This window comes from Dietzia papillomatosis NBRC 105045, assembly GCF_001570845.1.
GTDB classification, from domain to species: Bacteria; Actinomycetota; Actinomycetes; order Mycobacteriales; family Mycobacteriaceae; genus Dietzia; species Dietzia cinnamea.
The window spans coordinates 56,139-100,381 of the sequence record NZ_BCSL01000009.1 but is presented as its reverse complement, the minus strand read 5'-3'; the positions used below and the strand labels follow the sequence as shown (position 1 = coordinate 100,381).

Genomic DNA, 44,243 nt, shown 5'->3' with positions numbered 1-44,243 from the left:
GGGGGCCGATGACCGACGAGAGCGCGGGCATCGGCCCCCGCCTGCGCGTGGGATACGTCCCAGGTGTCCAGCCCGACAAGTGGCTCACCCGGTGGCGCGAGCGCAACCCCGGTGTGCCGATCACGGCCCGACGTGTGGGGGACCCGTGGCCGGATCTGGCCCGGTCCGCCGGGGACGACGGGTTCGACGTGATCTTCCTCCGTGAGGCCGACGATGCGCCGCGGTCGGCGCCCCCGGGACTCCTGCGGATCCCCCTGTACACCGAGACCATGGCCGTGCTCGCCGAGAAGGACCACGAGCTCGGGGCGTTCGACTCGTTGAGCGCTGAGGACCTGGAGGCCGAGCGCTGGCTCGATCCGGTCGACGCGGTCACGGCGACGCCGGAGGAGGTGTCCGCCGCCGTCGACCTGGTCGCGGCCGGGGTCGGGCTGCTCGCCCTGCCGCTGCCGTACGCACGGTCGCTGAGCCGTCGGGACGTGGTGGCCCGTCCGCTCGAGGGCGTCCCGGCCACGCGGATGGGCGTGGCGTGGTCGCCCGCCAGGGAGGGCGACGAGCTGATCGACGAGTTCGTCGGGATCGTGCGGGGCCGCACGGCATCGACGTCGCGGGGTGCGGGGGAGCCGCCGCGTGAGAAGCGCACGGCCCGCGAGAAGACGGCGGCGAAGGCGCGTGCTCGCGCCGAGCGCGGGGCGCGGCCAGCGGAGCGGGGCGTGTCCCCGGCGAGGGGTAAGCGGAGGCGCTGACCGCCGCTGGTCAGCGGTCGGCTGCGCCGACCATCCGGCGGGCGAACTCGACGTGGCGACACACGACGTCGTCAGCGCTCAGCGGGCCGTCGGGTCGGTACCAGTTCGCGATGGAGACGCACAGTGACGCGATCGCCCGCGCCGCGTCCTCGGGGAACTCGCACGCGAAGTCGCCGGACTCGATGCCCGCGCGGATGGCGTCCTCGATCATCTTCTGCTGGGCATCGCGTTGGCCGACGTGGTGGGCGCGTACCTCCGGCTCCATGCTGCGCATCTCGGTGGAGGCGACGAACGCCTGGTCGCGCCGGGCCATGTGGAAGCGGGCGAGACATTCCACCACGTTCTCGAAGCGGGTCACCGGATCGTCGCCGGCATCGTCGGCGGCAGCGGCGGTGTTGGCGAGCATCTCGGTCATCGCGGTGTCGACCAGGGCGGCGAGGATCGCCTGCTTGGAGCGGTAGTGGTGGTACAGGCCGGGCACCGACAGGCCGGCGGCCTCGGCGATCATCCGGATAGAAGCTCCGTGGTAACCGTGGCGCGCGAACACGCCCAGCGCGGCGCGTAGGGGAGGGGAGAGCGCGTCGTCTCCGAATTCGCGCCAATCCGCCGTGGTCGCGATCTCCTCACTCATCCCCATCACCCTATAGCCGTCCTCCGCTTGACACCCAATGTGGCGTAGGCAACACTATGGCACACCGAGCGATCGATCGGTCGGTTACGTCGGAACCGGCGGTGACGGGAGGAGCGAGATGAGTCAGAGCGACCCGCGACCATGGCGGGAGCTGTACCGTCCAGGGCTCGACGAGAGCGCGGTGGCGCGACGATCGAGCCTGGTCGAGGCGTGGCGCGAGCGCGTCACCGCGGCGCCGGATCGAGTGGCGATCGCCTACTTCGACACCGAGCTGTCCGCGGCCGAGGTCGACCAGATGTCCGACGCGCTCGCCACCGCGCTCCAGGTCCGCGGGGTGGCGCCGGGCGACCGGGTGGGCATCCACCTGCAGAACATCCCCCAGTACGCGCTGGCGATGCTCGCGCTGTGGAAGATCGGCGCCGCGGCCGTGGTGCTCAACCCGATGTACTTCGGACGCGAGCTCCTACTCCCGGTCGCCGACTCCGGCGCCGTCGGGATCATCGCCACCGACAGGGACGTGCCCGCCATCCGGGACGCCGTCAGCGGTACGGACGTGGCTTGGGTCGTCAGCACCAGCGAGCGGGATCTGCAGACGCGGAACGATCCCCGCGCGTTCGGCGACGAGCAGCCGGCGGAGCCCTCCGCGGACGGGGACCTCGTCGAGCTCATCCGCCGGTTCGAGGGTCGCGCGCCGGAGCAGGTCACGGTCACGCCGGACGATCTGGCGCTGCTCACCTACACGTCGGGCACGACCGGGCCGCCGAAGGGGGCCATGAACTCGCACGGCAACGTCGTCGCGGTCGCCCGGAGTCTCGCGGACTTCGTCGATGTGGCGCCGGGGGACGTCGTCCTGGCCATCGCGCCGCTTTTCCACATCACCGGCGCCGTCATCAACGCCACGCTCGCCCTCATCGGCGACGCGACGCTCGTCTTCGCGGGCCGGTTCCGACCCGAGGTCGTACTCGACGCGTTCCGTGAGCACGGCGTCACGTTCACGATCGGCTCGATCACCGCGTACAACGCGCTCATGCGCCTGGAGGACGCGGGCCCGGAACACTTCGCCGCGGTGAAGACCCTCTACAGCGGTGGTGCCCCCATCCCGCCGTCGACGGTCGAGCGGTTCGCCGAGCGGTTCGGGCACTACATCCACAACGGCTACGGCATGACGGAGACGACCTCCGGTGTGATCGCCGTGCCGCCGGGCCTGCGGGCGCCGGTCGACGCCGCCAGCGGCACTCTGTCGATCGGCGTGCCGCTGCCGGGGATCGACGCCGAGGTTGTCGACGCGGACGACGCCCCCGTCGCTCCCGGCGAACAGGGCGAACTCGTGCTGTCCGGGCCGCAGATCGTCTCCGGTTACTGGCGGAACGAGGAGGCCACCGCCGCGACCATGCCCGCCGGGCGGCTGCACACCGGTGACGTCGCCGTCATGGACACGGCCGGCTGGGTCTACCTCGTCGACCGCCTCAAGGACCAGATCAACGCCTCCGGTTACAAGGTGTGGCCGCGCGAGGTCGAGGACGCCCTCTACGAACACGACGCCGTGTTCGAGGCCGCCGTCGTCGGCCTGCCCGACGAGTACCGCGGGGAGAAGGTCGTCGCGTTCGTCTCGCTCAAGGCCGGCCGCACCGCCACGGAGGACGAGCTGATCGCGTTCGCCGCCGACCGGCTCGCCGCCTACAAGCGACCGGCCGAGGTCCACCTCGTCCCCGAACTGCCCAAGACCCAGACCGGCAAGATCCGCCGTCGCGAGCTCCGTGACGCGCATGCCCCCGACCAGCCCTGACCACGCGCCCCGAACTTCCCCTCACACCGAAGGACACTGAGATGGCCGAGGCCACCCTGAACCCCGGCGACAACGGAGCCATTACCGCCGACGCCGCACCACCCGTGCAGACGGCACGGGGAAACCGCAGCAGCATCCGGTCCCTGGCCGCCAGCACCACCGGGCAGCTGTTCGAGTGGTACGAGTGGACCGCCTACGCGGTCTTCGCGCCCTACATCGCCGCAGCGATGTTCAACAACGACAACCCGGTGTCCGCGCTGCTGGCCACCCTCGCCGTCTTCGCGGTCGGCTTCCTCATGCGCCCCCTCGGCGGGATCGTCTTCGGCCGGATCGCCGACGTGAAGGGCCGCAAGTTCGTCCTCATCACCACCATGCTCATGATGGCCGGCGCGAGTCTGCTCATCGGCCTGCTGCCGACCTACGGAGCACTCGGGATCGTCGCCTCCGGCCTGCTGCTGCTGTGCCGCATGGTCCAGGGCTTCGCGCACGGCGGCGAGTCGGCGACCGCCTACAGCTACGTCGCCGAGATCGCGCCCCCGCACCGTCGCGGCATGTGGGGCAGCCTCGTCTTTGTCGCCATCATGGGCGGCACCGTGATCGCCTACGGCATCGGCGGCGGCATCACCGCCGTGCTGTCGGAGAGCGCCGTGGGCGAGTGGGGCTGGCGCGTGCCGTTCCTGCTCGGCGCCGTGTTCGCCCTGTTCGTGCTCTACCTGCGTCGCGGCATGGAGGAATCCGACGTCTTCGACAAGGCCGCGGCCGAGGCCGAGGCGTCCGGAACCGCGGTCACGTTCTCGCGGCGCAAGCTGGCCGGCGCGATCGCCCTCGTCGTGGCCATGGTCTCCGGCATCACGGTCGCGCACTACACGTGGAGCTCCTACGCGTCGACGTTCGCCATCACGCAGCGTGACATGGACTCGGAGGCCGCGTTCTGGGCGATCTTCGGCAGCCAGCTCATCGCCCTGTGCACCCTGCCGCTGTGGGGCCTGCTCTCGGACCACATCGGCCGTCGACCGGTGATCTTCATCTTCGGTGTCGGCACCATCATCACCACGCCCGTGCTGATGGGGATGATCGACGAGCGCCCGTGGACGCTGTTCGTGGCCTCGCTCATCGCGATGACGTTCGTCGCGGCCGCAGGGTCGATCCTGTCCTCGTTCATGTCCGAGGCGTTCCCCACGAAGATGCGCACCGCCGGCATCGGGTTCGCGTACTCGTTGTCGGTCGCCGTGTTCGGCGGCAGCGCGCCGTACCTCAACGCCCAGTTCATCGAGTGGGACCTGTACTGGATGATCAGTGCATACATCATCGCCCTGTGTATCTGCACCATGGTCGCGACCGCCTTCATGAAGGAGACCCGGGGCCACGACCTGCACCGGGTCGGCCAGCACTGACCCGGCCCCTGTGACCCACGCAACCCGGATCCGCTCCGAACCGTTCACCCGGCCGCCCATCAACAGCGAGGATCGAACTCCATGACCCCATCATCGTCAGAGGCCACGGGCCTGTCGCTCGACCAGCTGCTCCGCCCCGGCATCGTGGGTCCGAGGATCGCCGAGGTCACCGGCGACCGGGCGTGGACCGACTTCGACGCCGAGCTCATCGCCGGCGGCAAGTCGAACCTCACGTTCACGCTCCGCTCGGACGCCGGTGAGCTCATCCTGCGGCGACCGCCCACGGGGGAGCTCCTGCCGAGCGCCCACGACATGGGTCGCGAAGCGCGCATCCAGCTCGGGCTCGCGGACACGGACGTGCCGGTCGCGAAGGTGGTGCTCAACGAGACCACCGGTGAGGACCTGGGCGTGCCGTACTACGTGATGGAGAAGGTGGTCGGCCACGTCATCCGTGACGTGCTGCCGCCGGGCTTCGCCGAGTCCGACGACGACAAGGCGGCCATGGCCGACGCCCAGATCGACGCCCTGGTCGCGCTCCATGCGGTGGACCAGGACGCGGTCGGCCTCGGAGATCTCGGTCGCCCGGAGGGCTATCTCGAGCGACAACTCCGACGCTGGCTGGGCCAGTCGGAGAAGTCCAGTGCCTCCGTCCGGGCCGAGCGCCTGCCCGACCTGGCGGCGCGTCTCGGCGAGAGCATGCCCACCTCGCCGTCGTCGCGGATCATCCACGGTGACTACCGCCTGGACAACTACGTCGTCGACCCCGATGACCCGGGGCGCATCAAGGCGATCCTCGACTGGGAACTGTCCACGCTCGGTGACCCCGTCGCCGACCTGTCCCAGACCGTCCTGTACTGGGGTGATCCCGACGGGCCGACGGTACCGCTCATCCCCACCATCACCACCGAACCCGGGTGGCCGGGGCCGCAGCGCCTCCTCGACCGGTACTGCGACGCCACCGGCACCGACCCGTCCCACATGCCCTGGTACCTGGCGTTCGCCACCTTCAAGTTCGCCGCCATCGCCCAGGGCGTGGCCACCCGCTCCGAGGCCGGCGACATGGCCGGACAGGACTTCGGAGACATCGGCCCGCAGATCCGCGAGCTGGTCGACCACGGCCACTCGATCCTCGACTCCCGGAAGGGGACCACGCGATGACTGATCCCACCCCCGGCGCCTCCGATCCCGGTGCGTCGGCCCCCGTCGACCCTCGCACGGGACCGCAGTCGGCGGTGCCCGTCCTGGAACGGTTCCGCCTGGACGGCCGCGTCGCCGTGATCACCGGCGCGTCCTCCGGCCTCGGGGCGGGATTCGCCCGCGCGTTGTCCTCGGCCGGCGCGATCGTCGTGCTCGCCGCCCGGCGCCGCGACCGGCTCGAGGCACTCGCAGACGACCTGCGTGCATCCGGCGGCACCGCGATGACTGTGGCCTGCGATGTCGCGGACCCGGAGGCCTGCGCGGCGATGGTCCGCGCGGTGATGGACGCGCACGGGCGCATCGACATCCTGGTCAACAACGCCGGTCTCGGCACCGCCGTGCCCGCCCTCAAGGAGACGCCCGAGCAGTTCCGTGGCGTCGTGGACGTCAACCTGAACGGCGCCTACTGGGCGGCCAAGGAGTGCGCGGCCGTCATGGGGCCCGGCTCGAGCATCGTCAACGTCGCCAGCGTGCTGGGCCTGACCGCCGGCTTCGCGCCCCAGGCCGCGTACTCCGCGACCAAGGCGGCCGTTCTCGGCCTGACCCGCGACCTGGCCCACCAGTGGGGCAGCCGCCGTGGCATCCGCGTCAACGCGCTCGCCCCCGGGTACTTCGCCTCCGAGATGACCGACGAGATCCCCGAGAAGATGCTCGCCGACATCACCGGCAGCACCATCTTCGGCAGGCTCGGACTGCAGCCCGAACTCGACTCCGCGCTGGTCTTCCTTGCCTCCGACGCCTCGTCCTTCATCACCGGCGCGACTCTCGTGGTCGACGGTGGCATGACCCTGCACTGACCGCGTCCGCGCCGACAACCTTTACAGGAGTAGAACAATGGAATTCGCTCACAGTCAGCGCAGCCTCGAGCTGCAGGAGAACATGTGGGAGTTCATGCGGGAGCACGTCTTCCCGGCCGAGCCCGTGTGGTCCGCGTATCTGCGCGAACACGGCGACAACGCCTACCCGCCGATCATGGAGGACCTCAAGGCCGAGGCCCGCCGCCGCGGCCTGTGGAACCTCTTCCTGCCCGAGTGGTCGGGCATCTCCAACCTCGAGTTCGCCGCCGTTTCGGAGATCACGGGATGGTCGCCCGTCATCGCCCCCGAAGCGATCAACTCGCAGGCCCCCGACACCGGGAACATGGAGACCTTCCACCTGTTCGGCACCGATGAGCAGAAGGCCAGGTACCTCGAGCCGCTCAAGGAGGGGAAGATCCGCTCGGCGTACGCCATGACCGAACCGGATGTCGCCTCCTCGGACGCCACCAACATCCAGACCGTGATCCGCCGCGAGGGCGACGAGTACGTGATCAACGGTCGCAAGTGGTGGATCACGGGCATCGCCGACACCCGCTGCGAGATCCTCATCGTCATGGGCAAGACCGACCCCGACGCCGAGACCCACCGGCAGCAGTCCATGGTCCTCGTCCCGCGCGACACCCCGGGTCTGCGGATCGAGCGCAATCTGCCCCTGTTCGGCTACCAGGACCAGCACGGGCACTGCGAGCTCGTGTTCGACAACGTGCGGGTGCCCGCTTCGAACCTGCTCGGGGAGGAGGGGGCCGGCTTCGCGATCGCCCAGGCGCGCCTCGGACCGGGCCGGATCCACCACGCCATGCGCGCCATCGGGATGGCCGAGCGGGCGCTCGCGCTCATGGTCGACCGGGCCAAGTCCCGCCACGCGTTCGGTGGTTCCCTGGCCAGCCAGGGCGTGGTGCAGGAGCACATCGCCAACTCGCGGATCGAGATCGATCAGGCTCGCCTACAGGTCCAGCACTGCGCCTGGATGATCGACACCGTCGGCGCCAAGGAGGCACGCTTCGAGATCTCGGCCATCAAGGTCATCGCACCGCAGGTCGCGTGCGCGGTCATCGACCGGGCCATCGAGGTCTTCGGCGGCGCCGGCGTCTCCGACGACACCCCGCTCGCGTACTTCTACGCCTGGGCGCGGGCCCTGCGGATCGTCGACGGACCGGACGCGGTCCACCGCCGCACGATCGCGCGTGGCGAACTGAAGAAGACCCCGCCGTACATCGGATAACCCTAGGATGTCCTACCAGTAGCCGGGGCGACCGGCACCGAGGGACGCGCGAGAGAGAAGGAAGAACCTACATGGGTGCAGTGATCGTGGAGGCCGTGCGTAGCGCGGTGGGTAAGCGCAAGGGCGGCCTGGCCGGGGTGCATCCCGCCGACCTGTCCGGTGTGGTGCTCAACGGGCTCGTCGAGCGCGCGGGGATCGACCCGGCGGTCGTCGAGGACGTCATCTGGGGATGTGTGACGCAGGCCGGAGAGCAGGCCGGCGACATCGCCCGCACCGCCGCCCTGTCGGCCGGGTGGCCCGAGACGGTCAACGGTGTGACGATCGACCGGCAGTGTGGGTCGTCGCAGCAGGCGCTGAGCTTCGCCGTCGCGGTGGTCGAGTCCGGGTACCACGACGTGGTCGTGGCCGGCGGCGTGGAGTCGATGACTCGCGTGCCGATGGGCTCGCACGTGTCCTCCGACTCGTTCCCCTACGGGCAGCAGTTCCTGGACCGGTACAACGGCATCGCGCCCAACCAGGGTGTGGGCGCCGAGATGATCGCCGAGCGGTGGGGCTTCTCGCGCACCCAGCTCGACGAGTTCGCGGTGGCCTCGCACGAGAAGGCCGCCGCCGCACAGGACGCCGGGTTCTTCGCCGGTCATATCGTGCCGGTGACCACCCCGGACGGCGTGTTCGACACCGACCAGGGCATCCGCCGCGGCAGCACCGTCGAGGCGCTGGCCGGGCTCAAGACGCCGTTCAAGGAGGACGGTGTCATCCACGCTGGCAACGCCTCGCAGATCTCCGACGGCTCGGCGGCGATCCTGGTGATGAGCGAGGAGGCCGCCGCGAAGTACGGCTGCACCCCGCTGGCACGCGTGCACACCGCGACCCTCGCGGGCGACGACCCGGTCATCATGCTCACCGCGCCGATCCCGGCGACCGCCAAGGCCCTGCAGAAGTCGGGTCTGTCGATCGACGACATCGGGGTGTTCGAGGTCAACGAGGCCTTCGCCTCCGTGCCGATGGCGTGGCTGGCCGACACCGGCGCGGACCCGGCCAAGCTCAACCCGAACGGCGGCGCGATCGCCCTCGGGCACCCGCTCGGCGGCTCCGGCGCACGCATCTTCGCCGACCTGGTCCACCACATGAAGAACGAGGGCATCAAGTACGGCCTGCAGACGATGTGTGAGGGCGGCGGCCAGGCCAACGCCACCATCATCGAACTGCTCTGACCGGCTCGATCAGCGCTACCCGACCCCCGGCCCCCGCCACGACGGCGGTGGGCCGGGGGTCGGTGCGAGTGGGGGTCGTTCGGCGGGGCCTGCTGCCGTCACCATCCAGAAGACGATTTCGCCTGTGTCGACCGAGTAGATCTGTGCGAAAGGCTCTTCTCGACGCGTGAGTTCAGTCGCCGGTGAGGACGATGGCGCGCCCGAGCACCTCGCCACGGTCGAGCGCCTCGTAGGTCCGCGGCGCCTCGGCCATCGGGACACGCCGCGAGATGACCTGGCCGAGGTCCAGCTTGCCGGCGGCCAGCAGGCGGATGAGGGCGGGGACGTCCTGTCGGGCCCGCGCTCCGTACGAGCCCTTGATCTGGATCTTCCGACGGACGATGCGCGCCAGGTCCGCGTCCAGCGACGTCCCGGCCGACGGGATGCCCACCACGACGACGCGCCCGCCCTCTCTGGCGACCTCGGTGGCTTGGCGGGTCGTGACCGCGGAGCCGAGCGCCTCGAATGCCGCGTCGACGCCCCGTCCGCCCGTGATCTCCATGACGGCGGCCGTCGCGTCGGTCTGCGCCGAGTTGATGGTGTGGGTGGCGCCCATACGGCGGGCGAGCGCGAGCTTGTCGTCGTCGACGTCGATCGCGATGACCGATTCCGCGCCGCTCACCGCGGACAGCTGGACGATGTTCTGGCCGACGCCGCCGACCGCCACCACCGCGACCGACTCCCCGGTGCGGACATCGCCGACGTTGCGGACCGCCCCGTATGCGGTGAACATCGAGCACCCGAGGATCGCGGAGTCGGTCAGGTCGAGGTGGTCCGGGAGGGCGAACACTGCAGTGGCGGGCGTGACGCTGTACTCGGCCAACCCGCCCATCGAGTACATGGACAGCGGTTCACCGGAGGCGCGGCGCAACCGGCTCTCGCCGTCGTACAGGGTCCCGCGCAGGCGGTTGTACTCGAAGAATGTGGAGCAGATGTCCTCCATGCCGCGCGCGCAGTTCTCGCAGTAGCCGCACGGCATGATGAACGAGCCCACTACCCGGTCGCCGGGGCGGACGGTGGTGACGCCGCGGCCGACCTCGGCCACGACGCCCGAGATCTCGTGGCCGAGCACTCCGGGGAGCGGGAATCCGACCTCGCCCTTCATGACGTGCAGGTCGGTGTGGCACACCCCGCAGGCGTGGTTGTGCACGAGAACCTCGCCCTCCCGCGGTTCGGGGATCGGGATGTCCTCGATCACCAGCGGGGATCCGGTCTCGACACACACGGCAGCCTTCATGGCGCCGACTGTACTCAGGCACCGGTGTCCGTCTCAGCAGATCCGGTGGGACTCAGGGGCGGATGAAGCTCCCCGCTAACGATGATCATAGTTGGTAGCATCCAGGCGACGCGCTGGAAGCGGCGGAAGGCGGGCGATGGACACGACGGTGGCGGACCCGGAGGTCTCCGGGGACGATTTCGCGGACATTCTCGCGACGACGCGCGACTACATACGTACGGTGGTGCTGCCGCGCGAGCAGGAGATCGCCGACGCCGACGAGGTCCCGGCGGACATCCGCGCGGGGCTGGCCGACTTGGGCCTGTTCGGTTACGCGATCCCGCAGCGCTGGGGAGGCCTGGGGTTGGACCTGACCCAGGACGTCGAGATGGCGATGGAGTTCGGCTACACGACCTTCGCGATGCGGTCCCTGTTCGGCACCAACAACGGGATCGCCGGGCAGGTGCTGGTGAACTTCGGGACGGACGAGCAGAAGGCGAGGTGGCTGGGGTCGATCGCCTCAGGGGAGGTGATCGCGTCGTTCGCCCTCACGGAGGACGGCGCCGGGTCGAACCCGGCTGGGCTGACCACCAAGGCGGTGCGCGACGGAGCCGGCTGGGTGATCGAGGGAGCCAAGCGTTTCATCACCAACGCGCCGCTCGCCGGCCTGTTCGTCGTGTTCGCCCGGACCCGTCCCGCCGACGCCGACGGCACTGGCGTCGCCGTCTTCCTCGTCCCCGCGGACACGCCGGGCGTGACGGTGGGGCCCAAGGACGAGAAGATGGGCCAGGAGGGTGCCTGGACCGCCGAGGTCAGCTTCCAGGCCGTCCGCGTACCTGACGATGCGTTGGTCGGCGGTGACGAGGACGCGGGCTACCGGGCCGCGATGACCTCGCTGGCGCGGGGCCGCGTGCACATCGCCGCGTTGGCGGTCGGTGCCGCGCAGCGCGCATTGGACGAGTCGCTCGCGCACGCCTCCACCGCAACTCAGGGCGGGACGGTGATCGGTGAGTTCCAACTGGTACAGGCGATGTTGGCGGATATCCAGGTGGGCGTGATGGCGGGTCGCGCGATGGTCCGCGAGGCCGCCGCGAAGTATCACTGTGGTGAGGACCGCCGGATCGCCCCGTCGGCAGCCAAGCTCTACTGCACCGAGATGGCCGGTCGGGCCGCCGACCTGGCCGTCCAGATCCACGGTGGCAGCGGGTACATCCGCGGCGTCCCCGTCGAGCGGATCTACCGGGACGTCCGGCTGCTGCGCCTGTACGAGGGGACCAGCGAGATCCAGAGGCTCATCATCGGTGGCGGCCTCGTCCGGGCGGCCACGCGGGCGGCGGGTAGCCGGTGACCGCCGCGGGGTCGGTGGGTGGTTCGCCCGACTCGGCGGAGCGGGCCGACAGTCTGGACCGGTTCGGTGTGCCGGCGGCGCGGCTCAACGACGTCGCCGGGCTGGTCGAGCACCCGCAACTCGCGGCCCGGAACCGGTGGCGCGGGGTGGGGACCCCGGCCGGGCCGGTCCGCGGACTGCTGCCGGCGATGACGTTCTCGGGCCTCGAACCGCCGATGGGGCGCGTGCCGGCACGGGGCGGACACACCGAGGCGATCCTGGTCGAGAGGGCCGGGGCACTGGACGAAGGGGACACATGATGGGACTTCTCGAGGGTCGGACCGCGGTCGTCACGGGGGCCGCGCGCGGGATCGGGCTGGAGATCGCCCGGACGTTCATCGCGAACGGAGCCCGCGTCGTGGTCGGGGACATCGACGACGAGGCCGGCGCCGCGGCGGTCGCCGAGCTGGGCGGCGAGGACCACGTTCGGTACCTGCACTGTGACGTGCGGGACGGCGCCGCCGTCGAGGCTGCGATCGACGTCGCCGAGGAGGCGTTCGGGCCGCTCGGGGTGTTCGTCAACAACGCCGGGGTCACCCGCGACGCCACGATGCGCACGATGACCGAGGAGCAGTTCGACGACATCATCGCTATCCACCTCAAAGGCACCTGGAACGGTACCCGCGCTGCCGCCGGGCGCATGCGCGGCCACGGCGGAGGGGCGATCGTCAACATCTCCTCGATCTCCGGCAAGGTCGGCCTGGTCGGTCAAACCAACTACTCGGCGGCCAAGGCAGGGATCGTCGGACTGACCAAGGCCGCGGCCAAGGAGGTCGCCTTCGCGGGCGTACGCGTCAACGCCGTTCAGCCCGGGCTCATCCGGACCGCGATGACGCTCGCGATGCCCGAGCACATCTGGGAGGAGAAGATGGCCGAGATCCCCATGGGGAGGGCGGCCGAACCGGGCGAGGTCGCGCAGGCGGTGCTCTTCCTCGCCAGCGACATGTCGAGCTAAATGACCGGCACGGTCCTGGAGATCACCGGCGGTCGGCACATCTGACACCGCGCCGCGCTCGTCACCAGGCGAGGTCCCAGCGGATCGGCTGCTCCAACGCCGCGCGGAACCTCTTCTTCAAGTAGTGGTGGTGGTCCGTGATGTGCTGCGCCATGAGGTCGTGGGCCGCCACGGCGTCTCGGTCGGCGATCGCCCGGTAGATGTCCTCGTGGATCGCGCACGTGTGGTCGCGCTGTCGCTTGGGGTAGGCCACGCCCATGGACGAGCCCGCCAGGATTCCGAGCAGCGCGTCGAAGAGATAGCCGAACAGGACGTTGCCCGACCCCCAGGCGATGAGGGCGTGGAACCGCTCGGAGTCGTCGGCGAAGTACTCGCCCCCCTCGGCCCCCTCGCGCGTGGCCTCGACGTTGAGGCGGAGCTCCTCCAGCGCCTCGCGGCTCATCCGCCCGGCGGCGAGCCTCGCGATCGACGGCTCCATCGCCGCCCTCGCCTCCATGATCGTGGAGAACGGGGCGTTCTCGAACTGCATGAGCAGGCTCAACGCGGCGGCGAGCGTCCCGCCGTCGGGCTGCTGGACGATCGGGCCGCCACCTGGACCGGGTTTGAGGGTGATGGCCCCCTGCAGTTCCAGGTACCGCAGTGATTCCCGCAGCGTGCCCCGGCCGACGCCGTACTCCTCCAGCATGAGGTGTTCGGGCGGCAGGCGGTCACCGACGGTGTTGCCGCGCCGGGCGATGTCCGCGACGATCCGCTTCGCCACCAGGAGCGCCGTCTTCTGCGGACGCGAGACCCCGCCGGGCCCACGCTGCGTATCGCCTGTCGTATCCATGTGCACCATCATCCTGCATTCACGGTATGAGGACCGTGGAGGCCCAGTCCACGACCTCCGCGTCGCCGACGGGTCGGTGAGCACGCAACCGGGCGCGCAGATCGAACGCGGTGCCGCCGCCCGAGCACCGTCAGCTCCGCCCGGCTGATGGTCGGTCATCACCGGTGCCACGACGTTCATCACCGACGCCCGTCGCTCGGGTCTCATCGCGCTGCCGTGCAAGACCGATCCGGAGGCGACCCCGCGGCACCCGGGGATGTCTATCGTGGTGGTGGAGCACGGCCCGGGATGAGGAGAGGATTGAAATGAGGGTGTTCGAGGGCCTGGACCAGGTGTCGGCGGCGATCGGCGAGCACGTGGGATACAGCGACTGGATGGAGATCACGCAGGAGCGCGTCGACGCGTTCGCCGACGCGACAGGGGATCACCAGTGGATCCACGTGGACCCCGCCCGAGCTGCGGAGGGGCCCTACGGCACGACCATCGCCCACGGGTACCTCACCCTGTCACTGTTGCCGGTACTCGGGAACCGGGTCATGGACATCCGCGGGTTCTCGATGATGATCAACTACGGGCTCGGCAAGGTGCGGTTCCCCGCGCCGGTCCCGGTGGGATCCCGGATCCGGGCCGGCGTCGAGCTGACCTCACTCGACCGCAAGCCCTCCGGCGCCCAGCTCACCACGCTCGTCACGGTCGAGATCGAGGGCGGCGACCGGCCGGCGGTGGTCGCCGAGGCCATCCGCCTCATGGTCGAGTGACGGACCGCGGCCACGGCCGAGCTGCTCGGCAAGCTCGACCGGAGCCTCGCGGACGTCGACCTCCTCGAGCTGAACGAGGCGTTCGCCGCTCAGGGGCTCGCGCGCCGGCGGGAGTGAGAGGCCTTCCACGGCTTCAGCGCCGCTGACAGGCAGCGACTCAACGTCCACGGCACGGGGATCTCGCTGGGACACCCCGGCGGGCCGGAGAGGGCGGGCGCGGGAGGTCGCGGAGAATTCACGCCGACTTAACTACAGGATTGTCATTCGGGCACGCGGGAGGGGCGAACTCCGCGTAGCGTCGCGGCTAACGGTCGGTGGGGAAGCCGACCGTCGGGAGGTCCCAGCCGATGATCGTTGAACGCGATCGGGAGGGGGCCGGCACCCGGCCCTGTCGTCTCCGGACGACCTGGGCCGACCGGTCCATCCCGACACGACCGCGGGTGCCGCGGTCCAGGAGCGCGCCGTGACCGACACCGTCCGTACCTACGTCCTCGACACCTCGGTTCTGCTGTCCGACCCGTGGGCCGTCACCCGCTTCGCCGAGAACCGGGTGGTCCTGCCCATCGCGGTGATCGGGGAGCTCGAGGCCAAGCGCCACCACCCCGAGCTGGGCTACTTCGCGCGCGAGGCATTGCGGCTGCTCGAGGACCTGCGCCTGCGCCACGGCCGCCTCGACGGTGACCTGCCCGTCACGGACACCGGCGGCACCCTGCGGGTCGAGCTCAACCACACCGATCAATCGGTTCTGCCCGCCGGGTTCCGCGACACCGGCAACGACTCCCGGATCCTCGCCTGTGCACTCAACCTGCGAGCCGAGGGCGACGACACCGTCCTCGTCTCCAAGGACGTCCCGCTCCGCGTCAAGGCGGGCTCGGTGGGACTGCCCGCGGACGAGTACCACGCGCAGGACGTCGTTCTCACCGGCTACAGCGGCGTCTCGGATCTGCCCGCCACGCAGGAGCTCGTCGACACCCTCTTCTCGACAGGCGGCGCCTCACCGCTCGTCGCCCGCGCGGCCGGTCTCGACCCAGAGACGCCCGTGCACTGCGGGGTGCGGGTGCAGACCGACTCGTCCTCGGCGCTGGCCCGCGTCACCGACGACGGCGGACTCAGACTGGTCCGCGGCGACGTCGAGGCCTTCGGCCTGCGGGGCCGCTCGGCCGAGCAGCGTATCGCGATCGACTGTCTGCTCGACGAGTCGATCGGCATCGTCTCGCTCGGTGGCCGCGCCGGCACCGGCAAGTCCGCCCTCGCCCTGTGCGCCGGACTCGAATCCGTGCTCGAGCGGCGTCGACATCGCAAGATCGTCGTCTTCCGGCCCCTGTACGCCGTCGGCGGTCAGGAACTCGGCTACCTGCCGGGCAGCGAGTCTGAGAAGATGTCGCCCTGGTCGCAGGCGGTGTTCGACACCCTGGAGGGGCTCGTCAGCGAGAACGTGATCGACGAGGTGATGGATCGCGACATCCTCGAGGTGCTGCCACTGACCCACATCAGGGGCCGCAGCCTCCACGACTCGTTCGTGATAGTCGACGAGGCGCAGTCGCTCGAGCGCAACGTCCTGCTCACCGTGCTGTCCCGACTGGGCACCGGATCGCGGGTCGTGCTCACCCACGACGTGGCGCAACGTGACAACCTCCGGGTCGGTCGGCACGACGGGATCCAGGCGGTGGTGGAGAAGCTCAAGGGTCACCCGCTGTTCGCCCACATCACCCTCAGCAGGTCCGAGCGCTCGGCCATCGCCGAACTCGTCACCACGATGCTCGAGGAGTTCCAGCCGGACGCCTCGGTCGGTGCGCTGCGGCGCATCCACGCCGCCTGAGGCGGGCGGTCGGGGACCGGGCCCGCCCCTCGGGGCGAGGAATCCAGCGGAGAGAGGACGGCAGCGGCGCAGGGCCCGGGCGGAGTCGCCCGGGCCCTGCGCCTGTGTCCGGGTGCGGTGGCGGCGGGTCAGCGCTCGCGATCGAGACCCGTCATCCCGAGGACGTCGAGACGACGGTCGAGCTCCTCCTCGGACAGCGGGTCGGGGACGAAGCCCAGCGCGATGACCGCCTCGCGGATGGTCAGCCCTTCGGCGAGGGCGTGCTTGGCGACGCGGGCCGCCTCCTCGTAGCCGATCGCCGAGTTCAGCGGCGTGACGATCGAGGGGGAGGACTCGGCCAGACGGCGCATGCGGTCGACGTCCGGCTCGATGCCGTCGATGCACCGCTCGGCGAACAGGGTCGACGACGTGGACAGGATCCGGACCGACTCCAGCACGTTGCGGGCCATCACGGGGATGGCGGTGTTCAGCTCGAAGGCGCCGCTCGCCCCGGCCCAGGCGACCGCGGCGTCGTTGCCGACGACCTGGGCGGCGACCTGCGCGATCGTCTCGCACAGCACCGGGTTGACCTTGCCGGGCATGATCGACGACCCCGGCTGCAGGTCCGGCAGGTGCACCTCGGAGAGCCCGGTCATGGGGCCGGACCCCATCCAGCGGATGTCATTGGCGATCTTGGTGAGCGAGACCGCGACCGTGCGCAGTGCGCCCGACAGCTCGACGAGCCCGTCACGGGCGGCCTGGGCCTCGAACGGGTCCACGGCCAGGCGCAGCTCCTCGAGACCGGTGAGGGAACGCAGTTCTTCGACGACGGCGGAGCCGAACCCGTCCGGGGCGTTGAGGCCGGTGCCCGCGGCGGTGCCGCCGATCGGAAGCTCGCCCACGCGGGGCAGGGTGCCGCACACGCGCTCGATGCCGGCCCGGATCTGGCGTGCGTAGCCGCCGAACTCCTGACCGAGGGTGACGGGGACGGCGTCCATGAGGTGCGTGCGGCCGGGCTTGACCACGTCGCGCCACTGCTCAGCCTTCGCCTCGAACGATTCCGCGAGCACGCCGAGGGCCGGCACGAGGTCGGCGATCACGACCTCCGTCGCAGCGACGTGCGTGGCCGTGGGGAACGTGTCGTTGGACGACTGCGACATGTTCACGTCGTCGTTCGGGTGGACCGTGACGCCCTCGGCCGCGCAGAGCGAGGCGATGACCTCGTTGGTGTTCATGTTGGAGCTCGTGCCGGACCCCGTCTGGAACACGTCGACGGGGAAGTGCTCGTCGACCTCGCCCTCGGCGATACGGCCGGCGGCCGCGACGATCGCGTTCACCTTCTCCCGGTCGAGGAGCCCGAGGCGCCCGTTGACGGTCGCGCAGGCGGACTTGACCAGCCCGAGTGCACGGATCTGCGCCCGCTCGAGGCCTCGGCCCGAGACGGGGAAGTTCTCCACGGCGCGTTGGGTCTGCGCCCGCCAGAGGGCGTCGACCGGGACCCGGACCTCGCCCATCGTGTCGTGTTCGATACGGAATTCAGTCTGATCGGCCATGCGGTCAGACTAGGCGCGCCGGCGGCGCCGCGCAGAGATCCACCGCCGGCGGCGCCGGGCTCGACGGGAACCGTCAGCGGGCGTCGGCGGCCTGGCCGTAGTCGACGGCCGAGAACTCGCGGAGCTTCTCCATCTTGTGGCGGCCCTCGACGTGGCGGACCGTGCCCGACTTGGACCGCATGACCAACGACCGGGTGACGGCGCCGTTGGAGCGGTAGCTCACGCCCCGGACCATGTCGCCGTTGGTGATGCCGGTGGCGGCGAAGAAGCAGTTGTCGCCCTTGACGAGGTCGTCGGTGCCGAGGATGGCGTCGACGTCCAGGCCTGCGTCGACGGCCTTCTGCCGCTCCGCGTCGTCCTGCGGCCACAGCTGGCCCTGGATCTCGCCACCCATGCACTTCATGGCGCACGCGGTGATGATGCCCTCCGGCGTACCGCCGATACCCATGAGCATGTCCACCGAGCTGTCGTCGGAGGCCGCGGCCACGCCGCCCGCGACGTCGCCGTCCATGATGAGACGGACCTTGGCGCCGGCGGCACGGATCTCGGCGATGAGCTCCGCATGTCGAGGCCGGTCGAGCACGCACACCGTCATGTCGCCGACGTCGATGTTCTTGGCCTCGGCCACCGACCGGATGTTCCACTCGGTGGACCTGGACAGGTCGATCCGGCCGACGGCGTCCGGGCCGACCGCGATCTTGCGCATGTAGAACACCGCCGACGGGTCGAACATCGCGCCGCGCTCGGCGACCGCGATCACGGCGATCGAGTTGGGGCGCCCCTCCGCCATGAGGCGGGTGCCGTCGATCGGGTCCACGGCCACGTCGACCGCCGGCCCCTCACCGGTGCCGACCTTCTCGCCGTTGTAGAGCATGGGCGCCTCGTCCTTCTCGCCCTCACCGATCACCACGGTGCCGTCCATGTCGACGGTCGAGATGAGCTCGCGCATGGCGTCGACCGCGGCACCGTCGCCACCGTTCTTGTCGCCCCGGCCCACCCAGCGCCCGGCGGCGAGAGCGGCGGCCTCGGTCACACGGACCAGCTCCATGGCGAGGTTACGATCGGGGCGCTTGGCGTCTGACATAGGTGGTCTGGCTCCTCGGAGGCGGGCGCGGGCGCGACGGGGTCACGCGCGTGCGGCGGGTTGTCGGCGCTCATTGTTCCACCTCCGCGACCGGGCCGGGGGCCACGCGCCGGAGTCGCCCCGGGTGGGTGGGATACTCACAGGCGTGGCCGAGGCGAAACCGAGAATCCTGCAGGGCAACCGCGACATGTTCTGGTCGGTGGTGGTGCTCATGGTCATCTGCGGACTCTTCGCCGGTGTAGCCGGACTGTGCACCTTCAGCCCGTCCGGCCCCGAGCAGGGGCAGATCCCGCAGTTCGACGCCGACGCGTCCCTGCGCCAGGACGCCCGCAGCCTGCAGTACCCCATCCGCTCGCCCGAGGTCCCCGCGGACTGGACCGCCAACTCCGGCCGCGTCCAGGGCTTCGCCGGCACCACCTCCAGCCACGTCGGCTGGGTGACCGGCGAACGCAGCTACGTCGAGCTCGTCCAGTCCGACGCACCGGAGGACGCGTTCCGCTCGCTGAACGGCGGCCCGCGGCCCGAGCGCACCATGGTGCCGATCGCCGGGCGCGAATGGACCGTGCTCACCGGCGACGACGTCCGCCCCGTGTGGGTGTTGGACCTCGACGACGTCCGCGTGGCCGTGACCGGCTCGGCTCCCACGGATCAGTTCGAGACCCTCGCCGTCGCCGTCCAGGACGCACAGCCGCTCCCCACGCAGTGATCGCCCGCGCGCGGAGGTGAGCCCTCCCGCGTGAGCGGGCGGCGGGCTCAGCCCCGGGCGGTGCCGCCCTCGTCGTCGTCGCCGAGGACCGCGTCGATGCGCGCACGGGCGCCGTCGAGATGCTCGGTGCACCGCGCGGCGAGTTCCTCGCCCCGCTCCCACAGCGCGAGGGAGGCGTCCAGGTCCTGCCCACCGGCCTCGAGGATGCGGACCACCTCGATGAGCTCGTCGCGGGCCTGCTCGTAGCCCAGTTCGGAGACGGGGGTCTGCTCGTCGGACATCAGGACTGCTCCTCGGGGGTATCGGATTCGGAGGTATCGGACTCGGGGGTGTCGGTCGTGGGCGACCCGGTGGTGGGCGACTCCGCGGTGGCCGGCGCGGGGGTGCGGCCGGCGGCGGGCGTCGACCCGAGCACCGCCGCGGCGAGCGCGCCGTCGGAGACCCGGATGCGCAGCTGGGAGCCGGGCGGGGCGTCGGCGATCGACGACACCACGCGGCCGTCGTGCACCCCGGCCACCGACTGCACCACCGCGTAGCCGCGGGCGAGGGTGGCCGCCGGGCCGAGGGTGGTCAGGCGCGCCGACAGGTGACCGAGCGACGTGGACTCCGAGTCGATGATCCGGGTGATGTCGCGCCGCGCCGCCCGCAGCGCCTCGGCGACGACCTCCGCGCGCGAGTCGACGATCCCGTGGGGGTTCGCCATGCACGGCCGGGACCGCACCGCGGCGAGCTGGTTGCGCTCGCGCTCCACCCAGCCTCGCAGGGCCCGGGCGGTGCGGGCGCGCGCCTCGGCGATGCGGCGCCGCTCCTCGACCACGTCGGGGACGACGCGCTTGGCGGCGTCGGTGGGCGTGGCGGCACGCAGGTCGGCGGCGAGGTCCGACAGCGGGGAGTCGGGCTCGTGCCCGATCGCCGAGACGACCGGCGTGCGGCACCGCGAGATCGCGCGGATCAGCGACTCGTCGGAGAAGGGGAGGAGGTCCTCGACGGAACCGCCGCCGCGGGCGAGGATGATGACGTCGACGACGGGGTCGGCGTCCAGCTCCGCCAGCGCGTCGAGGATCTGGGGCACGGCCGACACCCCCTGCACGGCGGTGTTGCGCACGGCGAAACGGACGTCCGGCCAGCGACCACGAGCCACCTCGACAACGTCGCGCTCGGCGGCGCTCGCCCTGCCCGTGATCAGACCCACGCACGTGGGCAGGAACGGCAGCGGCCGCTTGAGGCGGGGATCGAACAGGCCCTCCGCCGCCAGGGCCTGCTTGAGCCGCTCGATGCGTGCCAGCAGTTCACCCACGCCGACCGGGCGGATCTCCGAGACCTGGAGAGAGAACGCGCCGCGGCCCGTGTAGAAGCGCGGCGTCCCGCGGACCACCACCCGACTGCCCTCCGTGACCGGGACGGGTGACTCGGAGATGAGTCGCGGCGGGCACGTCAGCGTCAGCGAGTTGTCGACTGACGGGTCCCGCAGCGTGAGGAAGGCCGTGCGGGTGCCCGGGCGCAGACTCAACTGGGTGATCTGACCCTCGACCCACACCGCGCCCAGGCGGTGGATCCACGCGGCGATCTGGTCCGAGACGACCCGGACCGGCCACGGCGCCTCAGGGCTGCTCGGGGTTCCGGGGGAGGAGGCGCTCACGCGTCGCGGGGGGTGACGCGCCCCGTCGGCACGTCCGGATCGTCACCGTCGTCACCGCTGCCGCGGGGCGACCGCGACGAGCCGTACACCCGGTAGGACACGTCGAGGACCTCCTCGGTCTCGTCCTCGTCGAACGTCGCCCATTCCGGCTGATCCGACCGGGCGGGAAAGACCGAGGCGAGCACCCTGTCGCCCTTGACGGCCAGGTCGGTGAGGGTCTGTCCCGCGTGCAGGTACGACTGCACCAGGCCGCCGGCGACCCGCACGGGCACGCCGGGCAGCGTGGACACCGCCTCGATCGCGCGGCCGGGCAGGGCCACGACGCGCTCGGCCGCGGTCGCGGCCAGACCGATCGAGGCACGGGTCAGAAACAGTGGTCGGAGCATGCGGACCTCTCTGCCGGGGGGCGTGGAGGGAGGCGTAATGGTCGAAATCCAGTATGAACCGTACCCTGGGGACATGACCGAGCAGACCGACATGATCGCCGAACCGGCAACCAAGCGGGTACTACTCGCGGAACCGCGCGGCTACTGTGCCGGCGTCGACCGAGCCGTCGAGACGGTCGAGAAAGCCCTGGAGAAGCACGGTGCACCGCTGTACATGCGCAAGGAGATCGTCCACAACAAGTACGTCGTGGAGTCCTTCACCAAGCGTGGGGTGATCTTCGTCGACGAGACCGACGAGGTGCCCCACGGCGCGAATCTCGTGTTCTCCGCCCACGGGGTCTCGCCCGCGGTCCGGGAGAGCGCCAAGCAGCTGGAACTCACCACCTTCGACGCGACCTGCCCGCTCGTGACCAAGGTGCACACCGAGGTCAAGCGCTTCGCCCGCGAGGGCTATCAGATCCTGCTGGTGGGACACGAGGGCCACGAGGAGGTCGAGGGCACCGCCGGCGAGGCGCCCGACGTGGTGACCCTGGTCGACGGGCCGGACGCCGTCGACGCCCTCGAGGTACCGACGGACACAGAGAAGCTCATCTGGCTCTCCCAGACCACATTGAGCGTGGACGAGACCATGGAGACGGTCCGCCGCCTCAAGGAGAAGTACCCCACACTCATCGACCCGCCGTCCGATGACATCTGCTACGCCACCCAGAACCGTCAGAGTGCGGTCAAGGCGATGGCGCCCCAGTGCGATCTGGTGATCGTGGTGGGTTCGCAGAATTCCTCGAATTCCGTGCGGTTGGTCGAGGTTGCCCTCCAGGCCGGCGCGGATGCCGCTCATCTGGTGGACTACGCCGACGAGATCGACCTGGCGTGGCTGGAGGGGGTCACCACCGTGGGGGTGACGTCCGGCGCGTCCGTTCCTGAGATCCTCGTCCGCGGGGTAATCGAGCTCCTCGACGAGCACGGATACAGCGATGTGTCGACCGTCAAGACCGCGCAGGAGACCATCACCTTCGCCCTGCCCCGAGAGCTGCGGATGCCGCAGAAGGCCTGACCCGGTCGTCGTCCCGCGCCGCGGGCACGCCCGGACCGACGCGCCGCCCCGATATGCCCCGCCTCAGCGGCGTGCGTGTGCCGGGGCGGTGCGCTGGATGGAGGGGGCCGACGGCCGCGCGGGCAGCGGCTCCAGAACGAACGCCCGGATCAGGGCGATCACCACTACGACGACAGTAGTTGCGATCATCAGGGGGAACCGGGTCGCCAACGGCAAGGCGACCGAGACGATCAGCGTCCGCGAGAACACACCCGCGCCCGAGCCCGCCCCGGAGATGACATAGACCAGCGGCACCAGCAGCGTCATGATGATCGGCGGCTGGACCCCGGCGACGAAGAGCGAGCGCCGCGAGATCGCGAGCACAGACACCACGCACCCGAGGACGAACGCGACGGTGAACCCGGCGCCGAGCTCGCCCGAGACCGAATCGACGGCCACCCCGGTCAGCGTGATGGCCACCGCCAGCAGGACCGCGGTCCAGGCGGGCAGCCCACGCATCGAGGAGACGACGGACCTCTCGTCCGCGGGCACCCGGCCACTCCTGCGTCTACTCACGGGAGAAGACTCTAACCGCCCAGCCGACGGGCGAGGAATCGACCGAAACGACGCAGCGGGATGGACTTGGCCGCCTCCTCCTGCGGGGAGGGCCGCGTGCCCGTGACCGCCTTGGGGTCGGTGATGCCGGGTTCGGGCGGGAGCTCGTCCGATATCGGCGGAACGGCGCGGCTGACGTCACCAGCCATCTCGTCGTCGTCACCCGTCACGGCGACCCCGGCACCGCCCGGCGCCGGCGCGGAGCCGGCCGCCGGAGTGCCCGCCCCGGGCGTCGCCGAACCCGGCGGGGCGATGTCCGGCCGTTCGTCGATCATCCCGGCCATGATCGCGGTGCTGCTCTTACGGAGCGGAGCGAACCGCGAGCTGGACATCTCCCCGAGCCAGGCCGTCAGGCGGCCCTCGTCAGTCGCGGAGGCCAGATCGGAGGCGGTGACGTCGCCGGTGCGCAGATCGATCTGCTCGTTGATGTACCGGATGACCACCGCGACCACGGCGAGGATCGGTACCGCGAGGAACGCGCCGATGATTCCGAAGAGCGTGCTGCCCGCGGCCACACCCAGGAGGATGACGCCCGGGTGCAGGTTCATGGCGCGCGACTGCAGGATCGGCTGGAGGACGTTGCCCTCGAGCTGCTGCACGGCGATGATGACCACCAGGACGATGATCGCGGTGGTGAACCCGTTGGCCACGAGCGCGATGAGCACGGCGAGTGCGCCGGCGGTGAACGCACCGACGATGGGGATGAAGCCCGCGATGAACGTGATGACCGCCAATGCCCACGCCAGCGGCACGCCCAGGATCACGAGCGCCAGGCCGATGAGCACCGCGTCGACGAACGACACGATCGCCTGGGCGCGGATGTAGCCGCCCAGCGTGTTCCACGCCCGGGTGAGGACCTCGGTGAGGTGGCGGCCGGCGGTGCGGCCGGTGTTGCGGCGCACGAACGGCAGGAACCGCGGCCCGTCCTTGATGAAGAAGAACGTGAGCACCAACACCAGGACCAGGGTGACGACGAACGACCCCACGGCGCTGACGCCGCTGAACACGCCGGACGCGATCTGGTCGCCCCGGTCCTGCAGCGTCGAGCTGAGCTGGTCCAGCAGGCCGTCCAGCTGCTCGTCACGGATGTTGAGCGGCGGTCCCCGCAGCCAGTCCTTTACCTCGGTGATCGCCTCGGACGTCTGGTCCGCGAGCTGCACGCTCTGCGACACGATCGACGGTGCGATCAGGGCGATGACGCCGGTCAGTAGTCCCAACGAGCCGATGATCGACAGCAGTGCGGCCAGCGTCTTGGGGACCCTGTGCCGCACCATCCAGCCCGTCGGGGGCCACAGGACCGTCGAGATGATCAGCGCCAACAGAATCGGGAGGATCCCCACCCACAGCGCGCCGCCGATCCGCGAGATGAGCCATCCCGCGACCAACAGGATGGCCAGGCGAAGGGCCCAGTCGGTGACCCATCGCCCACCCATGCCGATGAGTACGGACCGGTCGACGTGCTGTTCCTGATCCTCGACGGGGGGATGCGGCTTCGGCTCGTCGCTCATGGCAGTCATCTTGTCAGAGGCCGCGCCGGTGCGCTCCCTGTGATGGTCCGACGGCCGCGGGGGCGGGCCGCCGGCCGCGGTCCGTAGACTGTGGCCTCGTGAGCCTCACCCTCGGAATCGTCGGACTGCCCAACGTCGGTAAGTCGACCCTGTTCAACGCCCTGACGAACAACGACGTCCTCGCGGCGAACTACCCGTTCGCCACTATCGAGCCCAACGTCGGCGTGGTCGACCTGCCCGATCCCCGCCTCGACCGACTCGCCGAGATCTTCGGCTCCGAGCGGATCCTGCCCGCCGTCGTGTCGTTCGTCGACATCGCCGGCATCGTCAAGGGCGCCAGCACCGGCGAGGGCATGGGCAACAAGTTCCTCGCCAACATCCGCGAGGCCGATGCCATCTGCCAGGTCGTGCGCGTCTTCGACGACCCGGACGTCATCCACGTCGACGGCAAGGTCGATCCGATGGCCGACATCGAGGTGATCGCCACCGAGCTGATCCTCGCCGACCTCGAGACCATAGAGAAGGCGCTGCCGCGGATCGAGAAGGACGCCCGCAAGGACAAGTCGCTGGTGGCGCAGCTCGAGGAGATCCGCAAGGCCCAGGCCGTGCTCGAGGACGGGCGCACACTGTTCAAGGCCCAGGACGAGATCGACCGCGGCCTCCTGCGCGACCTACACCTCATGACCGCCAAGCCCTTCCTCTACGTCTTCAACGCCGACGAGTCGGTGCTCACGAGCGACGAGCGCAAGGCTGAGCTGAGCGCCGCCGTGGCGCCGGCCGACGCCGTGTTCCTCGACGCCAAGGTGGAGGCCGAGCTGCAGGAACTCGACGAGGAGGACGCCATGGAGCTGCTCGAGTCGATCGGCCAGACCGAACCGGGCCTCAACGCACTGGCCCGCGCGGGCTTCCACACCCTCGGGCTGCAGACCTACCTCACCGCCGGCCCCAAGGAGTCGCGCGCCTGGACGATCCGCAAGGGCGACACCGCCCCCAAGGCCGCCGGCGTCATCCACACCGACTTCGAGAAGGGCTTCATCAAGGCCGAGATCGTCTCCTTTGACGACCTCGACGCCGCCGGCTCGATGGCCGCCGCCAAGGCCGCCGGCAAGGTGCGCATGGAGGGCAAGGACTACGTCATGGCGGACGGCGACGTGGTGGAGTTCCGCTTCAACGTGTGATACCTGCTCTAACGCGCTGTTCAGGCTATGAAACAGGGCCTCCGGTACGCAGAGGGTACGCAGGAGTTTCTAGCACCGACGCCATGAGTGACTTCGATGCTGCCCGCGTACGGTCCTCGGCATCCGGCCACAAGTGGCTGTAGGTGTTCAGCGTGACGGTGGCGGAGCGGTGCCCCAGGGCCCGCTGGACGGTCACCACGTCGCACCCGGAGGCGATCAGCCCGGAGGCGTAGAAGTGCCTCAGATCGTGGAGCCGGTACTCGAGCCCCGCCTTCTGCCTGGCTTTGCGCCAGTAGTAGGCGACGGTGTTCTGGTGCCACGGGTTGCCGCGCTCGCCCGGCCAGAGCCACGCTTCCGGTTCGCCGTCCGCGAGCACCCTGGTGGTGTGGGCCGCGAGCATGTCGGTCAGCGCCCTCGGCACGGCTACGTCCCTCTCAGAGCCGTACTTGGGTAGACGTAGCTCGACCTGGCCGCCGTTGGCCCGCTGGACCTGGCGCCGGACTCGGATAACCCCTCGGAGGAAGTCGACGTCTCCGGTCTGCAGGGCCGCCGCTTCTCCGAGACGGAGTCCCGCGAACGCGCACAGGGCCACGAACGGCGCGAACACCTCCTCGGCTGCCTCGAGCAGCGTTCGCACCTCCTTATCGGTGGGGATCGTCATCGCCATGTCGGCGCGACGGCGACGGGGGAGAGGCACACCCTCGGAGGGGTCCGCCCCGAGGTAGCGGTCCCGGTGCGCAGCCTTCAGGACGGTGCGCACGTTGTTGTAGCGGGTGCGGATCGTCCCCGGTGCGAGGCCCCGGTCCTGCATGGACTTGATCCACGTCTGTATGTGGGAGGGCCGCAGGTCGGAGAACGGGACGTCGCCGAACGTCACCCCGCCGGCCGCGAGATCCATGGCCTTCACGGTGGAGGACTCCCAGACTTGTCTGGTGGCCCAGTCGGCGTAGTAGGTGCTGAGCGTCATGCGACCGCGGTCCGGGGGCACGTAGTTCCCGACGACCAGGGTCGCGGTCACTTCATCGAGCCATGCTTCCGCGTCACGCTTCCGGGGGAACCGCCTGGTGTGTTCCCGCCCGCTGTCGTCGACGTAGCGGGCTCGCCACCGCTTGCCCTGACCGTGGAGCCGGGTGGGTTCTCCGGTGCGCTTAGAGGTCCACAGATCCTCGACTCCCGAGCGTCTATTCCTCGGCATGGGAACCCAAGAACGCTTCCGCTTCTCGATCCAGACGATCCGCGAACACCTTCGTGATATCTCGTGACCGCAGAGAGGCGGCGTGACCCAACCGAACAATGAACGTCTCCGGGATGTCCTCCGGCGCGACGTTCTCCTCCAGCTCAGACAAGGCGTAGTTCAGCCGGTCTCGTCGATGTTCGTACTCGGACCCCATGTCGAGAAGCTCGGTCTCCGCCTCACGAAGCTTGTCTGCCGCTTCGAGCACTTTGTACACGAACCGGATCTCCCCCTCTGGGACAAGCAACTGATCCACGCTGACGCCGTAGATGCGGGCGTACGCGAATAGCTCTGAGGCGAGGATCGGCCGGCGGCCCTTCTCGGTCTTGGTGACCATCGTGGGGTCTACCCGCTTCCCGAGTTCTCGCGTCAAGAGTTCGGCTATCTGGGGCTGAGTCCACTTGAGTTCTAGGCGGAGTTCGCGGAGCCGTGCTCCGACTTCGGCATCGATATCTTCCTGCACAGGGAGCAGTCTCTCATTGCTTGACACGCAAGGTCAACAATGCTCTACTTAATTGCGTGCAGGGCAGGCCTGCACTGCGCACAACGCAGGAGGACCAGTGGCACCCACGCTGCTCAACGTCGAGGAGGTCGCGGCGATGCTCCGCAAGACCCCCGCCTCATTCCGATGGATGATCCAGAACGGCACCGCCCCCAAGGGAGCGAAGATCGGCGGCCGCCTCTACTGGCGCGAGTCCGACGTCCTGGCATGGATCGACGCCCAGTTCGAGAAGGCGTCGTGACCCGCATGACCCCGGCGAAGTTCGTCGCCGAAAACAAGAACGCCCCCGGCGGAGGAGTTGCAGCTCCTGCGTCCACCGAAGGCGTCCGTATGCCCACCCAACCCAATCAGGAGGACATGATGACCAAGTCTATCCCGAGCCGTCCCTGGCTCGACGACGCAACCGCCAAGCATCTCACCGACACCGACGTCGCCACGCTCGACGCAGACTTCGCCCGCTGGTCCGAAGACGGACTCATCGCCGGCACCGAACTCGTGGACTACGTCCGCGACTGCGCACGAGACCAGGCGAGGGTCCGGCGGATCATGGGACCCCACGACGTGCCGCTGCCCGAGTTCGCCACCGTCCACACGGGCGCTCCGTGGGAGGTCGTCGACGACGGCACCGACTGCGTCCGTCACCTGGACGCGATCTACGCCGACCACAAGGGGCTGAACGCCTCTCTCGAGGTCGATCAGTACGCCGTGTCCAGTCGGATGGATCTCCGCGTCCGCATCGGTGAGGGCATGGCCGAGACCCCCGCGGACCTGACCCGGTGGGCGCTCGACCTTCTCGCCCTCGCCGGCACCTGGACCGAGATCCTCGAGGAGCACTCATGACCGACCACCTCGAGCAGATCCACGAGGACGGCCCCGAGGAGTGGCGAGAGCACGCCTGCGGAGTGATGGACCTACTCGCCGCCGAGGGGCGCCCGTTCGACTCGATGACGCTGACCGAGCTCGGCGTGCCGGAGCCGCACCACCCCGGCCAGTGGGGCGCCCTGTTCCGCGTCTATTCGACCCGCGGCCTGATCGAGCCGTTGGGCTTCGAGTACAGCCGCCGGCCGACCCGCTCGGGCGGCATCTGCCGCACCTGGGTCGGAACCGCCAAGGCCCGGAGGAAGGACGCCGCGTAATGACCTGGGCCAAGTTCGGCGCGCACTTCTTCGACGACCTCGTGAACTTCGACTTTCCCGAGGACCTCGATGACGCCTGCCAACTGACCCACACCCAGGCCGTCCACTTCGTCTACTCGACGGAGTCGTACGACTGCTCCTTCCCCAAGAAGAAGCTCGCCCGGTTCGCCACGAGTGCCCGCGCCCAAGAGGCCGGAAACGCGCTTGTGGCGGCCGGGGTCTGGGAAGTGGTCGGTACTCGGGTGCGACTGCTCCACCACCGCGAGGAGATCCGGCAGTCCCTCGCCGCGCAGAACGCGAAGCGGGAGCGAGACCGGGTCAACGCCGCCAAGAAGCGGGAGAGGACTCACAAGGTGCTCGAGTCCGTCGAAACGGCTCAAACACAAAACCCCAGCAAAGTCGCTAACGACGTCGCTGACGAGTCAGCGGCGACACATTCATTCATTCATTCATCCAGTCATAGCAATGAGGACAAAGCACAAGAAGGGGTTGGGACAGTGAGGACATCACCCTCCTCGTGGCCGTGTCCTGAGCCGGATTGTTCGGTGGTGCTGACTGAGCGGACTGCATCTCGGCATGACTGTCGTTCGTGGCGGGAGTCGGCATGAATCCGTTGTCTGAGTTGCTGGCCGGTCGTGACCGGTGGACGGGTGCCGCCTGCATCGGTCAGTGGGACAAGTTCGATCCGCCTGGGGAGCGTGAGGACGATTCGACGTTCCTCGGGCGGGTCCAAGCCGCCCAGCGGGTGTGTGGCGGCTGTCCGATCCTCGCCCAGTGCCGCGACTTCGCCGGCAATGCCCGTCCCAGAGAGCGGGCCGGAATCTGGGGCGGCGTTCCGTACGACAGCAACGGCCGGCCGGTCCGCATCCCCAAGGAGAACAAGTGATCCGCGAACCCAACGACGTCTCGTTCCTGGCTCGCCGTGACGGTGGAGCCGTCGTTATGCGACTGAACAAGGAGAACTACCGGATGAACCCCCGCGAGGCCCTGCGCCTGGCGGACGAGCTCGTCGACGCCGCCGAGACCAAGGAGACCCCATGACCGATCCGAACGTGACCGCCGGCCGCATCCTCGCGCTACGCGCCGCCGCTGCCGATGGCCCCGCCACGGTTCACCAGTTGATCCAAGACCACCTATCGGCGTACGACGCCGACGATGCCCGGCTGATCCTCGCGGCGGCACTACAGACCATGTCGACGTACGTCGTTGGCCCCGCCGTCGCACAGTCGGATGACCCCGGCGCCTACAAGCAACAGTTCCGCACCGCGGCCGACCGAATCGCGGCCGGCCCCATCGAGAAGGAGAAGTGACCATGACCGACGACACCACCACCGAGGCCCACGAGCCCACCGAGCCCACAGAGGCCCCGGCCGACGACCAGGCCCAGCCCGAGAACAAGGCAGGCAAGGAAGCGGCCAAGTATCGCACCCGGCTACGGGAGACTGAAGCCGAGCGGGACGCCCTGGCCGAACAGGTGACCGCACTACGCCGCGCCGCCGTCGACGACAGGGTCAAGGCTCACAAGGTGCCCACTGAAGGATTCTGGGCATCCGGCGTCACCCTCGAGGAACTGCTCGACGAGGACGGCAAACTCGACGACGAGAAGGTCAAGGCCGCAGCCGACCAGGCCGTCGAAACCCTGGGACTCGAGCGGATCGGCACCCGCGGTCCGTACGTGCCGAGCGAGGGCAGGTCGACCAATCCCCGCCCGTCGAAGAGTTGGGAAGCCGCGTTCGGCGGCAAGTAATCTGATACCCGGTCCGGTATACTTAGTGGCAACGCTGAGATGCCGGGCCGGGTGCCCACCCCAGCGGGACGTGACCCCCAGCGGGGGACGCCGGACAGGCCCGAGGCCGCCGACGAATCGAAACCGATTCCGGCGGCCTTTGTCGTCGCCTCTCCCGAAAGGTGCCAACCATGGCAACCGAAACCACCAACACCAGCTCGAAGGCGTGGTCGCCCGACGTGACCGCGTTCGCCGCATCCGAAGTCATCGGAGACGCCCTCGTCCTCCAAGCCTCCACCGTCGCCGGCCGCATCGAGGGAGACGAGCCCGTCCTGCGCGTCGCCTACGTGGACGACGACGCCGCCGAGTTCGTCGCCGAGGGAGTCGAAATCCCCGAGGCCGACCCGGTCCTGTCCGAGGTCACCGTCGCCACCGGCAAGGTCGCCCAGCTCGTCCGCGTATCGGCCGAACAGTACGCCCAGAACGGCGCCGCAGCGATGCTGTCCGAGTCCGTGCGCCGCGCCGTCATCAAGCGTGCCGACACCGCGTTCCTCAACCAGGCCGCACCGCTGGCCCCCGCCATGACCCCGGCCGCTGGCCTGCTCAACATCGAGGACATCATCGACGGTGGCGCGGTCGCCGCGGACCTCGACGGGCTGATCGACCTCGCCGCCCAGATCGGCGCCAACGGCGGCACCCCGTCGCACATCATCCTGTCGCCTACCGCATGGGCATCCCTGCGCAAGTTCAAGACCGGCACCGGATCGGCTCAGAACCTCCTGGGCGCCGGCACCACCGACGCCACCATGTCGCTGCTTGGCCTGCCCGTCCTCGTCACCCCGGCCATGACCGGAGACAACGGACTCATCCTCGACCGCAGCGCCGTGGTGTCCGCAGTCGGAGACGTGAAGGTCGCCACCTCGAGCGAGGCGTACTTCTCGAGCGACAGTGTCGGAGTCCGTGCCACGTTCCGGTTCGGTCAGAACGTCGTGCACCCCGACCGGGTCGGAGTGTTCACCGTCACCGCACCCGCGGCGTAATGATCCTCAACACCGCGGACCTGCCCACCAGCGTGCAGTCACACGAGCTCGTGGCCACGCTGGTGGCAGGCGCCAACGCCCGAGCCCTACGGATCGCGCCATGCCTGGCAGAGGACGGGCGAGACGCCGCACGAGCAGAGGCCAGGCTGACCCTGACCGGCGCTGTCCAACGGTGGGCAGAGGCCGGCGCCGGAGCAATCCAACAGGTCACCGCCGGACCGTTCGGGCAGACCCTCGACACCAGACAGCGCACCGGGTTCAACTTCTGGCCGTCAGAGATTGAGGTACTGCAATCACTGTGCGCCGCCGAGTCGACCGGCGCCTTCGGAGTCGACACCGCACCCGGCTGGCACACACCCACCAGTCACCCGTTCCTCACCGGAGGGTGACCACATAGACCCCGCCGGAGGTTCTCCCTCCTTACTCCGGCGGCCGACGACCCCCGGCCCGTGGTGGGTAGCCGGGGGTCGTCACACACGTATGGCCGGGCACCCCGTACCCCCACGAGGGAAGCCTCACGGCTTACATGCTCAGCACGTGTACGAGTCTGGGATATGGGGGTGGCACCCGACACCGTCCTGCCCCAATCTCGCACTTCTCGGCCTAGCCGGATTATCTCTCCAGCAATCGAAAAACCCCGGGGTGGCACCCGTCTCCCTCCACCCCTCACGGAAGCCCCCATGGCGTAGCGTCCGATCCCCCCGACCAGACCTGATCCACACCGCATCCCTGGGGGGTGCCCCTGACCTGGGGGTATGCGGACATTGCCCGGCGTAGGTCCTTCGCACACACAGAGCGCCTGCCACAGGGGCGGCTCGAGGTTGTCTACATGGATCCGGGGGGGCCGTAGCTCTCCCATTCACCGGGCTCATAGGTGATCGTGGGCTCACGTGTGACGAACGTGATGACGAGCTGACCTGTCTCAGTTTCCTCTACCGTGTGAGCCATTGGGTGTCGGTCGCTGGTGAAGTTCGATCGTTTGACAACGATTCCTTTGACTAGTTCAGGTGGCATACCGCCACTATCCCCGCGTGTGGTGAGCGCTGCTGGACATTTGGTCATTGTTACTGCCAGAGATGCGGAACCCCTACGGGGTGCTGGTGCTGATCCCCTTACCCAGAGTTAGCCCGGTCACCATGTCGGTATAGACCGTCTGCTCGCTACGAACAGACCCGCCTATATGAGGTCGGGCCTAGTCGTGAACACCGGCAGTGTCGAGCCGTACACCCTCCGTCGCGACTGCGGCGAAGGAGCTGAGATTCTCTTCCTGGTCCCGCTGGTCATCCTTCGCAGTTAAGCGAGTTCCAGCTCATCGGCCCTGTATGCGGACCGGAGGAAGTCGTCAGCTCCCTCGAGACGGAGAGAGACGTATACGCGGTGGTTCTTGAGCTCGGTAACCTGACCCCGCGCTCGACCGCCCCCGAACGGCGCCAACACCCGGTCGCCAACCTTGTAGCTGCGTCGCGATGTCATCGGTGACGCCTCCTCACCATGGTGCTCTGCCGGTCAGAGTGTTCATGTAGTCCGTAGCTAGAGCATCCATCTCTTGAGCGAGTTTGTCGAGTACCTGGCGCTTGCGTTTCCAGTTCTTCAAGATCAACGGCTCGTCTGCGTGAGCTTTGGCGATCTTGTCCTTGTCGCTGTGAGCTACGCCGTTGCGGACCTCGTTCAAGTGCTCGACGGCCTTGTTCCATCCGGAGACTTTGGTGGGTTTCCGAGCGCGAAGGCCGGGCCACAGGGCGAGCCCGAGAAGCTGGAAGTCACTTCCCATGTTTCCAGCATTGGCGTTGCCCTGATCGAGCTTGCGACTCCGAACGAAATTTGCGTGCAGCATCGCGTTGAAGCTGCCCGACGCCTGGCTGAACGAGTCGACGTACGCCGCCAACTCGAACGCCATGTCGTCATGTAGGTCGCGGCAGAAGCCTTGGAACTCAGCAGCGAGCGCGACGTACATCGTCAAGTTGTAGTGCTGCGTCGCGTACTGCCTGCCGCGTCGCCCCCCAGTCACTTTGCGGTGCACATGGGTCAAGCTATCCAGGGCGTCGCTGCGGCTGCTGGCCCACCGGCGATAAGCGTGAGATTGCACGCTGTGAGAGTAGTGCAGGTGGTGGCAAGCGATGGCCCAACCCGGCTAGCGCCTGCTGTTGAGGAGTCCGCTGAGTGCGGTGGGTACGCAGAGAGTACGCACAGCATTCAGCGCAACCCATGGAGACGCAACACGAGCCGTCCGGACGCCGCAGGTCAGAGCGCATATCCCGTGAACAGTCAACACAGCGCCTGCAGAGCAAAGCCCCAGTAGGGAGTTCCGCTTCAACGTCTGAGATCGCGCAACGGTGGCGGGGCCGCGGGTACCGGGAGCACCGGCGGGTCAGGCCCGTCCGCGCTGGTCCACCGGTCGCTCGCGGTAGTCGCGCCAGGCCCGACGCGCATTGTCGCGGGTTCCGGTCGGGTGAGTCTCGTGCCACGCGCGGGTGAACCGGTTGTACTCGAACTGCGAGTCGATCGGCTTCGCGTCCCGTCCGCGGGTCGATCGGTAGTGATCGAGTGCGTCCTGCATCGTGTGCGTTCCGTCGGTTCCGGCGAAGAAGGCGCGCATCTCGGCATCGAAGCTGAAGTGAGCTCCCACCTGCTCGACGAACCACGCCCGGACGACCTGGCTGCACCGCTGGCCCCGCGGTATGACCGTCTGGAGCGTCAACGGGCCGGCGAGCTGAGCTCCCGCGGAGCGCGCGGGCGCCGGTGGCTCGTCGAAGAGGGCGCCGTCCAGCGCCGCCGCGATTCGGCGGGTCAGCAGGTCCTTCCCGCCCGTCGCCCTGACGCCGAGTCTTCTGGCGGCCCCCGGCCTGACATCGAGCAAGAACGGTCAAGCCGAGGGCGCCCCGTTCCACTGATAATCACAGCATGACCGCACGACGCCCGGGACGAGATCGCATCCGCGAGCTGCTCGACGCCGTTCTCGCCAAGCACGAAGGCGGCGCAGTCCTGAACACGCTCGCGGCGGACGCCCACTCGTCGTCGTTCCACTTCAGTCGTCAGGTGAGCCGGGCGGCAGGAGAAGCGCCGGCGGCGATGCGGCGGCGTGTCCTCCTCGAGCGCGCGGCCTGGGAGATCCAAGGAGGACGCAGCGTCACCGATGCGGCGTTCGCAGCGGGATACGACTCGGTCGAGGGATTCTCGCGCGCGTTCTCGCGGGCGTTCGGGTGCCCTCCTGGCGCCATGCCGCCGCGACACGACCGGGGCCACTGGCTGCCTGCACCGAACGGCATCCATTTCCACTCCCCGACGGTGCTCTACGTCGACGCGGGACGGGAGATCTCGGCCGGCGACGTCGTCGCCTTGATGATCCGGCACGACCTCGACGACACCGCCGCGGTGCTCGCCGCCGCCGAGGGGGTTGACGACGACGAGTTCCGGCCCGAGAGGTTGCCGGGACACAGGGTGCTCGAGTGGGCGGGTGACGAGACGACGCTCGCGAACGTCCTGCACCACCTGGCCTTGGACAAGCTGCCCTGGCTCGCGTGCATCGAGGGGGAGGACGAGCCGGACCTCGGCGTGGAGGACGACGTCGCGAGTCTCCGCAGGCGGCACTCCGAGATCGCCGCGCGGTGGCTGGCCATGACACGCGATGTGGAACGCCGTGGCGCGTGGGGCGACCGGGTGGTCGACGCGCTCTGTGACCCACCCGAGTCGTTCCTGCTGTCGCAGATCGTCGCCCACACCCTCACGTTCTCGGCCCACCGCCGCCAGCTCGCGCGCTGGATGCTCGCGCAGGCCGGCGTCGACATCAGGCACCTCGATCCCGACCCGATCATGTGGCACCGCCGCGCCTCAGGAGGACTGTCATGACCCGCTACCGCTACTCCACCGCCACGACCCTCGACGGATTCCTCGCGGACGACGACCACTCGCTGGCCTGGCTGTTCAAGCAGGACATCGACGAGAACGGGCCGGGCAGCACCGACGCGTTCCTCACGGAGGTGGGGGCGCAGGTCATGGGGGCGTCCACGTACGCGTGGGTGCTCGAACACGACCGTGACTGGTTGCCCGAGATCCCCACCTTCGTGTTCACCCACCGGGAGCTGGAGGCGGTGAATGACCACGTCTCCTTTGTCGCGGGCGCCCCGTCTGATCACCGCGAGTCGCTGGAGTCCGCGGCCGGTGGTCGCGATGTGTGGGTGATGGGTGGCGGCGGGCTGGCAGCCGAGTTCGCCGGGGCGGGGATGCTCGACGAGGTGGTGGTCTCGATCGCGCCCGTGACCCTCGGTTCGGGCAAGCCACTCTTCGGCGGCGCGTTCGACCTCGAGCTGAAGGGGTGCGATCGCAACCGCGTCTTCGTGGTTGCCCGGTACGACGTCCGGGGATCTCTGTCAGACTCGTGAAGGTCGGCCCGTACCGCAGGCGGCAGCGCAAGAGGTCCAGCGTCGCCGGGGAGCGCGGAGCCGGTCGCGCAGACGGAGAGGGGAGCCAGTGACTGTTCTACGCGAGGTGACCGGTGTGATCGCTGCGGGCCTTGGCGGCGCCCTGCTCGCCGACGCCGTGCCGCACACGGTCAAGGGAATGACCGGCGAGCGGTTCCCGACGCCCTTCGCCACGCCCCCGGGAGTCGGGTTGTCCCCGCCACTGCACAACGTGGCCTGGGGCGTGCTCAATCTCGCGGCGGGTGGCGCGCTGGCACGCCGCGTGGGATCTCCGAAGGACAGGGCCGCTGCAGCCACCGGCGGCGTCGCCATGGCATTCGTCCTCGCGCACTACTTCGGCGGCCTCGACCTCTCCGGAGATCGGGCGGGGCGCTGACCGGAGTGCCGCGGCGGTCGTTGGTGGCCCGGGGTCGTGGCGGTCGGGGGCATCGCATGCAGGGCGGGGCCGGCGCTCGCAGACCCGGCCCGATCCGTCAGGCGTGAGAGGTGACGAGCTCCTCGCGGACGAGGCGTGTTCCAGCGCTGAGTGCGCTGAGCTTCGCGAGTGCGACGTCCCGCGACAAGGGCGCCATGCCGCAATTGGTGCTCGGCAGGAGCTTGTCCGCGTCCACGAACTCGAGCGCGCTGCGGAGCGTGTCCGCGACCTCCTCAGGAGTCTCGACCTTCTCGCTCGCCACGTCGATCGCCCCGAGCATGACCTTCTTGCCGCGCAGTAGCCCGACCAGGTCGATCGGGACGCGGGAGTTATGGGACTCCAGAGAGATGATGTCGATACCGGACTGCTGCAGGAGGGGAAACGACTCCTCGTACTGCCGCCACTCCGAGCCGAGCGACGCCTTCCAGTCGGTGTTGGCCTTGATCCCGTAGCCGTAGCAGATGTGGACGACGGTCTCGGCGCGCAGTCCTTCGGCCGCGCGTTCCAGGGCCGCCACGCCCCAGTCCTTGAGCTCGTCGAAGTAGACGTTGAAGGCCGGCTCGTCGAACTGGATGATGTCGACCCCCGCGGCCTCGAGGTCTCGCGCCTCCTGGTTGAGGATCGCCGCGAACTCCCACGCCAGCGCCTCGCGGCTGGAGTAGTGGCGGTCGTACAGCGTGTCGATCATCGTCATGGGCCCGGGGAGAGCCCACTTGATGGGCTTGTCGGTCTGCTGCCGCAGGAACGTCGCGTCGTCCACGAAGACCGGCTTCTCGCGGCTCACGGCGCCCACCACGGTGGGCACGCTGGCGTCGTAGCGGTTCCGGATGCGCACGGTCTCGCGCTGCTCGAAGTCGACCCCGTCGAGATGTTCGATGAAGGTCGTCACGAAGTGTTGCCGGGTCTGTTCGCCGTCGCTGACGATGTCGATGCCGCGATCGCTCTGCTCCTTCACGGCGATACGCAGCGCGTCCTGCTTACCTTCGATCAGCTCGGGGCCCTCCAACCTCCAGGGCGACCAGAGGGTCTCCGGCTGTGCTAGCCACGACGGCTTGGGCAGGCTGCCGACGGTGGTGGTGGGCAGGATCGGGGACATGATCGACTCTCCTCTGGTGCTCATCCGACGAGCACCGGGTAGCGGGCGGCCCACTGTTCGAGCTGCGCTCGGTGCGGCTTCATGAGGGCTTCCTCCGTGAACCTGCCCTGCGCCTTGCCGAGCCGGTTGCGCTCCTCGCGGTCGTACACGATCGGGGTGGGCGAGAAGTCGCCGTGATCCAGGGTCGGGCGGTAGACGTCCGCGGCAGGGGAGTGAGCGTTGTAGATCTCCGGACGGTAGATCTTCTGGAAGGTCTCCATCACGCTGATGGTGCCGATGAGCTGCAGGTCCGTGTAGTCGTGGAGCAGGTCACCGCGGAAGTAGAACGCGAGCGGCGCGACGCCGCCCGGTGGCATGAAGTACCGGACCTCCAGCCCCATCCGGGCGAAGTACTCGTCGGTCAGCGAGAAGTCGTCCTGCTGGTACTCGGTACCGAGGACGCGATGGTGGTGTCCGGTCCGGCGGTAGGTCCGGCTCGTCGACACGCTGATGCAGATAACCGGCTCCGCGGAGAAGCGCTCCCGGTACGCCTCCGAGGCGACGAAGCGCTGAAAGAGTCTGCCGTGCAGGTCGCCGAAGTCGTCGGGCACGGTGAACTCAGCGGTGTTCTCGTTGGCCGCCGGCAGGAGAACGCTGAAGTCGTAGTCCCGGACGTAGGACGAGAAGTTGTTCCCCACGATGCCCGGGTGACGCTCACCGGTGTCCCGGTCGAGGATCTGGACGTCCAGGACCTCGATCAGCGGGAACCGCTGGCTCTCGCCTGCCGAGGTGAACTGCAGATCCGCGGACACGATCTCCAGCTCGACGGTGTAGCGGTCCTGGCTCGGGTCGTGCCGGCCGGCGAGTCCGTTGAACCGGTCGTCGATCATGGCGAGGGCGCGGCGGAGGTTCTGCCGGCGGTGCTCGCCCCGTGCCAGGTTGGCGAAGTTCGTGGTGGTGCGGGAATTCTCCGACGGTGAGTAGTCCTCGTCGAAGCGGGTGGTGGTGATGCTGAACGCGAAGTCGTCCGACATGTACATCCAATGCGGGTCTCGATCGGCCGGGCTCGGCCTTGCGGAAAATCTGTGCCCTCATCCTGCAGCCCCAGTTCAGGCATCGGGTAACTACCGTTTGCTATGCGTCTCTATAGTCTGTGCCTATGGGCAGGGCATCCAGGGGCATCACGCTGCAACAGTTGGAGTACTTCATCGAGGTCGCGGCGGAGGGGTCGATCACGGGCGCGGCGGAGCTCCTCTACGTCGCCCAGCCGACCATGTCCGCCGCGATGAAGGACCTCGAGTCCAGGGTCGGGCGCACGCTGCTCTCGCGGTCCGCCCGGGGTGTGACGCTGACCGAGGAGGGTGCGGAGTTCCTCGGCTACGCCAGACAGGTCGTCGAGCAGATGTCCCTGCTCGAGCAGCGGTATCTCGGCCAGCCACCGTCCCGCCGACTGCTCGGGGTCTCCGCGCAGCACTATTCCTTCGTGGTCGAGGCGTTCATCAGAATGGTGCGGTCCGCTGACGTGGAGCAGTACGAGTTCTCTCTTCGCGAGACGCGGACCTGGGAAATCATCGAGGACGTCCGGACGCTCCGGAGCGAGGTGGGCATCCTGTACCGCAACGACTTCAACCGGAAGGTCATCGACAAACTCCTGCGCGATTCCGGTCTCGTCTTCCACCCGCTCTTCGCGGCGGTCCCGCACATCTTTATCTCGAGGAAGAACCCGTTGGCCGCCCGCGAGCGGGTCACGCTCGGTGACCTGACCGACCTGCCCCGGCTCACGTTCGACCAGGGGGCGAACAACTCGTTCTACTTCGCCGAAGAGATCCTCTCCACCCTGTCGAGCAAGCGGGAGATCCGGGTCGCCGACCGCGCGACCATCTTCAATCTGATGATCGGACTCGACGGGTACACCATCTCGACCGGCATCATCAGTGACGACCTCGACCCGGAGATCGTGGCGATCCCGCTCGACGTGGACGAGAGCATCGAGATCGGCTGGATCAGCCACTCCGGCATTCCGCTCACCGAGCAGGCGCTGCGCTACCTGGCCGAGGTACGGGCCGTCGTCGCGGACTACGGAATCGACCTACTCGACTCGCCGTGACGCGGGTCGGAGTCTCGGCTTACTGTTCAGCGCTCGTCGCCTACACCACAGCGTGACCGGCCCGCTGGTTCTCCACAGGCGAGCCGAAGCCGGATCCTTCATCCACAGGTGGCCGCGCACGAGCTTCTCAGCACGTCGCTCTCCGCGATGCTGGGCTCATGGGAATCCGTTACTACGCATATGCCTTCGACGCCGACGCCACCCAGGGCGTGCTCGCCGACCCGCGCGCCTACATCAGCGCCGACCCCTTGGCGGATGCCTGGGGTTTTCCGCCCGGGTCCACGGTCGCCGCGACCGACTTTCGACAGGGCCCTCGGGAGGAGGACATGCTCTACCTGGACAAGGCGTGGAGAAATCTGCAGTTGATGACGTCACCGTCTGATCCGACTGACGAACCCCGCCCGGCGTATCGCATGTTCGAGGGCGACGTGACGCCGCTTGCGAACTGGGAAGGGTGGCTGCCGTGGGTTCGGGCGATCCCGCCAGAGGACGTCGCCCCGATCGCCGATGATCTGGACACACTCACCCGTGCGGACTTCGTTCCCTGTCTGCCCCCTCGTGACGGAGATGAGCCGGGCAACGAGTCGGAAGCGGAGTACGTGGACCACTACGTGAACCGGACGAGACGATTCCTCCGCGGACTCGAAGAGTCCGGCCGGGGCTTCGCGTACCTGATCGGGTAGCGGGGAGCACGGCTTCCCCGGGCCGACCGTCGTGCCCGGGGGAGCCGTGCCAGTCTGCGCCGCCACAGCAACTGCGCGGATACGCTGCCCGCCTGATCACAGTCCTCCCCACATCGAGCTCACCGCATCGCACTGGGGGCCTGACCGGCACGGCCGCCACGGGTGACGTTCTGGCGAGGAGATGAGTCGATTCTCAGGCTCGCGGGGGTGAAGTTGCCGCGGTCGCCGCACTCATGGATGGTGTGGTCATGAGCTTCACCGTGTACCTGTCCGGCGAGATCCACACTGACTGGCGCGACCAGATCCGGAGCGGCGCAACGGCCGCGGGCCTCGATGTCACCTTCACCGCGCCGGTCACCGACCACCCGGCCAGCGACGGCGCGGGCGACCACCTCGGCGAGACCGACAGCCCCTTCTGGCGCGACCACCAGTCGGCGAAGGTCAACGCGATTCGTACGCGCACGTTGATCGAGCAGAGCGACCTGGTGGTGGTGCGGTTCGGGGAGAAGTACAAGCAGTGGAACGCCGCCTTCGACGCCGGCTACTGCGCGGCCCTCGGCAAGCCCTACGTGACGCTCCACGATGCGGAGATCGTCCACCCGCTCAAGGAGGTCGACGCGGAGGCCCAAGCCTGGTGCACGACCACCGACCAGGTGGTGGAGATCCTCCGCTACGTGCTCGAGGCGTGAGTCCGGCAGCGCCCACGACGGGTGTGACGCTGTCGCCGTGGGCGTGAGGGCGCGACCCCGGCGGCCCTCCCCGCTGCGGGGTCGGCGACCGACGAAGCAGGATCTCGCCGCCTTCGCCGATCTGCAAGAGGACGGCGTCGACGACGTCCTGCCGGTCGACCCCGGCGCGCTACGGCTGCTCATCGTGGGCATCAACCCCGGCCTCTGGACCGCGGCCGTCAACGCGCCCTTCGCACGGCCCGGCAACCGCTTCTGGCCGTCTCTCCATCGCGCCGGGCTCACCGACGACCTCGTCGACGCCTCGGCCGGACTCTCCGACGCGGACGAGGGAAAACTCCTCGCGGCCGGCATCGGGATCACCAACCTCGTCGGGCGCGCGACCGCGCGCGCGGACGAGCTCTCCCGCGAGGAGCTGCGGGAAGGTGGAGCGCGTCTCGCGGAGCGCGCGAAGATGCTGCGCCCGGGGGTCGTGGCCATCGTGGGGATCACCGCGTTCCGGACCGCGTTCTCCCGCCCCGGCGCGACCGTGGGAAGGCAGGACAGCACGACACTGCCCGGGTGGCCGGAGGGCGTCGAGCTGTGGGTCGTGCCGCAGCCCAGCGGGCTGAACGCCCACGAGACCATTGATTCGCTCGCCGAGCACTGGCGACGGGTGTGGGCTGAGGCGCAGGCCCGCGCTCCGCACCCCGGTCAGGCGGAGGACGTCGGTTCACCGGAAAGCTGATCCATCCACCAGCGGTATCCTGGTGTTTCGAGACGGGCCGGGAGGGCGACGATGGCTGTAGTGGTACAGGTGAACTTCTCGATGCGCGGCCCCTGGGGCGCGGAGATGGCGGAGGCGTTCCGAGGGCTGGCGGAGTCGATCAACGCCGAGCCGGGTTTCCTCTGGAAGGTGTGGATCGAGGACGAATCGGCCGGCCGGTCCGGAGGGATCTATCTCTTCGACACCCGCGCGAACGCCGAGGCCTACGTCGCGATGCACACCGAGCGTCTCGCAGGCTTCGGGATCACGGACGTGAGTGCCATCTTCTCGGACGTCAACGAGGACCTGAGCACGCTCAACCGCGCCAGGCTGCCCTGAGCCCGCCGAAATGACGTCACAGCGCGCGGCAGGCGGCCGGCCCCCGCCCGCCCGCCGTCTGACCGCGCCGACCCCCGTCCCGGCCACGACCACGGTCTCGCGACCGGCCGCCACCATTGTCGTCGATGAAGGGCACGCCGGCCGTCGGCTGGACAAGTTCCTGCGATCCCAGCTCAGGGGTGTGCCGGCGGGGCTGCTGTTCAAGCTTCTGCGCCAGGGCCGGCTGCGGGTGAACGGTCACCGAGCCGAGCAGAACTACCGGCTCGCCGAGGGCGATGTGATCGACCTCCCCGCGATGCAAGCCGGGGCCCCCGCCACGACGGTGACGCGGCCACCTACCGCCCTACTCGACCGGATGGCCAAGGCCGTCCTCTACGAGGACTCGAACCTACTGGTGGTGGACAAGCCCGCCGGGGTGGCCGTGCACCGAGGCTCGGATATGCCCGCCGGCGTCATCGAGACGCTGAGATTCCTCTGCCCCGACCTGCCCGGTCTCGAGTTGGGCCACCGGCTCGACCGCGACACCTCCGGGGTCCTGGTCCTTACCAAGACCCCGCCGATGCTGCGTCATCTCCACGAGATGCTGCGCGATCGGGAGAAGGAGATCGAACGGCATTACCTGGCGATCGTCGCGGGGCAGTGGCCTGCGAACCTCAGGGTGCTGGAGGCGCCGCTCCGGAGGCGAGACGCCGATGTGGTGGTGGACCCGCGGGGCCAGCGCGCGGAGACCCACGTCAGGGTCCGAAGGCGCGTGGGGGACTGGGCCACCCTGGTGGACGTGCGGCTTTTCACCGGCCGCAAGCATCAGATCCGCGTCCATCTGCAGCACGCCGGACATCCGATCGCCGGCGACGACCGGTACGGCGACCCCCGGTTCGACAGTGTGGTCGCGTCGCGTGGCGGTTCCGGGCTCCACCTACACGCCGCGAGGATGGTCATCCCGCTGCCCGACGGCCGCGACGTTGTGGTGTCGGCGCCGATGCCGGAACGGTGGCGGCGGGTGCTGGGCACCCCGGCGACGGGCGGTGCCGGGCGGGGGTCTCGTCGCAGCAGGCCGGTACGCAGCGGACGCTGACAGAGACCACCGCGCCCCCGTCGGAACATTTCGGCGGGGGCGCGGTCGGCTGAGGCGGGCGTGTCGGCTCAGTGAGCGGGAACGGCTGCCGACTCCGTCGACCCGGCGCGTGAGTCCAGGTAGCTGGTGATGGCCAGTCGGTTGATCGCCAATCTGCTGACGATGCCCACCATCGCGCCTGCGTCCCTGACGACCGGCACCTTCTTGAGGTGTGCGTCCGAGAGCGCGGCGACGGCGTCGGCGATCGAGGCTCCGGCGTCGATCGTCACGACCTCCCGGGTGGCCAACCGCATGACGTTGAGATCCGCGAGGTCCGCCATCGCGTCGACGAGGTCGTCGTCGGCCCCGATCGCGTAGGAGTAGATCGAGGTCGACGACGGGTGCGCCGCCGACAGGTAGCGCATGACGTCGCCGTCGGAGAGGAATCCGACCAGCGCGCCGTCAGCGTCGAGGACCGGGGCGCCGGAGATGCCGCGGACACCGAACGTGGTGAGGGCGTCGAGGACCGTGTCCGTGGAGGACAGTGCGTACACGTCGGTCTTCATGATCGACTCGACGGAGTCGACGGGGCGCGACCCGGTCTCGGACGCCGACGGGCGGGCGGTGCGCGCCGCCCGGTTCGCGGCGAACGCCAGCGCGATCCCGAGGAGGGAGACGATGACGACGACACCGACGGCGCTGCGGAAGCCCGTGAGCAGGGACTCGAACTCGTCGCCCCCGGAGTCGAGGTTGGCGCCGGAGACGGCGCCGTAGATGCCGGCGGCCAGCGACGTGCCCACGCAGCCCGCGATCTGGAAGCTGGTCGAGACCACGGTCACGCCGTGCGGCGCGGAGTCGCGGTCCAGGCTGGACAGCGCGAAGGTCTGCGACGGCCCGATCACCAGGGCGGTGGCCAGGACGGCCGGGATGTAGAGCAGGCCGAAGAGCAGGATCGACGAGTACCCGGCGGCGATGCCGACGCCGGTGACGAAGACCGCCATCACGAGGAAGCCGAGCGGGATCGACCAGCGGCCACCGTGCCGGTCGAACAGGCGGCCGGCCACCGGCCCGGCGACCACGGTGAGCAGGATGCCCGGCGCGAGGGTGAGCGAGGCACCCAGCGGCGAGATGCCCTGAGCCGCCTGCAGGAACAGCGGGATCACGACGTTCATCGCGAAGACGAACACCAGGCCCAGCATGGTCATCGACACGCCGAGGACGAACGCGCGGTTGGAGAACGGTCGCATGTCGATGAGCGGGTGCGCGATCCGACGCTGACGGACGACGAACACCCACAGAGCGGCGAGGCCGATGACCGCCGAGAGCGCGGCGTAGACCGGAGCACCGCCGAACGCGGCCGAGATGCCATAGAGGATGCCGACCAGGCCGACCGC

The 44,243-nt window shown here is 69.2% G+C and carries 51 protein-coding genes and 3 pseudogenes (1 of these 54 only partly in view); 36 read left to right on the top strand and 18 right to left on the bottom strand.

Going from position 1 to position 44,243, the window contains the following annotated elements:
• On the top strand, window positions 1-743 hold a 743-nt coding region (locus tag DPA01S_RS05000; RefSeq protein ID WP_232303021.1), incomplete at its 5' end, for a substrate-binding domain-containing protein.
• A 10-nt stretch (window positions 744-753) separates the two neighbouring features.
• Here DPA01S_RS05000 and DPA01S_RS04995 read toward each other — a convergent pair.
• The gene (locus DPA01S_RS04995; RefSeq protein WP_375545749.1) at window positions 754-1,380 is read right to left on the bottom strand and encodes a TetR/AcrR family transcriptional regulator; all 627 of its coding nucleotides are present in this window, start codon (window positions 1,378-1,380) and stop codon (window positions 754-756) included.
• Window positions 1,381-1,492: 112 nt separating this feature from the next.
• On the opposite strand from DPA01S_RS04995, the gene DPA01S_RS04990 reads away from it, so the two are divergent.
• The 6 genes from DPA01S_RS04990 (at window position 1,493) to DPA01S_RS04965 (ending at window position 9,005) form a co-directional block, all read left to right on the top strand.
• Window positions 1,493-3,160 (top strand): class I adenylate-forming enzyme family protein, encoded by a 1,668-nt coding sequence (locus DPA01S_RS04990; protein ID WP_061914362.1) that lies wholly within the window; start codon window positions 1,493-1,495, stop codon window positions 3,158-3,160.
• Window positions 3,161-3,201: 41 nt separating this feature from the next.
• Entirely contained in the window at window positions 3,202-4,554 is a 1,353-nt protein-coding gene (locus DPA01S_RS04985) for an MFS transporter (RefSeq protein WP_198150713.1), read from the top strand.
• 81 nt (window positions 4,555-4,635) lie between these two features.
• Complete coding sequence (locus tag DPA01S_RS04980; protein ID WP_061914360.1) at window positions 4,636-5,712, top strand: phosphotransferase family protein; 1,077 nt, start codon at window positions 4,636-4,638, stop codon at window positions 5,710-5,712.
• A 74-nt stretch (window positions 5,713-5,786) separates the two neighbouring features.
• A complete protein-coding gene (locus tag DPA01S_RS04975; RefSeq protein WP_061914376.1) occupies window positions 5,787-6,548 on the top strand; it encodes an SDR family NAD(P)-dependent oxidoreductase in 762 nt (253 codons plus the stop codon).
• Window positions 6,549-6,585: 37 nt separating this feature from the next.
• The gene (locus tag DPA01S_RS04970) at window positions 6,586-7,791 is read left to right on the top strand and encodes an acyl-CoA dehydrogenase family protein (RefSeq protein WP_061227586.1); all 1,206 of its coding nucleotides are present in this window, start codon (window positions 6,586-6,588) and stop codon (window positions 7,789-7,791) included.
• A gap of 71 nt (window positions 7,792-7,862) precedes the next feature.
• Window positions 7,863-9,005 (top strand): thiolase family protein, encoded by a 1,143-nt coding sequence (locus DPA01S_RS04965; protein ID WP_061914357.1) that lies wholly within the window; start codon window positions 7,863-7,865, stop codon window positions 9,003-9,005.
• Between the two features lie 172 nt (window positions 9,006-9,177).
• Here the strand turns inward: DPA01S_RS04965 and DPA01S_RS04960 are convergent, their stop codons facing one another.
• Entirely contained in the window at window positions 9,178-10,281 is a 1,104-nt protein-coding gene (locus DPA01S_RS04960) for a zinc-binding dehydrogenase (RefSeq protein WP_061914355.1), read from the bottom strand.
• Between the two features lie 136 nt (window positions 10,282-10,417).
• Here DPA01S_RS04960 and DPA01S_RS04955 point away from each other — a divergent pair, with 136 nt between their 5' ends.
• Genes DPA01S_RS04955 through fabG form a run of 3 tightly spaced genes read left to right on the top strand, consistent with a single transcriptional unit; the run spans window position 10,418 to window position 12,602 of the window.
• The gene (locus tag DPA01S_RS04955) at window positions 10,418-11,608 is read left to right on the top strand and encodes an acyl-CoA dehydrogenase family protein (protein ID WP_061914354.1); all 1,191 of its coding nucleotides are present in this window, start codon (window positions 10,418-10,420) and stop codon (window positions 11,606-11,608) included.
• Window positions 11,605-11,907 (top strand): CoA transferase, encoded by a 303-nt coding sequence (locus tag DPA01S_RS04950; protein ID WP_061914352.1) that lies wholly within the window; start codon window positions 11,605-11,607, stop codon window positions 11,905-11,907. Before DPA01S_RS04955 ends, DPA01S_RS04950 begins: the two co-directional genes overlap by 4 nt.
• Complete coding sequence (fabG, locus tag DPA01S_RS04945; RefSeq protein WP_061914350.1) at window positions 11,907-12,602, top strand: 3-oxoacyl-ACP reductase FabG; 696 nt, start codon at window positions 11,907-11,909, stop codon at window positions 12,600-12,602. Before DPA01S_RS04950 ends, fabG begins: the two co-directional genes overlap by 1 nt.
• A gap of 61 nt (window positions 12,603-12,663) precedes the next feature.
• On the opposite strand, the gene DPA01S_RS04940 is transcribed toward fabG, so the two are convergent.
• Window positions 12,664-13,431, bottom strand: a complete 768-nt coding sequence (locus DPA01S_RS04940; protein ID WP_063935297.1) for a FadR/GntR family transcriptional regulator — start codon at window positions 13,429-13,431, stop codon at window positions 12,664-12,666.
• 154 nt (window positions 13,432-13,585) lie between these two features.
• Here DPA01S_RS04940 and DPA01S_RS16720 point away from each other — a divergent pair.
• The 4 genes and pseudogenes from DPA01S_RS16720 to phoH2 all read left to right on the top strand — a co-directional run.
• Window positions 13,586-13,720 (top strand): annotated as a pseudogene (locus tag DPA01S_RS16720) (acyl-CoA dehydrogenase family protein); the annotation flags it as partial.
• A gap of 16 nt (window positions 13,721-13,736) precedes the next feature.
• Window positions 13,737-14,189: a MaoC family dehydratase gene (locus tag DPA01S_RS04935; RefSeq protein ID WP_061914346.1), complete on the top strand. Its 453-nt coding sequence runs from the start codon at window positions 13,737-13,739 to the stop codon at window positions 14,187-14,189.
• Window positions 14,190-14,198: 9 nt separating this feature from the next.
• Window positions 14,199-14,438: pseudogene (locus DPA01S_RS16260) on the top strand (hypothetical protein); the annotation flags it as partial.
• Window positions 14,439-14,652: 214 nt separating this feature from the next.
• A complete protein-coding gene (gene phoH2 / locus DPA01S_RS04930; protein ID WP_061914344.1) occupies window positions 14,653-16,008 on the top strand; it encodes an RNA 5'-3' helicase PhoH2 in 1,356 nt (451 codons plus the stop codon).
• A gap of 128 nt (window positions 16,009-16,136) precedes the next feature.
• Here phoH2 and DPA01S_RS04925 read toward each other — a convergent pair whose 3' ends face one another.
• Together DPA01S_RS04925 and glpX are read right to left on the bottom strand one after the other, a co-directional pair.
• Window positions 16,137-17,540, bottom strand: a complete 1,404-nt coding sequence (locus DPA01S_RS04925; protein WP_061914342.1) for a class II fumarate hydratase — start codon at window positions 17,538-17,540, stop codon at window positions 16,137-16,139.
• A gap of 73 nt (window positions 17,541-17,613) precedes the next feature.
• Window positions 17,614-18,624 (bottom strand): class II fructose-bisphosphatase, encoded by a 1,011-nt coding sequence (gene glpX / locus DPA01S_RS04920; protein WP_061914340.1) that lies wholly within the window; start codon window positions 18,622-18,624, stop codon window positions 17,614-17,616.
• 145 nt (window positions 18,625-18,769) lie between these two features.
• On the opposite strand from glpX, the gene DPA01S_RS04915 reads away from it, so the two are divergent.
• Window positions 18,770-19,330: a DUF4245 domain-containing protein gene (locus DPA01S_RS04915; protein ID WP_061914338.1), complete on the top strand. Its 561-nt coding sequence runs from the start codon at window positions 18,770-18,772 to the stop codon at window positions 19,328-19,330.
• 47 nt (window positions 19,331-19,377) lie between these two features.
• Here the strand turns inward: DPA01S_RS04915 and DPA01S_RS04910 are convergent, their stop codons facing one another.
• Genes DPA01S_RS04910 through DPA01S_RS04900 form a run of 3 tightly spaced genes read right to left on the bottom strand, consistent with a single transcriptional unit; the run spans window position 19,378 to window position 21,355 of the window.
• Complete coding sequence (locus DPA01S_RS04910; protein WP_007631335.1) at window positions 19,378-19,611, bottom strand: exodeoxyribonuclease VII small subunit; 234 nt, start codon at window positions 19,609-19,611, stop codon at window positions 19,378-19,380.
• Window positions 19,611-20,969, bottom strand: coding sequence for an exodeoxyribonuclease VII large subunit (xseA, locus tag DPA01S_RS04905; protein WP_061914336.1), 1,359 nt, complete (start codon window positions 20,967-20,969; stop codon window positions 19,611-19,613). The genes DPA01S_RS04910 and xseA overlap by 1 nt, the downstream gene beginning before the upstream one ends.
• The gene (locus DPA01S_RS04900; RefSeq protein ID WP_061914334.1) at window positions 20,966-21,355 is read right to left on the bottom strand and encodes a hypothetical protein; all 390 of its coding nucleotides are present in this window, start codon (window positions 21,353-21,355) and stop codon (window positions 20,966-20,968) included. The genes xseA and DPA01S_RS04900 overlap by 4 nt, the downstream gene beginning before the upstream one ends.
• Window positions 21,356-21,428: 73 nt before the next feature.
• On the opposite strand from DPA01S_RS04900, the gene DPA01S_RS04895 reads away from it, so the two are divergent.
• Complete coding sequence (locus tag DPA01S_RS04895) at window positions 21,429-22,409, top strand: 4-hydroxy-3-methylbut-2-enyl diphosphate reductase (protein WP_061914332.1); 981 nt, start codon at window positions 21,429-21,431, stop codon at window positions 22,407-22,409.
• Window positions 22,410-22,472: 63 nt separating this feature from the next.
• On the opposite strand, the gene DPA01S_RS04890 is transcribed toward DPA01S_RS04895, so the two are convergent.
• Together DPA01S_RS04890 and DPA01S_RS04885 are read right to left on the bottom strand one after the other, a co-directional pair.
• The gene (locus DPA01S_RS04890; RefSeq protein ID WP_232303020.1) at window positions 22,473-22,964 is read right to left on the bottom strand and encodes a DUF6542 domain-containing protein; all 492 of its coding nucleotides are present in this window, start codon (window positions 22,962-22,964) and stop codon (window positions 22,473-22,475) included.
• An 11-nt stretch (window positions 22,965-22,975) separates the two neighbouring features.
• Window positions 22,976-24,511 (bottom strand): AI-2E family transporter, encoded by a 1,536-nt coding sequence (locus DPA01S_RS04885; protein ID WP_061914330.1) that lies wholly within the window; start codon window positions 24,509-24,511, stop codon window positions 22,976-22,978.
• Between the two features lie 98 nt (window positions 24,512-24,609).
• On the opposite strand from DPA01S_RS04885, the gene ychF reads away from it, so the two are divergent.
• Window positions 24,610-25,689: a redox-regulated ATPase YchF gene (gene ychF, locus DPA01S_RS04880; protein WP_061914328.1), complete on the top strand. Its 1,080-nt coding sequence runs from the start codon at window positions 24,610-24,612 to the stop codon at window positions 25,687-25,689.
• A 25-nt stretch (window positions 25,690-25,714) separates the two neighbouring features.
• Here ychF and DPA01S_RS04875 read toward each other — a convergent pair whose 3' ends face one another.
• The 3 genes and pseudogenes from DPA01S_RS04875 to DPA01S_RS04870 all read right to left on the bottom strand — a co-directional run bounded on the left by DPA01S_RS04875 (window position 25,715) and on the right by DPA01S_RS04870 (window position 27,386).
• Window positions 25,715-26,707 carry a tyrosine-type recombinase/integrase gene (locus DPA01S_RS04875; RefSeq protein WP_198150712.1) on the bottom strand — a complete coding sequence of 331 codons (993 nt, stop codon included), beginning with the start codon at window positions 26,705-26,707 and terminating at the stop codon, window positions 25,715-25,717.
• Window positions 26,708-26,884, bottom strand: a pseudogene (locus DPA01S_RS17695) (site-specific integrase); the annotation flags it as partial.
• Window positions 26,871-27,386 carry a helix-turn-helix domain-containing protein gene (locus tag DPA01S_RS04870; protein ID WP_061914326.1) on the bottom strand — a complete coding sequence of 172 codons (516 nt, stop codon included), beginning with the start codon at window positions 27,384-27,386 and terminating at the stop codon, window positions 26,871-26,873. The gene DPA01S_RS04870 and the pseudogene DPA01S_RS17695, both read right to left, overlap by 14 nt.
• A 97-nt stretch (window positions 27,387-27,483) precedes the next feature.
• Between DPA01S_RS04870 and DPA01S_RS04865 the strand changes: the two genes are divergently transcribed.
• From DPA01S_RS04865 to DPA01S_RS04825, 10 genes are all read left to right on the top strand, one after another.
• A complete protein-coding gene (locus DPA01S_RS04865) occupies window positions 27,484-27,666 on the top strand; it encodes a helix-turn-helix transcriptional regulator (protein ID WP_061914324.1) in 183 nt (60 codons plus the stop codon).
• Window positions 27,663-28,265: a hypothetical protein gene (locus tag DPA01S_RS04860; protein ID WP_157076961.1), complete on the top strand. Its 603-nt coding sequence runs from the start codon at window positions 27,663-27,665 to the stop codon at window positions 28,263-28,265. The genes DPA01S_RS04865 and DPA01S_RS04860 overlap by 4 nt, the downstream gene beginning before the upstream one ends.
• On the top strand, window positions 28,262-28,561 hold the full coding sequence (locus DPA01S_RS04855; RefSeq protein ID WP_061914320.1) for a hypothetical protein: 300 nt from the start codon (window positions 28,262-28,264) through the stop codon (window positions 28,559-28,561). Before DPA01S_RS04860 ends, DPA01S_RS04855 begins: the two co-directional genes overlap by 4 nt.
• Window positions 28,561-29,169, top strand: a complete 609-nt coding sequence (locus DPA01S_RS04850) for a hypothetical protein (protein ID WP_061914318.1) — start codon at window positions 28,561-28,563, stop codon at window positions 29,167-29,169. The genes DPA01S_RS04855 and DPA01S_RS04850 overlap by 1 nt, the downstream gene beginning before the upstream one ends.
• Window positions 29,166-29,447 carry a WhiB family transcriptional regulator gene (locus DPA01S_RS04845; protein ID WP_157076960.1) on the top strand — a complete coding sequence of 94 codons (282 nt, stop codon included), beginning with the start codon at window positions 29,166-29,168 and terminating at the stop codon, window positions 29,445-29,447. Before DPA01S_RS04850 ends, DPA01S_RS04845 begins: the two co-directional genes overlap by 4 nt.
• Complete coding sequence (locus DPA01S_RS16715) at window positions 29,444-29,602, top strand: hypothetical protein (RefSeq protein WP_157076959.1); 159 nt, start codon at window positions 29,444-29,446, stop codon at window positions 29,600-29,602. The genes DPA01S_RS04845 and DPA01S_RS16715 overlap by 4 nt, the downstream gene beginning before the upstream one ends.
• On the top strand, window positions 29,599-29,871 hold the full coding sequence (locus DPA01S_RS04840; RefSeq protein ID WP_061914314.1) for a hypothetical protein: 273 nt from the start codon (window positions 29,599-29,601) through the stop codon (window positions 29,869-29,871). The genes DPA01S_RS16715 and DPA01S_RS04840 overlap by 4 nt, the downstream gene beginning before the upstream one ends.
• Window positions 29,872-29,873: 2 nt before the next feature.
• Window positions 29,874-30,308 carry a hypothetical protein gene (locus tag DPA01S_RS04835; protein ID WP_061914312.1) on the top strand — a complete coding sequence of 145 codons (435 nt, stop codon included), beginning with the start codon at window positions 29,874-29,876 and terminating at the stop codon, window positions 30,306-30,308.
• Window positions 30,309-30,478: 170 nt separating this feature from the next.
• The gene (locus tag DPA01S_RS04830; protein ID WP_061914310.1) at window positions 30,479-31,327 is read left to right on the top strand and encodes a phage major capsid protein; all 849 of its coding nucleotides are present in this window, start codon (window positions 30,479-30,481) and stop codon (window positions 31,325-31,327) included.
• Complete coding sequence (locus tag DPA01S_RS04825) at window positions 31,327-31,716, top strand: hypothetical protein (protein WP_061914308.1); 390 nt, start codon at window positions 31,327-31,329, stop codon at window positions 31,714-31,716. Before DPA01S_RS04830 ends, DPA01S_RS04825 begins: the two co-directional genes overlap by 1 nt.
• A gap of 1,097 nt (window positions 31,717-32,813) precedes the next feature.
• Here DPA01S_RS04825 and DPA01S_RS04815 read toward each other — a convergent pair.
• Together DPA01S_RS04815 and DPA01S_RS04810 are read right to left on the bottom strand one after the other, a co-directional pair.
• Window positions 32,814-33,413 (bottom strand): hypothetical protein, encoded by a 600-nt coding sequence (locus DPA01S_RS04815; RefSeq protein WP_157076958.1) that lies wholly within the window; start codon window positions 33,411-33,413, stop codon window positions 32,814-32,816.
• A 282-nt stretch (window positions 33,414-33,695) separates the two neighbouring features.
• Complete coding sequence (locus tag DPA01S_RS04810; RefSeq protein WP_061914302.1) at window positions 33,696-34,184, bottom strand: DUF6434 domain-containing protein; 489 nt, start codon at window positions 34,182-34,184, stop codon at window positions 33,696-33,698.
• A gap of 44 nt (window positions 34,185-34,228) precedes the next feature.
• Between DPA01S_RS04810 and DPA01S_RS04805 the strand changes: the two genes are divergently transcribed.
• From DPA01S_RS04805 to DPA01S_RS04795, 3 genes are all read left to right on the top strand, one after another.
• Window positions 34,229-35,173, top strand: a complete 945-nt coding sequence (locus tag DPA01S_RS04805; RefSeq protein WP_061914300.1) for a helix-turn-helix domain-containing protein — start codon at window positions 34,229-34,231, stop codon at window positions 35,171-35,173.
• The gene (locus tag DPA01S_RS04800; protein WP_061914298.1) at window positions 35,170-35,706 is read left to right on the top strand and encodes a dihydrofolate reductase family protein; all 537 of its coding nucleotides are present in this window, start codon (window positions 35,170-35,172) and stop codon (window positions 35,704-35,706) included. Before DPA01S_RS04805 ends, DPA01S_RS04800 begins: the two co-directional genes overlap by 4 nt.
• Before the next feature lie 88 nt (window positions 35,707-35,794).
• The gene (locus tag DPA01S_RS04795) at window positions 35,795-36,121 is read left to right on the top strand and encodes a hypothetical protein (RefSeq protein WP_198150711.1); all 327 of its coding nucleotides are present in this window, start codon (window positions 35,795-35,797) and stop codon (window positions 36,119-36,121) included.
• 97 nt (window positions 36,122-36,218) lie between these two features.
• Here DPA01S_RS04795 and DPA01S_RS04790 read toward each other — a convergent pair whose 3' ends face one another.
• Both DPA01S_RS04790 and DPA01S_RS04785 read right to left on the bottom strand, forming a co-directional pair.
• Window positions 36,219-37,256 (bottom strand): methionine synthase, encoded by a 1,038-nt coding sequence (locus DPA01S_RS04790; protein WP_061914294.1) that lies wholly within the window; start codon window positions 37,254-37,256, stop codon window positions 36,219-36,221.
• A 20-nt stretch (window positions 37,257-37,276) separates the two neighbouring features.
• Window positions 37,277-38,269 (bottom strand): putative oxygenase MesX, encoded by a 993-nt coding sequence (locus DPA01S_RS04785; protein WP_061914370.1) that lies wholly within the window; start codon window positions 38,267-38,269, stop codon window positions 37,277-37,279.
• Between the two features lie 125 nt (window positions 38,270-38,394).
• On the opposite strand from DPA01S_RS04785, the gene DPA01S_RS04780 reads away from it, so the two are divergent.
• The 6 genes from DPA01S_RS04780 to DPA01S_RS04755 all read left to right on the top strand — a co-directional run bounded on the left by DPA01S_RS04780 (window position 38,395) and on the right by DPA01S_RS04755 (window position 42,870).
• Complete coding sequence (locus tag DPA01S_RS04780) at window positions 38,395-39,342, top strand: LysR family transcriptional regulator (protein WP_043567952.1); 948 nt, start codon at window positions 38,395-38,397, stop codon at window positions 39,340-39,342.
• Between the two features lie 158 nt (window positions 39,343-39,500).
• Entirely contained in the window at window positions 39,501-40,025 is a 525-nt protein-coding gene (locus tag DPA01S_RS04775; protein ID WP_007631358.1) for a DUF1877 family protein, read from the top strand.
• Between the two features lie 248 nt (window positions 40,026-40,273).
• Window positions 40,274-40,714 (top strand): YtoQ family protein, encoded by a 441-nt coding sequence (locus tag DPA01S_RS04770; RefSeq protein ID WP_061914368.1) that lies wholly within the window; start codon window positions 40,274-40,276, stop codon window positions 40,712-40,714.
• A 37-nt stretch (window positions 40,715-40,751) separates the two neighbouring features.
• Window positions 40,752-41,438, top strand: coding sequence for a mismatch-specific DNA-glycosylase (locus DPA01S_RS04765; protein WP_061914292.1), 687 nt, complete (start codon window positions 40,752-40,754; stop codon window positions 41,436-41,438).
• Between the two features lie 51 nt (window positions 41,439-41,489).
• Complete coding sequence (locus tag DPA01S_RS04760; RefSeq protein WP_061227611.1) at window positions 41,490-41,795, top strand: monooxygenase; 306 nt, start codon at window positions 41,490-41,492, stop codon at window positions 41,793-41,795.
• Between the two features lie 10 nt (window positions 41,796-41,805).
• Complete coding sequence (locus DPA01S_RS04755) at window positions 41,806-42,870, top strand: RluA family pseudouridine synthase (RefSeq protein ID WP_232303019.1); 1,065 nt, start codon at window positions 41,806-41,808, stop codon at window positions 42,868-42,870.
• 68 nt (window positions 42,871-42,938) lie between these two features.
• Here DPA01S_RS04755 and DPA01S_RS04750 read toward each other — a convergent pair whose 3' ends face one another.
• A protein-coding gene (locus DPA01S_RS04750; RefSeq protein WP_061227612.1) for an MFS transporter crosses the window boundary here: on the bottom strand, window positions 42,939-44,243 show its 3' portion. 582 nt of this gene lie beyond the right edge of the window; only the last 1,305 of its 1,887 coding nucleotides appear in the window; its start codon lies beyond the right edge, outside the window; the stop codon is at window positions 42,939-42,941.

Excerpts from the sequence above, each read along its gene's own strand:
- DPA01S_RS04755 (WP_232303019.1), top strand. The coding sequence starts at position 41,806 with ATGACGTCACAGCGCGCGGCAGGCGGCCGGCCCCCGCCCGCCCGCCGT.
- glpX (WP_061914340.1), bottom strand. The coding sequence starts at position 18,624 with ATGTCAGACGCCAAGCGCCCCGATCGTAACCTCGCCATGGAGCTGGTC.
- DPA01S_RS04835 (WP_061914312.1), top strand. The coding sequence starts at position 29,874 with ATGACCGACGACACCACCACCGAGGCCCACGAGCCCACCGAGCCCACA.
- DPA01S_RS04845 (WP_157076960.1), top strand. The coding sequence starts at position 29,166 with ATGAATCCGTTGTCTGAGTTGCTGGCCGGTCGTGACCGGTGGACGGGT.
- DPA01S_RS04775 (WP_007631358.1), top strand. The coding sequence starts at position 39,501 with ATGGGAATCCGTTACTACGCATATGCCTTCGACGCCGACGCCACCCAG.
- DPA01S_RS04800 (WP_061914298.1), top strand. The coding sequence starts at position 35,170 with ATGACCCGCTACCGCTACTCCACCGCCACGACCCTCGACGGATTCCTC.
- DPA01S_RS04965 (WP_061914357.1), top strand. The coding sequence starts at position 7,863 with ATGGGTGCAGTGATCGTGGAGGCCGTGCGTAGCGCGGTGGGTAAGCGC.
- DPA01S_RS04895 (WP_061914332.1), top strand. The coding sequence starts at position 21,429 with ATGACCGAGCAGACCGACATGATCGCCGAACCGGCAACCAAGCGGGTA.
- DPA01S_RS04840 (WP_061914314.1), top strand. The coding sequence starts at position 29,599 with ATGACCGATCCGAACGTGACCGCCGGCCGCATCCTCGCGCTACGCGCC.
- DPA01S_RS04850 (WP_061914318.1), top strand. The coding sequence starts at position 28,561 with ATGACCTGGGCCAAGTTCGGCGCGCACTTCTTCGACGACCTCGTGAAC.
- DPA01S_RS04955 (WP_061914354.1), top strand. The coding sequence starts at position 10,418 with ATGGACACGACGGTGGCGGACCCGGAGGTCTCCGGGGACGATTTCGCG.
- DPA01S_RS04960 (WP_061914355.1), bottom strand. The coding sequence starts at position 10,281 with ATGAAGGCTGCCGTGTGTGTCGAGACCGGATCCCCGCTGGTGATCGAG.
- DPA01S_RS04925 (WP_061914342.1), bottom strand. The coding sequence starts at position 17,540 with ATGGCCGATCAGACTGAATTCCGTATCGAACACGACACGATGGGCGAG.
- DPA01S_RS04855 (WP_061914320.1), top strand. The coding sequence starts at position 28,262 with ATGACCGACCACCTCGAGCAGATCCACGAGGACGGCCCCGAGGAGTGG.
- DPA01S_RS04780 (WP_043567952.1), top strand. The coding sequence starts at position 38,395 with ATGGGCAGGGCATCCAGGGGCATCACGCTGCAACAGTTGGAGTACTTC.
- DPA01S_RS04985 (WP_198150713.1), top strand. The coding sequence starts at position 3,202 with ATGGCCGAGGCCACCCTGAACCCCGGCGACAACGGAGCCATTACCGCC.
- DPA01S_RS04970 (WP_061227586.1), top strand. The coding sequence starts at position 6,586 with ATGGAATTCGCTCACAGTCAGCGCAGCCTCGAGCTGCAGGAGAACATG.
- DPA01S_RS04980 (WP_061914360.1), top strand. The coding sequence starts at position 4,636 with ATGACCCCATCATCGTCAGAGGCCACGGGCCTGTCGCTCGACCAGCTG.
- DPA01S_RS04830 (WP_061914310.1), top strand. The coding sequence starts at position 30,479 with ATGGCAACCGAAACCACCAACACCAGCTCGAAGGCGTGGTCGCCCGAC.
- fabG (WP_061914350.1), top strand. The coding sequence starts at position 11,907 with ATGGGACTTCTCGAGGGTCGGACCGCGGTCGTCACGGGGGCCGCGCGC.
- DPA01S_RS04770 (WP_061914368.1), top strand. The coding sequence starts at position 40,274 with ATGAGCTTCACCGTGTACCTGTCCGGCGAGATCCACACTGACTGGCGC.
- DPA01S_RS04805 (WP_061914300.1), top strand. The coding sequence starts at position 34,229 with ATGACCGCACGACGCCCGGGACGAGATCGCATCCGCGAGCTGCTCGAC.
- DPA01S_RS04790 (WP_061914294.1), bottom strand. The coding sequence starts at position 37,256 with ATGTCCCCGATCCTGCCCACCACCACCGTCGGCAGCCTGCCCAAGCCG.
- DPA01S_RS04935 (WP_061914346.1), top strand. The coding sequence starts at position 13,737 with ATGAGGGTGTTCGAGGGCCTGGACCAGGTGTCGGCGGCGATCGGCGAG.
- DPA01S_RS04885 (WP_061914330.1), bottom strand. The coding sequence starts at position 24,511 with ATGAGCGACGAGCCGAAGCCGCATCCCCCCGTCGAGGATCAGGAACAG.
- DPA01S_RS04900 (WP_061914334.1), bottom strand. The coding sequence starts at position 21,355 with ATGCTCCGACCACTGTTTCTGACCCGTGCCTCGATCGGTCTGGCCGCG.
- DPA01S_RS04785 (WP_061914370.1), bottom strand. The coding sequence starts at position 38,269 with ATGTCGGACGACTTCGCGTTCAGCATCACCACCACCCGCTTCGACGAG.
- DPA01S_RS04990 (WP_061914362.1), top strand. The coding sequence starts at position 1,493 with ATGAGTCAGAGCGACCCGCGACCATGGCGGGAGCTGTACCGTCCAGGG.
- DPA01S_RS04825 (WP_061914308.1), top strand. The coding sequence starts at position 31,327 with ATGATCCTCAACACCGCGGACCTGCCCACCAGCGTGCAGTCACACGAG.
- DPA01S_RS04995 (WP_375545749.1), bottom strand. The coding sequence starts at position 1,380 with ATGGGGATGAGTGAGGAGATCGCGACCACGGCGGATTGGCGCGAATTC.
- DPA01S_RS04760 (WP_061227611.1), top strand. The coding sequence starts at position 41,490 with ATGGCTGTAGTGGTACAGGTGAACTTCTCGATGCGCGGCCCCTGGGGC.
- DPA01S_RS04940 (WP_063935297.1), bottom strand. The coding sequence starts at position 13,431 with ATGGATACGACAGGCGATACGCAGCGTGGGCCCGGCGGGGTCTCGCGT.
- DPA01S_RS04910 (WP_007631335.1), bottom strand. The coding sequence starts at position 19,611 with ATGTCCGACGAGCAGACCCCCGTCTCCGAACTGGGCTACGAGCAGGCC.